Below are 57,671 nucleotides of genomic sequence, written 5' to 3' on the forward strand. Positions count from 1 at the left end.
TCATGTACTTTCACATTTAATCCATTTGCTTTCAACGTATCTCCAGAAAAAGATATGAAATAATATGTTAAAAAAAGTAAAATTAGTGAAGTTAATCCTACGAATGTGATTTTGAAGATTCTCTTTATCAATTCAATTACCTTCTTTCGGTACTAGTTTGATGATACTTAATCCGGCTAATCATCGTTTATCTAAATGAGCCCCTATCCCCATAAATTATTAGAACAATAGAGCTAAGACTGAAAATCAACTTCCAATGTTATGATTTATGGTAATTGAGTTCCTTTATAGAAATGGAAGCCTTCGGTTCTCCATTTGACCTTAATAACTTACAAAGTTTCTTGTCTGTTCCCAGGATATTTTATAAGCCCTATATATCACAGGTACGTATCATCAAAGGAGACTTCTTTTTTTGAGTTATCTTTAATATTGTGGGATTTTTTAATTAAATAGGGTAGTGCATCAGAAATACTTGTGATTCATGCATTAAATTAGTCGCAAGCATAAAAGGTATGGACTTCATTAACCTCATGAGCTTCTTTATTCCAAATCCAGTCGAAACTCCGCTACTTCATACCATCTCCTCCCTAACGCAATTTCATCAGTTCACACTCGGTCATTTCTATTACCTCCTTTTCTAAGGCTTCAATACTCTACCTCTCATAATATCTACTCTTAATCTTTTAATCTCACTATATATAATTTCCCACCTTCATCTATATACTCTTTATATGACTCTCGTACACTCGCATTATTACGATCGGATGTATGCCCAGAGTATAATAGTTCACCATCAACTCCTGTAATAATCGTAGCATGATTGATCCTTTCATCTCCATCAAAGTCCCAATATAGCAAGTCTCCTTCTTCAATGTCGCCACTTTTAAATGCTTCATCAAAACCTTCTTTTGATGAAATTTCGATAACCTCTTCCTCTATGTATCCATTCTCTTTATTTGAAAAATACTTAAATTGGTCATGAGCTATGCCCCAAGCATTAGAAACATCTGATTCTTTCTGCAAACAAGGCCAGACTCCTAAAACGCAATGCTCTTCTCCTTTTTCATAATACCAATCATCATTCATCTGTCTTATTTTTCCTGATTCTAGCAATATTTGTGAAACAAAATTTGCACAATCGCCTCCTCCATTTTCAAATGGTGGAAACTCATATTTAAGGTTAAAATCATCGAACCGTTCGTACTTTGGATTAACTCTTTCTTCACCCTCCTTGCTGTAACTATCTATATATTCCTTTTGACTTTCTAATATTCCCTCTTTTTTTTCCTTATTCTTTTTTTCTATCTCTGCACTTAGTTCTAAATCTACTTCTCCTTCCATTCTACTAATCCAGTTAATAGTTTGTTGGTTATATTCTTCCTCATTTAGCTTCTCCACCGATTTTTGATCACTGCTATTTCCTTCTAATTGTTGTGACTGGTTTTCCAACGGCAAAGATTCTAACTGCTCTTGTTCAGGGGACCGTAGTTGTTCTTCCCCTCCACGTGATGTTTTGTCTTCATCCTCAGGAAGCGCATTGTCCATCTGTATATTCGGGGAATTACTACTTTCTTTTCCCATTATAAGATTCATTACCGTAGTGTAAACCCGTTCCTCACCCTCTCCACTAAATAAGGTGAAAACAACGGCTGCAAGACTTACTACTGCGATTAGAATAAAAACGTACTCAACTGTAGATGCACCATGCTGACTTTTTAGCAGGCGCTTGTATTCATTCCGCTTTCTATCCAATCTTATTTCCCCCCTTTATCTATTTCTTTTCAACGGAGAGCCAGTAACCCTAGTAAGCCCCTCATGAAAATAGCATGTCCTGTTATGTTCATAAAAAGAAAAATTATTACTCACAGTAATAAGCTCAACGTATCTCCAAAGTTAAACCTATCGAATTCAACAAAGAAAATCTCTTAGTATATCAATAAACCTACAACTTATTTGATTACATCACTATATTAATGTAGTCAGCAGGATCGACAGATTGACCATCTTTTCGGATCTCAAAATGCAGATGGTATCCAGTTGATTTCCCAGCTGTACCAACGCCTGCTATGTTCTCACCTCTTACAACCTTATCACCTTTCTTAACGAGGAGTTGATGGGAGAACATATGCCCATAACGGGTAGTTACCCCGTTACCATGATCAATAATAATAACATTTCCATAACCATTCATCGGGCCAGCATGAGTAACTTCCCCCGCTTCAGCTGCATGAATCGGTGTATTATACGGTGCAGCTATATCCAATCCGTGATGCATACTTCCTGGTTGACCCGTAACTGGATCATTTCTTAATCCATAAGGGCCTATTGAAGTATAACTTCCAGGCGGAACAGGGATTCCAAAGTCTCCTTCAGTGATTAAAACTCCAGCATAAGACATCCCCCCTTTAGAGGCCTGGAGGATTGGTGCTTTAACTTCATTGCTGTAAGTAAAAGGGGTAGATTTCATAAATAGAACAGGGATACTCGTTTCTGCTTTAGCAATCGCTATACCATCTTTTTCTTTAATCTTTACCTCCATTTTCTTTAGCTCATATGCTTCTGGCGAGCCAAACGATTCTTCTCCCTGTTTTCTGGCTTGCTCGTCATCCCCCGTTGATGAAGCAATTTTTACTGCATCTCTCAATGCTGCCTGAGTATCCATAATGGCCATTCCAGTAACTGCAATCTGCCAAACGAATAGCGATAAAAATACAAAGGAAGGTAGAATAATAAGAAACTCGAGTGTTGCTGCCCCTTTACGGTTTCTACGACTAAATTGACTAATCCATCTAAAGAAAGTCATCAGCTTACCAACCTCTCAGTCCATTCTCGTCTGAATATCTCTACTTTCCAACTCGATTTTGTTTAGTATAAAATACAAGGTCGAACTATATTAGATATAATCAAAGTCTACAATCTCCCTCATAAATACAAACAGGGCATTGAAAATTCTCAATCCAATCTCACTTCTTAAGGAATAATTGGGGTAACTGCATGTTCTTCATATGTAAATGTCTTACCCACAATACTAGTAATAAAGAAGATGTCTACTTCTGTCTCTGCTTTTGCTGTTATCATCCCCTCTTCCTGATCAAAAGTCACATTTAATGTCGACAATTCATATGCTCCCAATACACCAAATGCTTTTTTCGCTTTTTTTTCTGCTTCCTCTTTATCCCCTGTATTAGCAGCTATTTCAAGAGAATCGTGGAGCGCTGCCTGCGTATCCATCACTGCCATTCCAGCTACAATAAATTGCCAGATAAGTAGAATAAACATGACAAAAAACGAAAAGATAATAGCAAATTCTATTGTCACAGCACCTCTACGATCTCTTTTTGACCTTTCTTTCATCCTACTAATAAAAGAGAGCATCATGCTCACCTCCATTCAACATTGAATTAACTTCACTTATACTTGATCACAATCTCTCCATCACTAATTTTGTCAAGATAAGACCGTGAAGGGCCGGAATCTTTTCCCCATACGTACTTTCCTTTAAAATACTCTTCTGCCATCATCGGTTCATATTCAGTCCGTGCTCTCACTTCTACTCGTCCATTTTTATGAATAATGATTTCCCCCTCGTGATCCGCACCATTATCCATTGCATATTTCTTTGCCACATTTGCTAACCGTGTTTGATTCCTTAGTATCCCTTGCTTAATCATAAAACTCTCTTCTGCTACTGTTTGTGGAGACTCATCCTGCGAGTTGTATGTTTCAATAATTACTTGGTCAAGCTCCTTGGTTACTGCAATACTTGCAGCACTAGCAGCAACACGTGAGACAGAATGAGTCGCCCATGCAATGCCAACACTACTAAGTAGAAGAAAAAGAATAGTCATGCCAAGAAGGATCATTATCCACGGGATGGTTATATTACCTTTTTTATTTTTTATTAGTTTCAGCATGATTTTCTCCTCCAAACCGACTCGTTCACGTCATCAATGCAATATGTTATCCACCTCATTAAACACCTAAATTTTCTTGATCTCACTCAACCTTATCGTTAATCTTTCTGTAAATATCCGCTTTATTATCTGCCACTTCTTGCTTCATATTAATTTCGAATTTGTCAATAAAGAAATATATATCTGTATATCGCTCACTAATCTTCATCCCCGACCCAGAAAGATTTAGCTCCTCTATCTTTCCTTTTGATAAGAGGTATTCCTTCGCCTTCATCATATGATCCTTTTCTTTAGATGCTTTATCCTTCGTCTCTTTTTCTATTTCACGAATCTCACTCAATTTCTTTTTGACAACTTCCAGTAATAGCGACTGATTATGACCTCTCCACTTTATCCACTCAGTAATCAATTTGCTCTTCTGGTCATCGAAGTACTGTTCTAAGTCTTCCTTAGATTGAACTGTCTGATAAGAACCTCCCCCAGCTTGTGCCACCTCTTTCAGCGAATGCGCCCCTTGATCATTCACATCAAATCCTATAATGTTAATAACCGCTTCAATATCGGATTGATGCAAACTTTGTGCCGCCTTCACTGGATCTCCGTCACATGTTTCCTCACCATCACTCACTATGTATACAATATTCTTGATATCCGATGATTTACTGGCTAGATCTCGCTGTGTTCCTTCAATCGCTTTCGCAATCGGTGTCCATCCCGTAGGTTTTACTTGGTCAAGGGATTCCTCGAATTTTTTTTCATCATACTCCTGCATCGAATAAATCTCTTCAGAGCTTTTACATGAAAGGGCTTTATCTGCATCACGATTACTTCCTTTATTTCCGTATATGCGTAAGGAAACATTACTACTCTCTGGCATAGTGGAGGCGAAACTCTTCACAGATTCTTTGGCCAAATCCATTTTCACTCCACCACTCACTTTCCCCGCCATACTTCCACTTGTATCGAGAAGAATAGTTACGTTCAGCTGTTGTGCTCTCCCATCCTTAGGTACTTCTACATTTCCAGGCGTATCTGTGGTGTCAAACGTAATGGTAGGATCAAAGGCACTCATTCTCTCATTAAGTAACCTATAATCTTCACCCATTAACTCAATGAACCGAGTATATAATTGATCTTCGGTTGCATCCACCGGAATATCATCAAGCTCTGCCTTCACTTTTTCCCAATTAAATTTCTCTCCACCGTATTCTCCGGGCGGTTGCTTTAAAATCTCTTCCACTTCTGTAGTAGCTTGTGGCTTGCTCGCATTCTGTTTTGTTTCCTCTATATTAACTTCAGATTCCATTACAGAATCTGAACATGCAGACGATAAAATAAGGGAGGGAAGTAGAGTTAACAATACAAAATACTTCTTGATTCCTACCATACTGAAACACCTCTTTCTAAGATATATAAATGTGGCCGTATTTGAACGGCCACATAAGGAGATTTACTTATTCTCCACCTTCTCCACCGCCAATATTCGAAAGAAGGTCTTTAATTTCATTTTTCACACTATCTGTCCCACCTTCTAAAGCGGCCATTGCAGCTAATGCTAAAGCACCAGCACCTGCAAGGACTAACACATACTCAAGCGTACTAGCACCTTTACGATTTTCAAGTACATTTTTGTAAGCTGTATAAGTACGTACACTCACACTTGCTACTTTGTTTTTCAGGTTTTTCATAACTTAATTCCTCCATTTTTTTGAATTGTCTACCATCAATACCTCTGCTTTCATCTCGATTCTCTCCACATCACCTCCTTAAAACAAACCTTTAAAGGGACTGTCTGGATCTAACACATATTTCAAAACTAGTGTTCCAAACATAAGGAGCATAATCGAAGGTGCAATGATTAACCCCGCCACCAAGGAGATCTTCGGTTCTGCTTTTCCCGCTTCTTCTTTCGCCTTCTCAGAACGCATCCGCCTCATTTCATCGGCTTGTTGTGCAAACGCTTGCGACACAGGAGTCCCTAAACGTTGTGACTGAATAAGCGATTGAATGAGTGCTTCAAGCTCCGGTGAGTCTGTCCGTTCAATAAGTGAACGATATGCATACTCGCGTTGCACTCCAAAAAGGATCTCTTGATTTAATCGAGCAAACTCCTCACTTAAGGGTCCCTTTGTTACGGATACATAATAGCCAAGAGCTGCATCCAGACCCATACCCGCCTGCAACGTAATACTCATCATATCGAGGAAGTCAGGAAGTTCAAACCGGATTTGTGCCTGTCTCCGTTTAGCAAGAACTCTAATACCAAATATAGGGAATAGATATCCTACAAAAGGCATCAGCGGTAACATTAATGAGTAGAAAGGAAGACCTAATATATACCAAAAAAGTCCAATGAAGAAGCTAATGATTAAAAATAGTATCTTTGCTCCATGCAAGCGACCTACTGTTAATCCGTATGGTTTTCCAGCTTTGATCAGATAACTTTCTAGCTCTTCATTCTCACTAAGAAGAGGAACTTTCTCACCAATTGGTGTGAATTGATCAAACCATTGTCCCATTCTTTCAGTCCAATTTTCTTTTTGTTCGCTTTGACTTGGGTTTACAACCTCTTCATCTAGATGTTGTTTGATCTCTTCCCCTCGGCTCCTGAATTGCACATAAAAGAAAGCCGCAAAGCATAAGCCCATCCATGTAGTAATGATCAGTAGAAGAATCCATGTTTGTTGCAATATTCATACGACCTTTCCCCTAAACTTTGATATCGGCAATCTTGCGAACGATAAGTACTCCGATTACCTGCATCCCAATAAAAAGGGAAATGATAATGATGCCGAAAAAAGAGGTAAACAGTTGAAAAAAACCCTCCATCATTTGACTCAGCATATAGGCTACAAGTAGAGATAGCCCAGGAAGAATATAAGCCGTATAACGCGCTTGAGCAGTTAAAGACTGCACAGTCTGCACAATAATTTTGCGCTCTTCCATCGTTCGTGCCATCTCTCCCATTACATGTGCGATATCGCCCCCTGCTCTGCGTTGAATAACTAACGCGTTGACGAATATATCGAGATCACGGCTTTTCAACTTCGAGGTGAGATCAGCTAGAGACCGCTCTATATCTCTGCCCAGTTTCACTTCTCTCACCACTGTCCCTAACTCTTTTCGAATTGGATTTGGCATTTCTTTCACTATTAATTCTAGCCCTTGAGGAATAGATAGTCCCGCACGCGAAGCACTACTTAATAACCGACACGCTTCCGATAATTGAGCTTCCAAACGACGTACATAGATGTGATTACGCGACTTTAGAAAGATCCAAGAACCCAATGGAGTCAATATCACAGAAGCTAATATACAAATAAGGAAAGACGGTACATTCAACATATAGAAGAGAAGGAAGGTGAAAAAGAAACCGATTAAGAATACAATAGATCCGTATTCTGATGGTCTCATCTCGACACTAGCCTTTTCCAATCGAGGAAGCATCTTTTCAGACCATCTGGTTTGATCAATTCGCTCCGCTAAAGACTCCGACCAACTACGCTTGGTTTCATAGACTTTCACCCAATTTCCGATTTGCTCCATCGCCTTCTTCTTCTCCCTCTGTGCGATCAAGAAATAATACACTCCCCATACCGCACTAAGTACAGCTAGAAAGATGAAAAGCAGACTCATATTTCTTCACCTCCACTCGTCGGTTGGAAGATTGCTGGGTCAGCGGGGACACCAAACGCCTTCAATCTTTGTAAGCAATTCGGTGTGTTCCCTGTTGCAGTGAAATAGCCACTCACTTTTCCGTCCTCATCTACACTGGTCTGTTGAAACTTAAAGATTTCTTGCATGTGGATGTTGCCATCCTTCCCTTCTTGTAATTCAGCAATGGATTGCATCTTCCGTTGCCCGTCCGGAAGCCGACCGATCTGAACAATGAAGTCAATCGCACCTACCAGATACGAGCGAATGATAGATGAAGGAAGGTCCATACTCGACATCATCACCATTCCTTCTAGTCGGTTTAGAGCATCGGAGGGAGTATTTGCGTGAACAGTAGTAAGGGATCCTTCGTGCCCAGTATTCATCGCTTGTAACATATCGAATGCCTCGGCTCCCCGTACTTCACCTACGATAATACGGTCCGGTCGCATCCGTAAGGAGTTTCGCACGAGCTGACGAATAGTTACTTCGCCTTTTCCTTCAACGTTAGATGGTCTGGCTTCCATACCTGCTACGTGATTATGAGGAATACGTAATTCCGCCATATCCTCAATGGTTACAATTCGCTCGTTTTCTGGAATAAAGCAGGCAAGGGCATTAAGCAATGTGGTCTTACCGCTCCCTGTCCCACCTGAAATAATAATATTAAGCTTCGAATGAACCAAACTGCTCAAGAAGCTTGCCATGTCGTTTGTTAAACTCCCAAAACCAACAAGATCCGGTAAACGAATAGGATCTTTTCTAAACTTACGTATGGAAACAAGCGAGCCTTTCAAACTAATTGGAGGAATCACGGCATTCACACGGCTACCATCCGGTAATCTTGCATCCACCATCGGCGAACTCACATCGATCCGGCGACCTAAAGGTGCGACAATCCGATCAATTACATGCCTTAACGCTTCATCGTTTCGAAATTCGATGTCTGCCCGCTGAATTTTCCCAGCCTGCTCATAGAAAATGTCTTTGGGGCCGTTCACCATCACCTCTGTAATACTTTCATCTTCCAAAAGAGGTTCCAACGGACCGTAACCAACAGATTCGTCAATAATACGAGTAATCAAGCGATCCCTATCGATACGCGTAATAACAACTTGTTCATCTGCTAAATAGCTTCCGATAAGGCGATCTAATGTTGTGCGTAACTCTGCAGATTTCATCTGCGTTAACTTTTCCAAATCCGTCTCACGCAGCAAACGTGCTTTAAAATGTTGTGCTAATTGATCAATTCTCTCTTCATCCGCACTATTCAGCGACTTATCTACCGCTTTTTTAGAATGATTTTGGAGTTGGGGGCTTAATCCTTGCCGTGCTTCTCGTGTAAATAAGGCCACCATTCACCCCTCCTTTTATGAAGCAGATTCTTTCACTTTTTCCTTCAAAACTTCTTCTGCAAACTTCTTGATGTCTTTAGCCAATAAGCTTAGGCCTCGCTCTTTTCTAGTTGTGCGTAAGGGTGTCCCTCGATTAATGAGAGGCTGGACTCTTTTCGCGTCTTCGCGTAACTCTCCAGCGATGGGATAAGGGAAGTGTTGTTTGATGTCCGTCCCACTAATTTCTGTTTCTTTTCCTTTTCTATTGATAAGTAATTCCAGCCGTTCATTTGGATCAATTCCCAGTTTATCGAACAGATCAAGAACCCTACCTAGAGTACGTACTGCGGGTGAGTCGGGAGTCATCACATAGTACATTCGATCAGCTTCTTCTAATGCTGCACAAGAAATCGAGGAGAGCTCAGTAGGGAGGTCAATTAAGATATAGTCATAATAAAGACGTGATGTACGTAGAAGACGCGCTACATGCTCCTCCGTAAGTTGCTCTGCAGTTTCCGCATCTGCAGGGCTCACTAACACTTCCACCTGTGAGTATGGTTCAACCGTAGTAACACTACGGATATGATTGTCATTTAGCTCATTTAATACAGGAGTAAGATCAAATAAAGTTCTCTCATTACTAACATTTAGATAGGTTTCAAGACCACCGTATTGCAGGTTCAGATCTACAAGCAATACACTGGATTGAGAATCCAAGCCCAGCGTTTGCGCTAGTGTTGAGGTTACAAGGCTCCGCCCACTCCCTCCTTTCCCACCATAAAACGCCGATACTTGCCCTCTCCCCCAAGTAAAACTAGCTTCTTCCTGCTTCGCTGCCCCTTTTGCTTGTAAGGCCTTTACAGCACGTGAAAATACATCTTCTAGAGCCATAATCTCATCTGGGAGAAAGAGAACATCGAATGCACCAGCACGATTAACATCCCTAGTACGGATAGGGTCTCTCCTCTCACTTAAATAAATGATAATAGCTCCAGGTACTTCCTTCGTCAGGTATGGCAGAAATTGAATCCCCTCGCCTTGCTCATGAAGTAAGATAATATCTGGTTGAAGCCGAACAATTTCCCTTCGTACTTCAGTAGGAAGAACATGCACAAAACGTGGAGAAAGATTATTAATACGAGTACGAATTGATTCTACCTGGGTGGTATCAGCTGATATCATAACAACATTTAAATGATTCATGGATAAACACCTCCAATATGCTAAAAGTAGTTTTTAGTTGGATTCAGAATCTTGCTTTTTAGATTCTTCTCCTTCTTTCACTTGCTGTTTTTCATCATCTTTATCTTCTGGACTTTCTTGAGATTTATCTGTCTCTCCAGTTACTTGCGGCGCTTTCAAAACACGAATCGATGTTGCAAAGTTTTCTTCATGAATTAATTTTCTTGCATTCTCCAATGAGAGTTCCAGTCCAATCGCTATTGTATTACCGTCTTCATCTACATTAGTAGTAAGAACCTGGACATTCTTCATGAATACGAGCGTTTCCATTGTTTTCTTATCCTGTTTCTCATGTGAAACAACAATATCAACTCGATCATTGGCTTCTATTTGCTCATCGAAGCCAATTGTTTCGCTTTGTACCATTTTTACCATTCGGCTTTCAGTTGATTGGAGTTGTTTTTCTGGTTTTAACACATTAGTTGTAAGAGAGTCTCCTTCTTTCAGAGGAATAACTGATACCATTTGATTAATCTGATCAATGTTGGTTACATGAGACCCTTGGAGATACTTTTTCGGTACTTCTACTTCTTCAAACTGTTCAGGTGATAATGGCTGACGAGATGGAATAGAATCTGTGGCCACATAGATTTTTGTCATCCCTCCTAATCGAGAGTCGACAGCTTGTACTTTCTGAAAAAACAAGAATGCAGCGGCTGTTGCTAACACTATTGAAAGGATAGTAAAGATAATTGCTCTACGCTTTGCTTCTTGCATAAGTTGCCACCTGCTTACCCTATTAGTTTAGAAAAGTAAATGTCAATTATAATTAAATATTAGGTATATATCATTGATAACTTAGGCATGAAATCAATCTTGGTCGAAATTTTCATATTTCTGTGATCAGAATGATGAAAATCAATATCATCCCTACTAGAATAAATGGCGCAAAAGGAATTTCTGTTTTTTTATCTACTCTACTTCTCTTTATTGCTTTAGCGCACAAAATATAGAGAGCTGCGACACAGTGTGAAAGTACCAATATGTAAAAAAACACTTTAAACCCGAGAGCAAACCCAATTAACCCAAAAAGTTTTATATCCCCGCCACCAATTGCACTGCCACCTGTAAAAACAGCAATTGTCGCCAAAATTAAGACCGCTCCAGCACCGGTTAGTATATAGTCCCACCAAGGGACGGCACGAAAGAACAAACGAAAACACCCAATAAATAACAACCCTGTTATTATTAACCTATCATAGATCAATCTCTCTTTCAAATCGGTTATCGTAGCTATTACTAAGACTAGTATGAGAAATAAGTACAAAATCATCTCTGTCATCATGACATTCGTTCCTCTTATATCCTATTTGGTCATCTACTCTCATGGTCATTATATCCAATACTTTCATTGTTGACAAGGGAATCTTGGAATAGAAATAGAAATTATTTATAGCATCAATGGTGACACCACCAATAGTGCTAGTTAAAGTAAGAACACCCTTACAGTGTGTATACTAACCTCTAATACACTTAAAGGACCCTTTCAAGGGTAAGTTATGTGATTACAAGCTTGATACATGAGCTCAACCTTGCAGAAAAGCTATTTGAAGATTATCCTCTAGACGAATCTTGCTGATATAATCCACATTAGTCGACCACTGAAGTAACTAGAGAAGCAATCATCGTCCATAGCGATGAACTAGGCACCCCAGTAACAAATGGAGCTAAAGAAAGGAAACATACTAAAATGCAGAAAAAGCCTATTCCTGTTAGACTTATTTCTCTCTACTTTATCCTACTAGGCGGGTTTATGACCTCGATACAACTACTTTCATTCCCGAGGGAATTAGGTACAATAAATCAGGTATGTACTTCTCTTACCGGATGTCATAGCGCGATCAAGATGACTGTTCTCTATCTAATCTTCGTTATGATACTCCATGGATTCTTGCCCTTCATTGCCGCGATCGGCATGTTTAGAGGAAATTTATGGTGATAGACAGGCATACTTAGCTTATCTTGTTCTCGATGGAGCGATTAATCTCTCTGTTTTTATTCTTCAAGGTAGTTTCCTCGAACATATGGAATCCCTGATATATACTTTACTTCTCACACTCGCTCTCATCTATCTTACAACCAAGCATTTTTACCAATACTTCGAAATCGAAGACATGAAGAACGTAAGCCTCTATTTAAGACGAATGGGAGTAGCGTTCTTGATGATGTTGGCTTTTGAAGTCGTACTATACTTCAGCTATACAAGCATTCCATAATGGAAGCAACTTGCCTTCTGTAGGCACAGCAAAGTGGAGTTTAGCAGTTGGGTAAGAAAGTCTGCTAAACTCCACTCTATCAAAGACTGAAGCTTCTACAAGATCCTATGCAGATGACACTCTCCCTGATCATCCCCCAGATGCACTCATAAACATCCATGCAATTAATCCAAAGCAAGCAGAGGTCAATAGAAATATAATTACGGACGCAATAATAATACCTTGTACGATCCCAGGTCTGCCTTTCTTTTTCGCCACAATCGCAGCCATGATCCACCCAATGATGGTCCCATAAACAGGAGAAAACATGATGACCGTGGCAAAGACTTCTCCGATGTAATCAACAATAAAGGTGGACATAAGCACAGACGTGAGCATTCCCAACAAGAATTGAACAACCATCATAACCCCTATACTGATGGCAACGCCAATCCATATATCCCACTTTTGACGTTTTTCGGACCACTCTTTTCCTTCCTTGTTCTCTTCTTGACTCAGTTTAGTCCCCTCCTCTCTCTGCTCGTATCTCTTCTAGTACATGCTCCTGTCCCTCTCGATAGAAGAGATTGTACGTATCAAAAGGAATGATGCGTCCATCCGGGTGAGCGATATGTACACATGATTTCTTCACCGAGCGCACATCAAAGTTATGCACATCTAGGAACTGCATGATGATCACACGAAACACTTGATCATACGATAAATCGTCAGGTGCAGATACATCCGGTAAGCAACAAAGCAATTCCTTTAACGACGAAGCAGAGGAAGCTGGCGAGTGATGCGTGGAAAACAGATCAAAAACCTTTCCTCTTAACTCTTCCTCCCGTTCGAAAGAGATCGTATTCCGCTTCCCTTCCAATAATACTGCGGGATCAATCATACCCGTAAGTGGCACCGCACCATCTGCTGTCTTTATGGCATAACCCATCGCCAAACAGTCCGGATGACACGGTACAGGAATCACGTCTTCTTCATGGAATATTTTAGATTGCGAGATAATCATCTTTCGTACTTCACTCAACGTCAAACGGTTCAGAGCTGGATCAAAATTTTCTAAGCGTCCTGCCGATTGAATCGGTTGAAACGTTACACCACGCACAGCACGTTGCTGAACACCATATTGAATGATCTTGCCTACTTCATGATCATTGACACCTTTCTTTAAGGTGACGACTAACGTAGTGGACAAATTGTATTCATTCAAACGAGCCAGCGCGCGCTCACGCACTTTGCGTAAATCGACTCCGCGTAACTGGCGCAATGGATCTTCTTCAAAGCTATCAAATTGAAGGTAGATCTCCAGTCCAGGCATATACGTAGCTAAGCGTTCGACAAAAGCAGGATCGGAAGCAATTTTTAGCCCATTGGTATTAATCATGATGTGGCGAATGGGACGCGCTTTGACACGGTCTAATATTTCAAAAAACTGCGGATGAATCGTCGGTTCTCCTCCACTAATTTGCACAATATCGGGTTCGACTTCATTTTGTACGATCGCATCCAGCATAAACTCAATCTGCTCCAAAGAACGAAATTGCTGGCGTTCCGGCGATGAATTGGCATAGCAGATGGGGCAAGACAGGTTACAAGAATCGGTGATTTCAAGAAGTGTCAAGCAACTATGTTGCTCATGATCTGGACACAAGCCACAATCATATGGACAACCGTAACGGATCGGTGTATTCCAACGAGCGGGCATTTCTGCAGGCTTTAAGTACTCGCGACACTGTTTATAGTAGTCGATGTCATCAGCGATCAATACCTTCTCTGGACCATGCTGTAGGCATCGTTTCAAGAGATAGACGTTGCCCTCTTGAAAAATCACCTTTGCTTCTACTTTACGTAGACAGATTGAACAGATACTACCCGTCAGTTCATAAAAAAGGTAGGGACGGTTACTTGTGCGATGTGTCATAACCTATCTCCTTTCCATAGAGATCAACTTTGCTTTACTAAGTGGAATCCACTTTCGCATAAGCGAATAATAGTAGATTATTCCTGCAATACAGGCGAGTTGAATACTACTAAGTGACCACAAAACCGGCGGTGTTGGTTTTATAAAATCGATTCCCAGTCGGAAGAGTAGATAGCTACTCAGAAACAATTGAAATAGCCCGCCATTAGGAAGAGAATCCTCTCGATACTGACGAAGAGTCCAGAGCAACACCCCTAATAAAAGTAGAAAAATCATTTCATATAGTTGTGTTGGGTGACGCATCACCCCATCGCCAAAGTCTACACCTGTCCAAAGTTGTGTCGGGTTGCCATAAGTGTGATCGGATAATCCCGTCAGAAAACATCCCGTGCGCCCGATCATCATGCCTACAAGCAGCGGAAACACCATATCATCACCGGTAGATTGGGTTACGCCAATCCGCTTCTTCATCCACTCCACACCCACTAACCCACCGAGTAATCCCCCCACTATTGTTTTTCCTTGCATCAAGTAGATCGGGTCATTCCATGATTGTAGCGTGAGCATAGGGCTTTCTAACCAATAAAGCACTTTTGCTCCTAGCGCCGCCCCCACTGCTGCCCCCACAACCACCCACATCATTTTGCTAAAAGGCAATGCTTGTTTTTTTCGTCTCCACATGTAAAGACGAAATCCGACAAAATACGCTAAGAATTCAAACAATAAATGAGGATGTAAGTCAAAGTTGCCTAGCGGAATCATACAAGGAAAATCCACAAGATCCCTTCTTTTCTCCAAAAAAATAACGCTCATTACCATCATACGATTCACTTGGAAAGGGTTCATATTCTATATGATGGAGAAATACTGCTACCAATATAGTTTATTCTATATCCGATCTTTCATCCCTTCTCATATTGGATGTTCTTTCCCTCGTTATTCAGATTATGATTTCACCTTAACAACACATCGCTCCATCAAATGCAGACTTTCATAGAAATAGCCTACTAGATTTCCCCCGTGTATAAGCATCTATAAAATGGAAATAGTATACCCGACCCCTAAAAGGAGGTCAAAAAGGAGTGTACCTTGATGAAACTTTGGAAAACCATTTTTCTTACGACCGTCATGCTGGCGGTGCTCTCACTTTATCCTAAAGCCATATATGCTTCCACCCATCCAGACATCGCGAACCCACAAGTGTTCAATATTGCGCATCGAGGTGCATCCGGTTATGCACCCGAACATACCATGACCGCCTATACATTAGGCCAGGAACTGGGTGGCGACTATATCGAAATTGATTTGCAGATGACCAAAGATGGGGAACTGATCGCCTTTCATGACGAAAAGCTCGATCGTACCACCAATGGATCGGGTTTAGTCAAAGACCACACATTGGCGGAAATCAAAAAGCTGGATGCCGGTTCATGGTTCAACAAGGAAAACCCTGAGAAAGCAAAGGCTGAATACAAAGGACTCACCGTACCCACACTCAATGAAGTCTTAGACAAGTTTGGAGATCAAGCTAACTACTATATTGAAACCAAATCTCCCGAGGTTTACCCCGGAATGGAGGAAAAGCTTCTACAGATCTTAGAAGAACACAATTTGACTGGACTCCACTCCCGTAAGGATCAAGTCTTGATTCAATCCTTTAGTAAAGAGAGTTTGCAGAAAGTACACCAACTCGACCCGGATGTATCCCTTATTCAACTTCTATGGTACACAGAACCTGCTCAGATCACAGACCAAGAGCTGATTAATATTAAGCAGTATGCCATTGGCATTGGGATGAACTACGATCAAGTGGATCAATCTTATATCCAAAAGGCACGAAACCATCAATTATGGGTGCATGCTTACACCGTGAATAAGAAAGAAGAGGTCTACAAAATGTTGCGATGGGGAGCAACAGGAATCTTTACGAACTTTCCTGATTTACTCCGCAAATAGCCTGACTGATGATCGAGAAAAAACAAATTCGTCGACTAGCAAACCCGCTTTGAATGCAAAGAAATACAGATCACTCATCGCCTTTACCTCTGGAGAAGAGCCACCGGTAATCCCTTAGGCTCTTCTTTATGTTTCATAATCATATTTCTATAATCTAAAAAATAATCCATCCTTCCAAATAGGATTGCCTTTCCCCTATCTCTATTCTCTCAACCTATTCTTATCAATATCTCAACAACAACAAGTTGATCCTCTCTCTCTGTCTGTTACACTAGTGATTGAATCAATAAAGGAGTGATTAAATTTATGAAGAAAATTGGTAGAGTGATCACCGCACTTATCCTAGGGACATCCTTGTTGATGCCGATGACGGCTGTGGAAGCTAAGTCGAATCACCTTTCCCACCCCTCCAAAGAACAAACTCCGGAGATTTTAAACATCGCACACCGCGGAGCATCTGGCTATGCCCCTGAACATACTCTCCTCTCCTATTCCTTGGGTCAACTGATGCAAGGAGATTACATCGAAATCGACCTACAGATGACCAAAGACGGCGAACTGATCGCTTTCCACGATGAAACCTTAGATCGTACCACCAATGGAACAGGACTCGTCAAAGATTATACGCTCGCTGAAATAAAAGAACTGGATGCGGGATCATGGTTTAATGAGGCCTATCCAGAGAAATCTTTCCCGATCTTTAGTAGACTCTCGGTTCCTACCTTAGAAGAAGTATTGGATCGCTTCGGTCACCGTGCCAATTATTATATTGAAACGAAATCTCCTGAGGTTTACCCAGGAATGGAAGAAAAGCTACTAGAAACCCTGGAAGAATATGATCTCATCGGTCCAAAAGCGCGTGAAAACCAGGTCCTTATTCAATCGTTTAGCCAAGAGAGTCTCCAGAAGACCCATGATCTCAATCCTGATGTCTCGCTTGTTCAACTCCTGTGGTACACCGAGCCTGCAACGATTACAGCAGCAGAGCTCAATGAAATTGAGGAGTACGCCATCGGAATTGGGATGAACCATGACCTCGTGGACCAAGAGTATATCCAGGCTGCACGAGACCGCGACTTGCTCGTTCACCCCTATACCGTCAACAAAAAAGAAGACATGAGAAAAATGTTGGAGTGGGGAGCGACAGGTATGTTCACCAACTACCCCAACCGCTTGAACGAAGTGATCTGTGAGTTTGGCTCAAATCGGTAATCCAATTGTAAAATCCCCTTTCACAGTACGAAAAAGCACCTGCTGATCCCAGCAGGTGCTTTTCTCTATCTTCTCTTTCTCAGGCATCTTGCTACCTTGTCTATCTCATTTCCTACTCTCCTTGTTCCTGCCTCATGGTTGGGAAGAGTAGAACGTCACGGATGGAGGCACTGTTGGTCAGTAGCATCACCAGTCGATCCACACCGATTCCGAGGCCACCGGTCGGAGGCATGCCATATTCCATCGCTTCCAGGAAGTCTTCATCCATCGGATGAGCTTCATCATTGCCTTGTGCTTTCTCCGCTACTTGTGCTTCAAAGCGCTGACGTTGATCGATTGGATCGTTCAATTCCGTAAAGGCATTGGCGTGTTCACGGCCGACGATGAAAAGTTCGAACCGATCGGTAAAGCGAGGATCATCCTCATGTTTCCGTGCCAATGGAGAAATTTCAAGCGGGTGCCCATAGACGAAGGTAGGCTCAATTAATTTCTCCTCAATTTTTTGCTCGAAGAACTCATTCACAATATGACCAAAGGTCATGCTTTCGGTAACACGAATACCGTGTTCTTCAGCAAGGCGATGTGCTTCTTCGTCACTCATCTCTTGTTTAAAGTCGACTCCCGTCTCTTCGCGAATCAATTCCACCATCGAACGGCGTGCCCAGGGCTTCCCTAAGTCGATGGTATATTCGCCATAGGTGATTTCCGTCGTTCCCAACACGTCTTCGGCAATATGACGAACCATCTCTTCCGTAAGATCCATCATATCGTGGAAGTTGGCGTAGGATGCGTACAACTCCATCATTGTAAACTCTGGGTTGTGACGGGTGGAGATCCCTTCATTACGGTAAACGCGACCGATCTCGTACACTTTCTCCATCCCGCCCACGATGAGGCGTTTCAAGTGAAGTTCGATAGCAATTCGCATATAGAGTTCAATATCAAGTGCGTTGTGATGGGTGACAAAGGGACGAGCGGATGCCCCTCCAGCAATATTATGCAGGGTCGGCGTCTCGACTTCTAAGTATCCTTGGTCATCTAAGTAACGGCGCATCGCACGGATGATGTGACTACGCGCAACAAATGTGTCCTTCACTTCAGGATTCATCATCAGATCCAAGTAACGTTGCCGATAGCGCAGTTCCACATCTTTTAAACCGTGATATTTCTCTGGCAAGGGACGTAACGACTTGCTGAGAAAAGTGACTTCATCCGCTTTTACGCTTGTCTCTCCCACTTTGGTCTTGAAAACCGTACCGGAGACCCCAATCCAGTCCCCAATATCGGCTGTTTTAAACACCTCGTATTGCGCTTCTCCTACACGATCACGGCGCACATAAATTTGCATGCGGCCACTCGCATCTTGCAGATGGGCAAACGAAGCCTTCCCTTGTCCTCGCTTGGCCATCAACCGACCGGCGATGGTAACCAATTCTTCTTTCTCTTCTAGTTCTTCTTTGCTATAACCGCTATAAGAGTGCATAATGTCGCTAGCCATAGCGCTCCGATCAAATTTTTGCCCAAATGGATTGACACCCATTTCTGCTAACGTATCCAGCTTCTCGCGCCGAATACGAAAAAGTTCATTTTGCTCCATCTCTTGTGACAAACTAGCTCACTCCTTTTAAAAAAGACGGGTCCCTACAACCCGTCTGCTTTCCTGCCTCTTATTGTATAGTAGAAAGTAGGGTAGGGGCAAATATACACCCTATTTTTACACCATTTCTGCTTCTTTTTCCTCATTGGCAGCCATTCGCTCTTGTTTTTCTTTCTCCACCTTTTCCACAAAGGCGACGAGAACACTTTCCATGCCTGCCCGCGTTTCCTGCAAATTCACTTCATCCTTGATACGAGCGGACCCGCGAATCCCCTTCAAGTACCAACTGGCATGCTTCCGCATCTCGCGTACCGCTACATCTTCTCCACGTAGAGCGATCAAACGATCCATGTGGACCAAAGCCACATCGATTTTTTCCCGTGGCGTTGGTTCAGGGAGAAGCTCCCCCGTGGTTAAATAGTGCACCGTCCGGTAGAGCATAAAGGGGTTCCCCAAGGCTCCTCGGCCAATCATCACTCCATCGCAATCAGTCTCATCCAACATGCGACGAGCATCCTCCGGTGTGGCTACATCCCCATTTCCGATCACTGGGATGGATACATTCTCTTTCACCTCGCGGATGATGCTCCAGTCCGCTTTTCCGGTATACATCTGCTTTCGTGTACGCCCATGAACCGCTACCGCCAATCCACCTGCGCGTTCCACCGCTTGCGCATTTTCCACAGCGAGGATGTTGTCTTCGTCCCAGCCGGTACGCATTTTGACGGTAACGGGTTTGCTTACATTCTCCACCACCGCCGACACCATTTCTTCAATTTTATCCGGGTCTAAAAGCCAGTGCGCGCCCGCATCACACTTGATAATTTTCGGAACAGGACATCCCATATTAATATCGATAATATCGGCATTGGTGTGTTGATCCACCACTTTGGCTGCTTCCACTAAATTTTCCTTGTCTCCTCCAAAGATCTGTAAACTAAGGGGTTTTTCCCGTTCATCCACATACAACATCTGCTTGGTTCGTTCATTCCCCGAAAGGATGGCCTTATCACTCACCATCTCCGCACAGACGAGGCCAGTACCAAATTCCTTGGCGATCAAACGAAAGGCAGGATTACATACCCCCGCCATCGGAGCCAACACCACATTGTTTTTCAGGGTAATCGGACCTATTTTCATTCCTGTCTCCTCCTCTCTTTCCTTTTAATTTTGTAAACCTGTCGTCATCGGGTACGAAAGGGAAATCTCGGTCTTAACCACCTCATCCTCCCCCTCGTTCGTCCAGCCATTAACAAGCTCAATCACTGTCTTCCCCGTATCAGGGATCATCTGTGTGGGGGCAATCTCTGCCAATGGGTAGAGCACAAAGGGACGCTCCTGCATGCGTGGATGGGGAATCACCAATGCTTCTTCCCTTACCTTATGCGAGCCAAATAAGAGAATATCCAAATCGATCGTTCGCGGTCCCCAGCGTACTTCTCGCACGCGCTCCAATTGGCTTTCAATCTCCAAGCACCAATGCAGCAGGGATCGTGGTGTTAACGTTGTCTGAATGGCTACCACCATATTTAGAAAGTGAGGTTGCTCCATATAACCGACAGGTGCCGTTTCATACACCGACGATCCCTCTTCCAACCAGATTTGAGGATGACTCACCAATCGTTCGATGGCCGCTTGCAGATACCCTTCTCGCTTCCCCATATTGGAACCAAGCCCGATAAAAGCTTTGGTTTTCTCGCTGTCCATGCCCCTCACCTCATCTCTTTAACCCTTGGATGGGGAATCTCCCACCCCGTGCTACCTTCCCTACTCTTCTCCAATACCTTCCTTACGCCGCATGATCTCCACCCCTACGGCTTGGTAATGGCCTTGGATAGGAGGATCGGGTTTGGTCAAACGAACACGTACTGCTTCGATAGCAAAACGGGAAAGGAGCACTTGAGAAATCCGTTCAGCAACGGTTTCTACTAGCTTCACCGCTTCCCCTTCCACCTGTTCACGCACAAGCTCGTACACCTGAGCATAGTCAATGGTCTCGTTCAAATCGTCTGTCTGTGCCGCGACCGACAAATCCGTCTTTAACTCTAAATCAACCAGGAAGCGCTGTCCCAGCTTATTCTCTTCTGCAAATACTCCATGATACCCGTAAAAGGCCATTTTTTCAAAGAAGATCGTATCCATTCGCACTCACTCCTCTGGTTCATTTTGCTCTTTGCATCGCGTCGATCATACGTGCCACACGAACCATCTCTTGCACATCATGCACCCGAATCAGGGAACAGCCTTTACTAATGCCCCAGGCAACCGTGGCGGCAGTACCCTCCACCCGTTCGGATACTGGTAGATTTAAGGTTTCTCCAATCATCGACTTGCGTGAAGTTCCTAGTAATACTGGATAGCCGAGCGCCGTAATTTGTTGCAGTTGATTCATCACCCGTAGATTTTCTTCCACACTCTTAGCAAAACCAATACCCGGGTCCAGCACAATATTTTCTGCTTTCACTCCTGCTTGCCGGGCTATCGCCACGCTCTCATGCAAGTCCGCACAGACATCTACCATCAGATTTTCATACGTGGGCGTGCTACGGTTGTGCATAAGAATAACCGGAACCTCTTTTGCTGCAATCACCGTAGCCATCTCAGGCTCTTTTTTTAGCCCCCATACATCATTGATCAGGTGGGCTCCCGCCTCCAATGCTGCCCGCGCCACTTCTGCTTTATAGGTATCGACAGATAGCGGAACATCCACTTCCTGCACCAGTCGTTCGACGATCGGGATCACCCGTTCCAACTCTTCTTCAAGGGAGACAGGTGCCGCCCCAGGGCGCGTCGATTCCCCGCCGATATCGATTAAGTCCGCTCCTTCAGTAGCGAGTTGCTGAGCATGTTGCAGGGCTTGGTCGATTCGCTTAAATCGCCCTCCATCGGAGAAAGAGTCAGGTGTAACATTCAAGATACCCATGACCACTGTGCGCTCGTGAATAGGCAAAGAGTAAGCACCCACTTCTAGAGGCAGGTGGGGACGAGAAGTTAGGGTAAGAGATTGTGTCATATTTTCTCACCTCTTTTCGTTTCGTACGAGGGGCAAGTCGTTTGATTGTGTTGCATCACGCCCGCTTTCTACTCGGACAGACTTTCCCATTCCGCTACACTGCGTAATTTCCCTGTCCAATGCGCATATTCTTCTTGTAAATGCTTGGTTAAGGGACCGGGGCTTCGGTATAGAAAATCATTCATACGGAAGACCGGCATGATTTCCTGTACGGCGTTCGTAAGGAAGACTTCGTCCGCTTCCGCTAAGAAAGATAGAGGATAAGCACCTTCCTCTGTCTCGTAGCCCAGCTGCCTAGCCAGCTGTAGGACAAAATGCCGCGTGACTCCGGGTAGAATGCCCAGCTCGAGGGAAGGCGTATAAAGGATGCGATCACGCACGCAGAAAAGATTGCTCACAATCCCTTCCGCCAGCCACCCCTCCGCGGTTAACATCAGCCCTTCCACATCGGGAAAGGACGCTACCTGCTGCCGTGCCACGACATGATTTAAGAAGTTATGCGATTTTAATTGCTCCGCTCCACCCGCAGATTGACGTGGCAGGGAGACCCGTTGCAATTCTTTTCCCCGCTCCACCCTCTCGGCAGAACGAACAGGAAGCGGTCTAGCAAACACAACCGTTGTCGGCTTCAGATAAGAAGCCGTCGTTAGACCGATTCCTTCCTCTCCGCCCGTCACACTGATGCGAATAACCGCATCGGTCAAACCATTTTTCGTCGCCAGCTGTAAGATCGCTTCTTCCCACTCCTCAGACTGGTAGGGGGAGGCAATTTGCAATTGCTTCAGCCCTCGTTCCAGCCGGTGCCAATGATCCGTCCATAAAAAAGGAAAGCCCTCGTACAAACGCAAGGTTTCAAACACGCCTACACCGTAGAGAAAACCATGATCCAGCACGGATACTTTGGCTTCCTCTTGCGGGACCAGCTCTCCGTTGAGCAAGATCCAACTCATCTTAGCTTACTTCTCCAGAAGCAGCATAAGCTGCTTCCCGTACAGGTACGCCATAGGTAGTGAGGAAGTTGTACAATAACTGTTTTCCCGAGTCGCTCAAAATCGATTCAGGATGAAATTGCACCCCTTCTAATGCCCACTTACGGTGACGCAGTCCCATAATCTCGCCTTCATCCGTGAACGCACTCACTTCCAACGAGCTGGGCAGACTCTCTTTCTCGACGATCAGTGAGTGATAGCGTGTCGCTGTAAACGGTTGAGCCAACCCTCGAAAGAGGGTCTTTCCATCATGATGGACAGGCGAGGTCTTGCCATGCATCAGACGCTCCGCGCGTACAACCTTCCCGCCACATGCTTGTGCGATCGACTGATGACCGAGGCACACACCCAAGATGGGAACTTGACCCGCTAGTTTCTTAATCACTTCAAGGCAAATGCCCGCTTCATCAGGATTCCCTGGACCAGGAGAGAGTACGATCGCTTCCGGCGGATGGGCCATGATCTCCTCAACGGTAATCTCATCGTTTCGTACTACCTTTAAGGATTGTCCCATTTCTCCAAGATATTGAACCAAATTATAGGTAAAGGAATCGTAGTTATCAATCATGAGGATCATTTGTGTTCACCCTGCTTTTTTCTGCTTATTTATCTCATCAGTTTACACCATATCAGAGAGGGTGAAAAGGTTGAGTTCCTGGTAACTCCCCATCAGGGAGTGAAAAACAACAGGACTATATCTTTGTAGCAATGGAGATAGAAAAACGCTCACCCTATTTTGCTAAGGTGAACGCTCTCCTGTTACTTCTATGAATTTCTTCTATCTATAGATGACAAGATCCCATACCCCGCTTTTGCAAATACCGTTGATGATACTCTTCCGCACGGTAAAACGGTTTGGCAGGCGTAATCTCAGTCACGATCGGTTTGGAAAATTTAGCGGATTGATCCAACTCCTTTTTAGACGCCTCTGCTTCTTGCTGTTGCTTCTCGGAGTGGTAGAAGATCGCGGAACGATACTGGCTACCTACATCTGGACCCTGCCGATTTAATGTTGTGGGGTTATGATTTTCCCAAAAGACCTGCAGAAGTTGTTCATAACTGATTTTGGAGGGATCGTAAGTGACCTGAACCACTTCTGCATGCCCTGTTTGATCACGACAAACTTCTTCATAAGTAGGGTTTTCGCTCGTCCCACCCGTATAACCGACTGCTGTCTCTGTTACTCCATCCAATTGGCGAAACGTCTCTTCTACTCCCCAAAAACAACCGGCACCAAACGTTGCTTTTTCCATATCACTCACTCCCTCATTTTCACTATAGAGTTTATATGCTTTTCCATTCACCCCTTCGTCGGGGTGAGAAATGTATAGACGAAACCCTCTCTTCTTGGCTAAGGAGAGAGGGTAGTAGCTATTCGTACTAACTGGGGAAAAGGCTGATCGTCACGATCACCCGTGTCCCTTATTCATCTTCAAACTGATAGAGAGGAGTAGAGAGATAGCGTTCTCCCGTACTGGGCGCTATCGCCAACACTTTCTTTCCTGCACCTAATCGTCGTGCGATGCGTAAAGCCACTGCGACTGCCGCACCAGTGGAAATACCGCACAAAATCCCCTCTTCACGTGCTAATCGGCGTCCATACTCGATCGCTTCTTCATTGGAGACCGTCATCACTTCATCATACAGTTCTGTGCGTAAAATCCCCGGTACAAAACCGGCTCCGATTCCTTGTATCTTGTGCGGACCCGGATCGCCTCCCGAAAGAATGGGAGAGTCTTTTGGTTCAACAGCGATTAATTGAGTTTCTGGAAGCTTCTCTTTCAATACTTCACCCACACCGGTAATGGTTCCACCGGTACCAATTCCAGCAACAAAAGCGTCCAAAGAGCCGTCCATTTGTTTCAGTAACTCCTGTGCCGTCGTCTCCCGATGGATTTTCACATTGGCAGGATTTTCAAACTGTTGCGGAACAAAGTACTCCGGATGCTCCGACGCAATTTCCTCTGCTTTGGCAATGGCTCCCTTCATGCCTTCTGCTCCCGGTGTAAGCACCAGTTCAGCACCATAAGCACGCAACAGGTTGCGGCGCTCGATGCTCATGGTATCAGGCATAACCAACAGTGCCCGATAGCCTTTAGCAGCCGCTACCATCGCCAGTCCAATACCCGTATTGCCACTGGTTGGCTCCAGAATGGTATCCCCTGGCTTCAGCTCCCCTCCGTTTTCCGCTACCTCGATCATCGACAGGGCAATCCGATCTTTCACACTGCCTCCAGGGTTGAAGGCCTCCAATTTCAAATATATATCAGCATCCGCTTTGCCCACGATGCGATTTAAACGAACAATCGGTGTCTCACCAATGAGTTCCAGAATATTTCGGCCCACGCGCATGATTTAATAGCCCCCTAAACCTAGCTGACAACTAGGATTTCAATTTGCCTCATCATATCAATTGACTGAGGTACTGTCAATGCTCATTTCCCTTTCTAATCCAGCAGGGATTGGAGCTCTTCTTTGCTCACTTGATACGGTTCGTTACAGAAGTGACAAATCACTTCCGCACCTTCTTGCTCTGTTATTAAAGCCTGTAGTTCTTCCTCCCCTAAGCGTTTTAACATCGTCAAAATACGCTCTCGCGAACACCGACAAGTAAAGCGAAGCGGCTTTTCTTCATGAACCTGCATCGACTCGCCCATCAGAGTAGCCAAAAGTTGCTCAGGAGTAACCCCTTCATCCATCGCTTGTGTAACAGCGGGCATCGTGTTTATCTGCTGTTCAACTTGCGCAATCACTTCATCGTCTGCTCCAGGCATCACCTGTAGCAAAAAGCCACCTGCTGTACGGATAGATAGATCCCGGTCCACCAGTACCCCGACGCCGACCGCTGACGGAATCTGCTCCGACATCGTAAAATAGTAGGAGAAGTCATCGCCAATCTCTCCTGTTTGAATGGGACTACTACCGCGATAAGGCTCCTTCAGACCTAAGTCCTTGGTAACATGAATCATTCCACTCCCCACACCTGCGCCCACATTTAGCTTCCCTGCTGCATTGGAGGGAAGTTCGACTGCAGGTTGCCCTACATACCCACGCACTTCGCCCTTCGCGTTGGCGTCTACCACCAGTTGACCGAGAGGACCATCCCCTTGCACCTGAATGGTAACTTGTTGTTCACTCTTAAGCATCATCCCCATCATCGCTCCGACCGATAACGTCCTTCCTAAAGCCGCACTCGCAATAGGTAAGGTACGATGGCGTTGGTGAAGTTCGTTTAGGATACCCGGTATTTGCACAGCAAACCCACGAATTTGTCCATTAGAAGCAGTCGCTCGGATTCCGTAATCTTTCATGTTCCGTACCCTCATTTCCTTTTTATTTTATATTATTGCTTTCTATACCTCATTCACAAAGAAAAACCCCCTTGTGTGGGGGCGCTTTCATAATAGGATTATTGCCGGACGATAAAAGGTTTAATCGAACGTAGATACGTTTCCACACGCACACGGTCATCAAGCTCAATATCATGCTGACGCAATGTTCGATTAAGATGCTTCAAAATCCGTTCAAACTGTTCATCCGTCGCATTGAGAGAGGCATAGTCTTCCTTTACCCGACCTTCTGGGGCTGGTCCACCTAATACCGAACCAATAAAGAGACCTTGTCGCTCAGCCAATGCCGACATATCTGCGCCACGAAAGATAAACTTAACTTCAGGGTCATTAAGTAAGCGTTCATGAAAGTCTGCTACTAAATCACGAATAAACGCTTTTCCCCCGCGTTGTTCGTATACACTTAACTGACTGGACAACCTACTCACTCACTTTCTTACTAACATCATCCTAACGCAGTAAAGAGTAGGAGTGTCTGTTGGACGCTCTTTCTCTTCAAATTATAGGCTATAACCATATTATACTTGAATTATTTCATCAACCCAACTTTATTTAAATAAAATCTCTAGCAAAATAGATTTAGCTTTTCCTCTAACGAGCATTTCGCTCATAGATCAATTTCAATCCTTCTAAGGTTAATCCATGATGAATAACGTCGATCGTCTTCGTCTCGTTACAAATAAGGTCAGCCAATCCCCCTGTGGCCACAACGGTTGGCGTTTTGGATAGTTCCTGCTTCATACGGGAAACCACCTCATCAACCACTCCGACATAGCCATAAAAAATCCCTGCTTGGACCGCATGAATCGTATTGCGTCCTACCACACTCTCTGGTTTCACTACTTGTACGCGCGTCAGCTGGGCAGCCGACTGGTACAAGGCTTCTGTCGAGATGTTAACACCCGGTGTAATGGCCCCCCCGACATAATGGCCTTTTTCGTCAATGAAACAAAAGGTCGTTGCCGTACCAAAGTCAACCACAATGACGGGAGCTCCGTACAAATCAATGGCTGCCACGGCATTGGCAATACGATCGGCTCCCACCTCTCGGGGATTCTCATATTGGATATTGAGCCCTGTTTTCACACCGGGTCCAACCACGAGTGGGGTTTTTCCCACATATTTACCCACCATCAGTTTGAGAACGTAGGTGAGTGGGGGAACCACTGAAGAGATCACCACCCCCTCCATCTCATCCAGATGAAGACCATGGTGTTGCAATAAATTTTGCAATAACATCGCATATTCATCTTCTGTTTTTTCGCGGTCTGTTTGAATCCGCCATTGTTGCGAAATATCCTTCCCTTCATAAATACCGACAACAATGTGTGTATTGCCTACATCCATTAACAACAGCAAGCGCAATCCCTCCTTTTTGTTTACTCTTTTAAGTGAATGCATAAGGAAGGGGTTGTTCCGCCCGCCTCTTGTCTCGGCTTCGGATACAACCCCCGTGTCCTCATCTCTATCTTCTTCGTGGACTTAGCCTTTATTCGTCGGCATTCTTGTCCTTGTCCTCTGATTCTTTAACCGGAATCTCTTCATTGCTAGCATCTTGCTGGTTTCCTTGAATGTTGACGCGAATCTTTTCATCCAGTTCAGGGTCACCTAGTTTCCCCTTCTCCATCAACTGTTCAATTTCTTCCGCATCCAATGTTTCTTTCACCAACAAGGTTTGCCCCAATAGTTCCAACAGATCCCGTTTTTCTTCAAGCAAATTCTTGGCGCGATCGTAGCATTGACGCATCATATCTTGCATTTCCTGATCAATCTCATACGCGATCGCATCGCTGTAATTGGGCTCATTCCCAATATCGCGTCCCAAGAAGACTTGCCCTCCTTGTGAACGACCAAACTGCATCGGTCCAAGACGATCACTCATACCATATTCCGTAATCATGCTACGGATAATCTGGGTTGCTTTCTCGAAATCATTGTGGGCACCGGTACTGATTTCACCAAAGATGATCTCTTCTGCTACACGACCTCCGAGTAGCCCTGTCACCCGATCCAAGAGTTCATTCTTGGTCATCAAGAAGCGATCTTCTTTCGGCAACATCACCACATATCCACCCGCATTCCCACGAGGGACGACGGTCACCTTGTGTACGGCATCCGCATGTTCGAGGAAGTAACCAACCACCGCATGCCCGCCTTCGTGGTAAGCAATGGTCTTCTTCTCTTTTTGACTGATTACGCGACTCTTCTTCTGAGGACCTGCGATCACGCGATCAATCGCTTCATCCACTTCCGACATCGAGATTAATTTCTTATTTCGTCTCGCCGCCAGCAAAGCCGCTTCATTCAAGAGATTTTCCAAGTCGGCTCCCGTAAAACCGGTTGTCCGCTGTGCAATTACATCCAGCTTCACATCTTCGTCCATCGGCTTGTTCCGAGAATGAACGCGCAGAACAGCTTCCCGACCTTTTACATCAGGGCGGTTAACAATAATCTGCCGGTCAAAACGACCCGGACGCAAGAGAGCAGGGTCCAAGATATCCGGACGGTTGGTCGCCGCCATCATGATGATCCCTTCGTTTGCTCCAAACCCGTCCATTTCCACCAACAGCTGATTCAATGTTTGTTCGCGCTCATCGTGACCGCCACCGAGACCCGCGCCCCGCTGACGACCGACCGCATCGATTTCATCGATAAAGATAATACAAGGCGCATTCTTCTTCGCTGTCTCAAAGAGATCGCGTACGCGCGACGCACCCACACCTACAAACATCTCCACAAAGTCAGACCCGGAAATGCTGAAGAAAGGGACTCCTGCTTCGCCAGCTACTGCGCGCGCTAATAAGGTTTTCCCCGTTCCAGGAGGTCCAGAGAGCAATACACCTTTCGGAATCCGTGCACCCACAGTCGCAAATTTGCGTGGATCTTTGAGGAAATCAACGACTTCTACGAGTTCAGCCTTCTCCTCATCGGCTCCAGCCACATCTCCGAAATTCACCTTTTTCTTCTCGTCATTATACAGTTTGGCTTTGCTCTTACCGAAATTCATGACACGGTTGCCGCCACCCTGTGCCTGATTCATCATAAAGATGAAGAACAGAACGATGAGAAGAATGGGCACCATCGTGGTTAAAAAGGAGAGCCATAAAGAGTCTCCGGGCTCCTCTTCCATCTTCAGCTCGATTCCCTTTTTACTTATATTGGTGATCACCTCATCGAGGGGAGGAGCTTTCGTAATAAAGGTCTTCTCGCTATTTTTGTATGTACCTTCAACGTAGTAAATACCACTTTCTGGTCTTACAGTTGCTGTATCAATCTCACCAGACTCTAACTTCTCCAGATATTTCGTATACGTTAAGTTGTCCGTATCCGTCCCGTTTCCCGCGACCATTTGCACGACCGCGATAGCGACAAGGATGAGGATAATAATGAAAACAACGTTTCGAAAGATGCCTTTCATCCTTGACCTCCTCTCAACTTACCCTTTGTCCATTGTATCATAGCCACTATTTGACTCACAACTAATGTCATCCCTGATAAACTTCCTCTTTTAGCACGCCGATATAAGGCAGGTTGCGGTATTTTTCTGCATAATCCAGCCCGTAGCCAACAACAAACTCATCTGGACAGTCAAAACCATAGTAATCCGGTTTTAAATCAGCCACACGATGGGCCGGCTTGTCTAACAAAGTGACCACCTTGATGGACTCTGCATTGCGATGGTGCAAGAGATCGATTAAGTGACTCAATGTTAGTCCTGTATCGATGATATCTTCAATAATTAAGACATGACGCCCCTCTACACTTGCATCCAGATCTTTAATAATCTTCACAACTCCCGACGACTTGGTCGAAGCACCATAGCTGGATACATCCATAAAGTCCATCTCTAAGGGGATCTCCATCGCACGTACCAGGTCTGCCATGAAGGGAGCTGCTCCTTTCAGTACGCAAATACAGAGTGGATTTAGCCCTTGGTAAGCTGTTGTCAACTCCTTACCCAGTTTATCCACTGCGCGGGCGATGGCCTCTTCGGAAAATAACACCTTCTTCATATCGTCGTGCATAAGAACCTCCTAGAAATATATGTACTCTTTTCCCGTATACTTAGGTATCTCAAACCTCTACCCTTTCCCATTCAAGCATGAGCACCTCCGTCGTGGTTGGGCAAACAAGTCCCCACTCTGCACGCCTCATGCCAGGGATCCAAATAATTGTATCCCCGTGACAGACAAGTGGGATCCTATCGCGCTGATTGACGGGAATCTTCTCATCAATAAATAAGTCTTTTACTTTTTTCGTCCCTGCAAGCCCCAGTGGCTGAATCCGATCCCCCGGGCGACGAGTCCGCACTACCAGCGGTTTGCTTATCTGCCTGCGATCAAATACCGCAGAAGAATGGCAAGAACTTGCTGGTTTATCAGAAGGAAGTGCCCAGCGGGCCCGCAATTCTCCCGAAGCGATAGGCAATACCGTCTTACCCGGTATATCGACCTCCACTTCCCTCACTTCTGCTCCTTCGCCTTTACACTCACTAGATAGCGCTGGACATTGGATAATGAGCTCCTCGTACTGACGTTTAACTTGCCATCCACCAACGACATTCATCTTCACAGATGGATGGGGATGTTCGGCAAGGTAGAGGATTTGGGCGATGGTTTGTCTTGTTGCTTCTTTGGTTTGTGCAGAGGACAGATAATTTAATATTAGTTTAATCAGTCTCCGTTGTAAAGCAAGTGGAAATTTCCGCAGACGGTCACGAGCAAGACGGAGAGATTGAGCAGTCTTTTCAATAACCACCTCGTCCCATGCTTCATGGACGAAACGTTTCCAAGCCTCTTCTTCTTCCGCCACCTGATCCACCAAGTCCAGTATATGGTCTTTCACGCGTGGCTCCACTTCTACTAAAGGGGGAAGGAGTTGATGTCGCACGCGATTCCGCAAATATTTAAGGGACTGATTGCTTGAGTCTTGACGCGGAAAAATCCCCACTTGTCGGCAATAGACATCGATCTCGGTACGAGAAATAGCCAAGAAGGGACGGAAAATGGTCAAGGGGGGCATCCAACGGCTTTTCGGTATTCCCCTTAACCCGCTCACTCCCGTCCCTCGCAAGAGACGGAGGAAGAAGGTTTCTACTTGATCATCGGCATGGTGACCCAATGCCAGCTTGCCGGCACCCGTTTGCTCCGCTACCCTTACAAACGCCTGGTACCGCAGGCGCCGAGCCATATCTTGTACATTTCCTTTTCCCTTATGTAACGATGCCTGAACCGAAGCCACCTCTTCATAAAAGGGAATCTTCCACTCCTGACAACAAGTTTCAACGTAGCGAGCATCCGCTTCACTCTCTTCCCCGCGTAACTGATGATTCACGTGTACGGCGATCACTACAATGCCCAACTGGGGGGCAAGTTGCTGGAGGGAATAAAGTAGGGCCATGGAGTCAGCTCCACCAGAAACACCAACGAGTACGCGATCACCCGCCGAGACCCATTGATGCTGCGCCAGCTGGTCAGCGAGCACTTCTGTTAACATCTTCCCCCAACCCCCTCTCCGCTAGTACTCCGTTTTGCCAAATGGGGTAACCCTCCACTCCTTCCTCACTACACCTCCGTCCAAAACTGAGAAAGTTAAAGATTACACCACTATAATTTTTCACATTGTATCCGCTTTCCCACTGAAAATCAACTGGTGCCTATTGGGACTTCAATCCATAAGATCTCTTTGATTTCCCGATCACGCTTTCGATACGATGTCCACTCCTATAGTAGCGAGGTCACTTCTACTCTATATCATGAAGATAACGCCGTGGGAGTTTCCCATTTTCTCGCCCACCTTCCAACCATTCTTAGGGTGAACTCTCACCCTTATCTTTAACGGCCGTTTTTCTATTTCGTGAAATCAAGTTTCATTAGATGGAGACTTCATAGAAATTGCAGGAAACAGGACCACTCCCTCTTCTCCCCTGCTCCCTGCAAAAAATCGCTCTTGTCCATTCCCCTTCTACTATGCTCGCTTCCTCACTCCTCTCACAGAATCATTGTTCTCTGCCTTCCACTCCCTTCCTTGCCACCTTGATCTTCCTCTTGTTCGCTGTCTCGATCACTTCATGCTTTCCTCTATCCTCCTCTCTCTTTTTCCCACCTTTCGATTCTCATTCACTCCCTCTTATCCAGCTTGTGGCCTTTCCACTGGGCTCACTCCCGGGATACGGATGGTGGTCCACTCGGGCGTGTGTCGTTGCACCCGTGCGACCACGACGGTCATATCATCTTCGATTTGTCCATCATGATAACGGATCACCTTCTCTAAGAGGCAATCAGCAAATCCTTGCGGATCTTTTGTTTCAATTTCAGATATGAGTCGTTTCATAAAGGCTTCCTTGTTCGTTGCATGTGCAGGGGCATCATAGATACCATCAGTCATCATAATGACGAGGTCCCCAGGTTGTAAGGAGGCTTGTACCGGTTCGACATCAATTTCTTGTAAGATGCCCACAGGTAAATTCTCTCCTTCCACTTTCCATACTTCTTGCCCTCTCTTAACGAAGCCAGGCGTTCCTCCGCTTTTGAGGAAACGCGCATCTGCTGAGTTTAAATCCACCACGGCTAAATCCACTGTGGCGAACACCTCATCCATTGAGCGCAAATTGAGAATAGAATTGACGGTTTTCACTGCTTTCTGTTCGTTCATGCCAGCTGTCAATAATCGCCGCAGAAGCTGCAGGGCCGCGTTACTCTCTTGTTGCGCTCGATGACCATTCCCCATTCCATCACTGACGGCGACAACATATTTTCCCGTCCCTAAGTTAAGGTAACAATAACTATCTCCCGATAAAAATTGGCCTCCTTTGGCCGCTCCCGCTACTCCTGTCTTCACTTCAAAGCGTTGTGCTGAACCCAAGGTAATAACCGCTCCCGCCGACCGTCCCTGAATCACTTTGCGGTGAACAGCAATCGGTTCGCCCACAATTTCCGTCAAGAGAGGAGCCACCAATTTACGGCACTCATCCAAGGCATCACCATGCGGAAGTGTCACCTCGATCTCTACTTTTCCTTCCTCTAAATTTAATACCTCCACCTGTTGAATAGACAGTCCTAACTCTTCTAGAGCCTGATGAATGTGACTCTCTTGCGCTGTCAAGACTTGTGATTCCTGTTGAATTTCATCTGAAAAATCCTTCATCACTTCGGCTACACCGGTCAGTTGATCCGATACTAATCGGTTAGCCTCTTTCAACCTTTCCCACCACTTCATATCTCGTTCATACACTTCATAGCGTGCTTGAATCGAGTCCACCACTTTCTGCGCTTTTACACAATGCTCTGCCCAGAACCACGGCACCTTGATCCGTTGACTCCCTCCAACTTCCACCATCGTCATCAACTCTGACATGCCTTGATAACTTCTCATAAATTGTTTCTCCCAGCATTGTTCAAATTTATGACAAGTGCGGCAAGTCTGATCTACCGTAGCAGAGATAAAGCGATTCATGTACGCCTCATCTTGCTGACGAATCTCCCCTCCATCTTCGCGGAATCGATCAGATAATTCTTGGAATAATTCCGTTAACTGATCCAGCTTGGCTGCTGTCACATCACGTAAACGCCTTGCATACTCCTGTTGCGTTTTCCCATACTCTTCGGTCCCTGGGACCATCTTCTTCAATGATTGATAGACCGATTCAGGGGTGAGCAAGAAAAGTCCGATCGCCACCCCCGTCTCCATTATAGAGATCCAGACTGCCGTGATCCCTTGCCCGTACAATGCTAACATTGTACTTCCTAACACAAACCCCAATGCCACCCCCCATCGTTTCCCTTCCCGAAAGAGTCCTGCCAATAGACCCGCAAATGCGAGCATACTGATCTGCACCAACGCCTCTGGTTTTGACAAACATAAAATGGTGCCCGCTACCACCCCTACCGCCGCCCCCACCATGGAACCTCCAACGAGTGCTAGTACAAGAATCAAGTACTGGGATAATATATGAGCGATCGACACCCCCTCCCACTCCCATCCCATGGCCCCCGTTAAAACAGAACTGATAAGAATGACCAGGCTGATCATCTCTTCATTGCGTAACTTCATCTGTCGCCTTCGTGCGGTAAATAAGGGAAGTGCTTGCAAAAAGATAAGGGAGAGAATAACGCTCAGCAATATGTCCACTCCAGCGAGTAATGCCACGTAAGTAGACCAGCCCTCCCATGCCAGCAAACCGAGATGGGCCAAACTGGATGCAGTAAAGACGACGAACGGCAGATCATTGATTTGTCCCCGTCCGATCCACATCCATCCTTTCTGTACAACAAGAAGTGTAAGCAAGAGAATGGTTAACCAGCCCGCATGCTCCACAGAGTGAGTCAACGCCCCACCAATACAAGCCACCATGGCCAAAGGCCAAAAGCGAGTCCCAATATGAAAGATCACAGCGATGAATGCAACAGTAAAGGGAGAGACAACTTCCATGATCATGGCCCTTCCTAGTAAAAAGCCCATGAGAAGAAGCGGAAGGTTCCATGTCGTCATGAGTTGCCGCCACATCCTCTTCCCACTCTGCTTCCCTTTATCCATCCAGTCCAGTCCTCTTATCGAGTTATCCAGCTTGTCCAATAATGCAGAACCGATCATCATCGTATAAGCACCTCCGCTAAAATTTTCCGTGTGCCACCCATTATAGCGAGGGCTATTTAATAAGTTTGTCAAAATCGCTGTCATAAATAAATAATTTTCCGACAATGACGGCTAAGCTGAACTTCTCTCGTTTCTTCTCTTCTTTTTCGCTTGAGGGATTGCTAAAAACAAACACACGATCCCTTCTTTTCCTTCCTTCCCTCCCGGTCTCCTTGTATGTCCTTGTCGAGGCGACACCAAAAGAAGGGGGAATCGACAAACGTTCTGCTAACTTCCCCTTATCTCCTACAAAGCTTTTTCACAGGTAGAAATAAAAAAACACCCGATTCCGTACGGAACAGGGGGGTAAAAGGGTGGATAAATAGTAGGTTTTAGCTTCCTATCTGATCTCAGATAAGGCTAGAGAAAAGAACACCAGTCGACAAAAGAGGCTCGGAGTCCCGCTATCTATTCAGGTATTCCGCTTCATCCTCATCAAAGTTTTATTCATGGTAGGATGAATCTAGTGGGTGCATTTCAATTTTATGTAAGTCGGTTGGGATCAACGACCGTTTCATATGGAGTTGAATCATCTTATGTAAAGTCTTCAAGGCATGGACTTGTTGTCGCTTCTTCAGTTGTCCTTTTTCTATAGAAACAGCAAACTCATCAATATCAATCACATGATATTGCCCATCGGGGTAAATGATGAGGTCTAAGAGCAAATCCACCATGACATACCGCAAACGGCTTGTTTGCCTCATATCCATCACATCACAATAGAAGTAAAGGAATTTGCCACTACGATCAAACACTTTGGATATGGTATATCCTTTTTTCACAAAATAATAGGTGAGGAAAATGCGCTTTCCATCTGGATTTGGATATTGGGTTGCGAAGCAGTGACGTCCGCGCCAATCACGTACTTCTTCTGTGTAGGTTTTATTAATCGTAGTAAATTTGATCTTCTTAATGGTAACATCCACAATACCTCCTACCCCCCATCGCATGTATGAAAAAAGAAGGCGTTAGGAAGAACCCTCGCGGTACGAAGGTTGCCCCACGCCTTCCCCTTGTATCCTATGGTAGCGGCGGAGGGTCTCGAACCCCCAACCTCACGGGTATGAACCGTACGCTCTATCCAGTTGAGCTACGCCGCCATAAGAATCGTAAGAAGCAAGAAGCTCTTACTTCGGTTTGGTTGGTTGCGGGGGCAGGACTTGAACCTGCGACCTTTGGGTTATGAGCCCAACGAGCTACCAACTGCTCCACCCCGCGGCAATCAAATATGCTGTCTGTCCGTGACACAAGGACTATTCTATAACTGTACGCTCTATCCAGTCGAGCTACGCCACCATAAGAATCATCGGAAGAAATTCTTCCTCCGATTTGGATTGGTTGCGGAGGCAGGACTTGAACCTGCGACCTTTGGGTTATGAGCCCAACGAGCTACCAACTGCTCCACCCCGCGACAATCAAATATGATGACCTGTCTGTGTCACAAGGACTATTATACACAGGATAAATGATTAATGTCAAGAGAAATCCGCAAGGTTTTTTTCATTCGTTGTTCCCCCTGTTACACAAAACAAACCGACTGCTTGTCCTACTCTCAAACAGTCGGTTGCTCTCTCATTGATCTGGATCTGCATATGCTTCTTCTCCAGGCATTTGATAGCCAAACTGACGAGCTAAGTACTCCATATACTCTGTCGTTTGCAAACGCTTCATATCTTCTTCCAGCTCTTTTTTTTCACTCTTTTCAGTGGCCAGTTCTTCTTTTTTCTCTTGATAGGCCGCTTCTTTCGCACTCACCTGTAGTGATTGATAGATAAGTTCAAATCCGCTCCAGAGGATAAAAGCAATCATCACCATCAACCATAAACGTCGTCGTCTCTTCACTCCTGGTGCGAGCGGTTTCTTCTTGCGCTTGCTCGGCTCTTCACCCCCTGCAGGACGGGCAGCATCAAACGAAAGAACCGAGGATGTTTCTCGTTGCGATTGTTTCAAGAGTCATCATCCTTTGTTTTGTTATTCATTAACCACTTTCGTAGCCACCCTATCCGTTGTTTCCATGGCCTCCCCACCTTCTTCATCCATTGCACAAGCGGAAGCAATGGCGTTACTATCCACTTGATCATAGGCGAGCATACATACCACAGAAAGCGTGCACAGGAGCGTAGTACACGCCAAAGCGCTAGCAGAATCCACTGCAAAAGACTCCAAGACCAAGCCAGCGGACCCCCGATAAGGAGATAAAGAATACGGAGGAAGTGATAAAGTATTCTCTCAATCAATGAAAGGACCCATTGAAACAAACGGAATACATACTGGCTAAACCATCGGGCGTAGACAGCATACCCACCAATCACAGCTACAAACACATAGATCCGCAATTGTCCCCAATTACTATAAAACAAGAGGCCAAACACGAGAGAGACGCAAACCATCCAGTACATGAAATCCACCAGGGTAACCGTCCAACCACGGAGAGAAAAGCGATGAAGGAGCACACGGTGCCCATCCCAGATCGCACCCATTAACCAGCCGGAGCCCATCATAAAAAAGAACGTTATCCACTGGGTTGACAGGGTCACCGGAACAACCTGCCAAACATGCCCTTCACTTTTTCAGACCTTCCTGTCCCATCATCCAGATAGCTCATCTCGTAGAAATTGCCTTCGATGGACACACTTCCTTGTGAAAGATCCAAATTTTTTATGTGGAGTCCCTCGCCACGAATCCCCAAGTAACCATAATCGGTGTTTAACAAAAACTCCTCACTATCAAAGCTTTCTACGCTCGTAACCCCGCTAACCTCTAGCGTATTGCGATTCACCATCGCAATTTCATGCCGACTGCCTTGCAAGTAGATTTCCTCTTCCATCCCCTGTCCCTCCTTTTGCTTCTATCATATGGACAGATAGGACGAGTTAGAACCAGCTTCAGGCGACACGTCATCTTTTAAAAAGCTTATTCTTGAAGGCTTTTTTCCTCCAGTAGGGTGTAAAGCGTCTGTGACTCTTCCTTGCGTACCTTTTCTTGTAGGGACTCCACACGGACTTTGATGCGCTTGTGGCCAAAGCGAATGGAAATTTCATCTCCTACGCCTACCACCGTCCCTGCCTTTGCTTGATTGTTATTCACTTCAACACGCCCCTGATCACACACTTCTTTCGCTAACGTTCTTCGTTTGATTAAACGAGAGATTTTCAAATATTTATCTAGACGCATAACAAATTCTCCTTTATTCTTCGGTGAATAGTGATTTCTCTATGGTGATTGAAAACCCCAGTGAGTATAGATTCGGGATCCGAAGAGAAACTCCTTTTTTCCTTCATCTTTCGGTGGATTCCTCTTTCTTCGCCTCTTCCCACCACACATCCATCTGTGCAAGGGTGAGTTCCGTCAATGATATCTTCTTCTCCTGCGCACGTTGTTCGATGTATTGAAAACGGCTCATCGCCTTGCGACAAGTTTGCAACAGTGACTGTTCGGCATCCAAACCAAAATGGTGGGCGAATGCGATCACGACAAAGAGAAGATCCCCTAATTCCGCAGCTCGTTCCTCTGAGGTATTCGCTTGATAAAGCTCCTCCAGCTCTTCTAACACCTTAGGCCGAATCTCGTCTACATTTTCCCAGTCAAAACCTACACTGGATAACCGTTTATGTAGCTTCTGTGCACGCAAGATAGCAGGGAATGTCGTCGGAATCCCTTCTAGAAGTGATGCTTCCTGCTCCCCACGCTCTTCCTGCTTTAACTTCTCCCAGTTGGCTTTCACTTCGTCTGCACCCGTTGCCGTCTGATCCCCAAACACATGAGGATGTCGTCGAATCATTTTATCGGATAAGCGCTCGATAACATCAGAAATATCAAATGTTCCTTCATCCCGACCAATTTGTGCATGCAACAGCACTTGCAATAGAACATCGCCTAACTCATCCGCCATGGAATCTGGATCGCCTTCTGCTTCTGCCTCTAAGAATTCGTAAGCTTCCTCTAATAGATAAGGGCGCAAGCTCTCATGGGTCTGCTTCTGATCCCAAGGACATCCACCTGGTCCACGCAACTTCGCAATAACTCCAGTTACAAAGTCAAAACGGCGATAAAGAACCGCTTCGTCTAATTGTGGTGGTACATACACAATGCTGCGGTTGTCCCAAGTCTCCAGTCGATCCAATTCATATAACGGGATCGAGAGAATCCGTTCTTCACCCTCCACACCTAAGCTAGAAGCCACCTGTATAAGAGTTTCATCTGGTAGGTGTTCCATTAAAGATAATTTCACTTCCGAAGCAGTCAACGGATCATACACTTGGCAAAAAATTTGATGCAAGTGTGGGTTGATCTGTTCGCTTTCCAATTGCGAAGCATCCAACATCTGAAATCCTTCGATCGGATCAAACTGCAATCGAGCAAAGGCAGCATCCAGAAAGCTATGTCCGCCCACTATCTCCACATCTACTCCCTGTTCTTGCCCTCTTGCGAGCAATAGTTGGACGGTTTGCTCTGCCACCATTGGATGGCCAGGAACAGCATAGATCAGCGTACCTTCTCCTCCTGATACCTGCGCCTGTTTCAATAAATGTTCTGCAATCTCCTCGTAGACTGAGAAAAAATCATCATGTTTTTCATAGATCGTATCGAGCGAAGTAAGATGAATCCCTTCTCTCTCCAACCACTTGGCTACTGGATGATCGATCGTACGCACAAACACTTGGTCTGCTCTTTGCAAACGACGATACATTCCCAAACTTAAATCATTTTCATCTCCGGCACCTAGTCCCATAATCCCTATCTTAGCCAAACGCACACACCTCCAGGTGATTCTCTTATGGTTATTCTGTTCGTAAAAGCTTCCACTTCTCCAACCAAGGAATGAGTCGTTTTTGTTTCCCAGAAGATAGCTTTTCAAGATCCTTCCTCGTGATGACAGAAGATCGGAAAAGGACCACCGGATAAAGGAACGCCCCGATTGTCACAGCGATCAAGGACACCCCTGTCATCATCAACCGTGAGTGAGCTAGACTTTCCCCAAAGTACATACTGACCCAAATCGGGATTCCGGCTCCCCCTATCAGTGCTAGCAAGGCAAACAGGATTCCTTTCCACTTCTCTCCCAATCGGAAGATGCCCTTTGTTAGATAGCGATGCAAAAGCCAACTATTAAGAAACATCGCACTGGCATAGCCGATGACAGTCGCCACAGCGGCTCCAGCAATGCCCCACACCGGGACGAGAAGCAGATTCCCTAGTAACTTACATATAGCTCCCAATAGTAAGTGAAAAGCAGGCCGTTTCACTTCTCCATACCCTTGTAAGATAGCGGTTGAAACCATCAATAAGGTAGCAAACAAGATAGAAAACGCTAATAAGGCCAGTGTCCACGAGCCCGCTTGATCCTCATATAACATGATATTGACGGGCCTTGCTACGATGAACAATCCAATGGTAGCGGGCAACCCCAACAGCAAAGTGAAGCGCATCGCCGCCGCCCCTCCACTAGCCGCCCGCTCCGTATCGCCTGCTGTTTGTGCCTCTGAGATAGCAGGCACAATGGACAACGCCAATGCTCCTGCAAAGAACGAACCAAATTGAATAAGCGGTTGTCCTCGATCGAATACTCCTTTCGCTTCGATGGCTAGCCTCTCTTCCCAACCACTAAACATCAAGAAGTTGGATACAGTAAAGGAATCGATCAATCCAAATAGAGGAAAGATTAATGAACCAATACATATAGGAACAGAGAGCTGAATTAACTGCTTGGTAAATCGAGACGTGGCAGGGGAAGACGAGTGGGGCAGGCTCTCCATCTCCTCTTTCCTTTTCTTAGTTATACGGAATCCGACCTGTTTCCATAAGACCACCAATGCAGCTACTGCTCCAACAAACGCTGCAAACAAAGCGGCAGCACCTGCATAAACCACACCATAACCCGCATTCATAATCCACCAAGACAGGAAGAGAATCACCGTGACACGCACCAATTGTTCGACCACTTGTGAAACCGCAGTTGGTAACATCTGTTGCTGTCCTTGTGAATACCCTCGCAACACCGCCACGATCGGAATAATAAGAAGTGCCCAAGAAGCCGCACGTATGGGCAAAGTTAAGAGCTCAGCACTTCCCATCCAACCAGCGATCACGGGGGCGCCTCCATATAGCAATAAGAAAGTGAAGACACCAAAAAGCCCCAATACCTTAAGGGAGTGTCGCAAGAGGAGATAAGCGGAAGCATCGTCCCCTCTTGCGAACTTTTCAGAAACCATCTTGGAGATGGCTACCGGAAATCCAGCTGTCGCAAAGATGAACAAGATACTATACAGCGGATACACTTGCTGATAAACAAACATCCCCGCATCCCCAGTCAGATTTTGATACGGAATACGATACAGAGCCCCCAGCAACTTGCTGATAAAAGCAGCTACCGCTAAGATGAGTGCTCCTTTGACAAAGGAGGATTCGTTTTTTCCCACCTTCATCCTCCTTTCCATTGCAACGAATCCCATTATACACAGTCCCGGCAGAAAGTAAAACATAAAAAAAGCAGGCCGGGGATAGCCTGCCACCATACGTTATCAAATGTTAGATTATTGCTCCATCTGCTTACCCAAGAAAGCAGCTGCAGTCATGGCGATTTTCTCTTCTAATTCTCCCATTTGCGCCTCCCCTTCTTTCGCAAGGATCACCACCACACCGATTGGGTCACCCCCAGCAACGATGGGAGAAAGGACGTAAGCTTGATACGACTCGTCCAAATCACGAATAATCTTCCCATTCTCCGGAGAATTCTCTATTACCTTACGCCTTTGCTCCATACTCTCTTCCAGGAGTTCACCTACCGGTTTATCTAAGTACTCTTTTTTAGAAGTACCAGCAACAGCAATGACATGATCACGGTCACATATGAGGACAAGGTGTTGCAAGCTATCATGGATGGATTCCGCATACTCTTGCGCGAAATCGCCCAACTCTCCAATAGGGGAGTACTTCTTGAGAATCACTTCCCCATCGCGGTCAACAAAGATTTCCAGCGGATCTCCTTCTCGAATACGAAGTGTCCGCCGGATTTCCTTCGGGATCACGACCCGTCCTAAGTCGTCAATCCGCCGAACGATACCAGTCGCTTTCATCAATCATGATGCCTCGCTTTCTGTATCAATTATCGTTTGTTTGCCAAACTTGCCATCTGTGTAAGTACGCCCATAGTATTCATCCATTAACAGCAATATTATGCACCTTTTCCTTCCTGTCATATTATAGAAAATCGTCATAAATAAAAAAAGCGAGGCATCTGCCTCGCTCCGATCGATATTACTCTTCTTCTTTTTTCTCTTCTGCTGACTTATCTTCTGCTTGCTTGTCCTCTGCTTGGCTATCTTTACTGGCATCGTCTTTCTTTTCGGTTTCACTGCTTTCTTCGTTAGCAGGAGCTTCTTTATTTTCCTCCTGTGCTTTTTCAAAATCAGGCAGTTTCACCTTGCTTAGTTCCATCTCTTCAAAACGCTTCTTAAAGACTTCGGAGATAATTCCGTTTTTCTGTGCTTCTTCTAAATCAGCAAACTTTTTCTCTCCCCGCTCCAATACCTTGATGACATGGTAGCCAAATTGACTTTTTATCGGTTTACCCACTTCATTTAGGGCCTGTGATTGCGCCGCTTCAGAAAATGCAGGGTCCCACTGATCGGCCGTACCTGTAATTTCTCCACCTTGTTGAGCTGAACCAGGATCTTCCGACTTCTCTTTCGCTAGCTTTGCGAAGTCTGCTCCCTCATCCAACTGCTTCTTAATATCCTCTGCTAACTTTTTCGCTTCTTCTTCTGTACGTGGTTGTGGTTCTTTATTCTCATCTTCTTTATTAGGAATGGGCTGCATGGTAGAGATGAGGATGTGTTGAAGCTTAATAACTTCTGTCTTTTCACCTTCAGCCTCTTTCTCTAACTGGGTAATCACTCTTTCTTGTTGGGTGATGAAGTTTTCTAATTGTTCTTTTGTAGCCCCTGATTCTTCTAATTTGCTCTCTAAAGTAACTTCATCTTTAGATCCTTCAGACCCATTTTGTTGCGCTTTCCCCATCATTTTCATTTGTTCTTCCAATTGTTTAATCTGTTCTTTTACTGCGTCTTCAATTTCTTTGGTCACTTCAACTTCACTCGCTACTGTCTTTCGTGTAGCATATTGTTTCAATAAATCTTCCTGAATTTGTGGTTGCGCTTTTAAGTACGCTTCCATTTGACCTTGTTGAAAGAAGTTATTCAAGTTTAAAAAGAGGTTAAATTCACCCTGCGTAATCTTTCCACCGTCATATTCAGCGATCACTTTATCTCCTGTCGTCATGAGAGGCCAATTTGTCTCACTCGTTACTCCCTCGTTGGCTCCTTCTTCTACCTTTTCATTGTTACACCCTGTCAGTAACATCGAGAGTGCGAGCGCCATAACCATCGCGATTGTTAAGAACTTCTTAATTGGCTGCATTCTGAAATGCTCCTTTCATTAGCACGGACTCATATTTTAGGAGAAATTGCTCAACTATTTCCAATGCCTTTTCAAAGCTTAGACCACGAACGCGGAAGATGATCCCGATTCGCTCGCCCGATGACAACCGAATCCGTCCTGGAAACTCTTGTGCCAATTGAAAGAGCTTCTGTCCATCGATTGCTTGGTTCTGACTCGGATGTAGCTTCATCACAATCTCATGTTCTTTTTGTATCATACTTTCTACTTGGTATCCAATGCAATAGGCACGCAAGCGAGAGATTCGTAGTAATGTTTGCACAGGTAATGGCAAATCTCCAAAGCGGTCTTCAATTTCTTCTTCTAAATCACTAGCTTCTTCCAGGGTTTGTACCGCCCGAATCTTTTTGTAGATTTCAATTTTTTGTTTCCCGTCTTCAATATAAGTAGAGGGAATATAAGCATCTGCCTTCAATTCGACCTCTGGCTCTTGGCTTGGCAACTTATCTTCTTGGCCCTCTTTTTCTTGAATGGCTTCTTTCAACATCTGACTATACAGCTCAAAACCTACACTAGCGATATGTCCATGTTGTTCCGCTCCTAATAAGTTACCAGCCCCCCGAATCGATAAATCTCTCATGGCTATTTTAAACCCTGAGCCGAGTTCTGTAAATTCACGAATTGCTTGTAGCCGCTTCTCAGCCACTTCAGAAAGCACTTTATCCCGTTGATAAGTAAAGTAAGCGTAAGCAATACGATTGGAACGACCCACGCGACCACGCAATTGATAGAGCTGTGATAAGCCCATTTTATCCGCATCATAAATAATAAGGGTATTCACATTAGGAATATCGACGCCGGTCTCAATAATGGTGGTACTTACTAGAACATCTGTTTCCCCGTCCAGAAAGTCCAACATCACACGCTCTAATTCCGTCTCTTTCATTTGTCCATGGGCGATTGCCACACGTGCTTCTGGTACCAACATTTGAATCTGCTCGGCCATCTGGTCGATGCTTTGTACCTGATTATACAAAAAGTAAACTTGCCCGCCTCGACCAATCTCCCGCTCCACTACTTCCCGTACAAGCGCTCCCGAGTATTCCAACACATAGGTTTGTACCGGAAAGCGGTTCTCAGGTGGGGTCTCAATCACAGACAAGTCCCGCACACCCACCATACTCATGTGTAACGTCCTTGGGATCGGAGTTGCCGTCAAGGTGAGGACATCCAAATTATGTTTTAACTCTTTGATCTTTTCCTTATGTTTCACACCAAAGCGTTGCTCTTCATCAATAATTAATAGGCCTAAGTCCTTGTACTCCACATCTTTGGAGAGCAGGCGGTGCGTTCCGATCACAATATCGACCGTTCCTTGTCCCACCCCTTGAATCGTTTCCTTCTGTTCCTTGCGGCTTCGAAAACGGCTCAGCACACGAATTTGTACAGGATAGTCGGAAAAACGTTCGCTAAAGGTTTCGAAATGCTGTTGTGCCAAGATGGTAGTCGGGACCAGTACAGCCACCTGTTTCCCATCCATCGTTGCTTTAAACGCTGCCCGAATGGCCACTTCTGTTTTTCCGTAGCCCACATCACCACATAAAAGGCAGTCCATCGGCTGTTCGCTCTCCATGTTTTTCTTAATCTCCTGGATGGAGCGCAACTGATCGGGTGTTTCCTCATAGGGAAATAACGATTCGAATTCACGTTGATAAGGGGTATCTGGACTGAAAGAGAAGCCTTTGGCCTGCTTCCGTTTGGCATAGAGTTGAATTAAGTCAGAAGCAATATCTTCTACAGAGGAGCGAACCTTGTTCTTTACCTTGCTCCATTCACTTCCACCTAGGCTATAAACACGTGGTTTTCTCTCTTCTCCCCCAATGTATTTTTGCACCTGATCAATTTGATCGATCGGCACGTACAATTTATCGTTGCCCGCATACTGAACAAGAAGATAATCTTTATGAAGTCCGCCTACTTCTAGTGTTTCAATTCCAATATACCGACCAATTCCGTGGTTGACATGAACCACATAATCGCCCGGCTTCAAGTCTTGATAATCTTTGATTTTCTCCGCATGATCCACTTTGCTAGGAGGGCGCTTTCGCCTTTGTTTCTGTGTAAAAACTTCTCCTTCCGTTACCACAACCAAGCGAGTTCCTGTTAACTCAAAGCCGTTTTGCAATGCCCCTACATAAATGACTGGTTTTCCTACCTGGGGAATCCGCTCTTTCTTATCAAAAACCACTTCCATATCATAATCGGCTAAAATACGTTCCAATCGCTCCGCTCGCTCTTCGCTACTTGCCGTAAAAACCACACGATAATTGGATTTGTACCATCGATCCCACTCGCCTTTTAATACATGCATCTGCCCATGGAATTGTTGCATACTGCGGCTGATAAACTGCACGATATTTTGCGGTTGGGTTCCGGGAACCTGGCGCATAAAGAGAGAGAGATAAACACGTGGATGTTCCACTTCAAAGCATTCCTCATAGGTAAGAGAAATCTTAATATTAGGTAAGAACTCCCCTTGCTGCAATAAGGCGGTTTGCCATTCCCCTTCTTCGCGATCCATTTGTTTAGCCGTTTCCATGATACGTGCTGGTTCATCCATCATAAGGAGGGTGTCTTTAGGCATATAATCTAGCAAGTTCTCATATTGCGGATAGAGAACAGAAATATATTTATACAGCCCTGTAAAAGGAGTGGCCGCTTGCAACTGCTCTATCTCCCACCCAATTTTTTCTGCTAACTTCTCTTTTAGTTCCGTGTTTTTTATCTGCTTTGAGCGCGCTTTCAACATTTCCTTCACTTGTTCTCCAGCGCGTTGAAACACTTCAGCTCCAGCAAACAGCTCTTGTGCAGGTGGAACCACAATCGACTGCTGTTTTTCTAATGAGCGTTGGTCCGTTACGGAAAACGAGCGAATCGAATCTACTTCGTCATCAAACCACTCAATGCGGACCGGAGCATCAAACGTGACAGGATAAAGGTCCATGATTCCCCCACGGACACTAAACTCCCCTCGTCTCTCCACCATTTCCACCCGTTCGTAACCGATTTCAACGAGACGTTCCGACATCGGTCCGATGGGAGAAACATCACCAACCTGCAAGGGAATGTGACCCCGCTTCATCACTTTCTTAGGAAGTAAGAGCTTTCGCATCCCGGCAAAAGGAACAACCAAAACGCCAGAAAACCCCTGTGCTAACTTGGATAACACATCCATCCGTTCAACAAAAGTCTCCTGACTAGACAAAGCAATTTCAGTCGTAACCACTTCATTAGCGGGATACAATAACACTTCATCTGCCGGCAGCCACTCAGAAAGATCTTCTGCTGTTTTTTGCGCTTGGTTTAAATTGTGGGTTACCACAACCAATGATCGCTTTGTTTCCCGATAGAGGGAAGCGAGGTATAAACTACGGGCAGCACCGTTGAGACCCGCCACCAACTGTTCGGGTAACTTAGCCTTTATCCCTTCGAAGGTAGACTGAAAGTCAGGATCTTGGCGAAACATCTGAATAAACGATTCCAATTCTAAATTTCCTCCTTCCATTAAAAAAAATATGAAAAGTTCGTTCAATAGAAAGAAGCCTTAGCTGAACACGGCCATGGCTTATCCATTCTGCGAGCTTTAAGAACCCTTTTAACCGCTAAGGCGATAAGAACTCATGCAAATATCCACCTTCCATTATTGAAGGGGGTTCGGCAAGAGAGATAATTCCGGGTGAAGTTCCAATATTTCTTGGCATGATTCACACACCACACGAACCTCTGTGTGGCCCGAAAGATCATAGGTAATTATATCTCTGTGCTGATCTGGGGTCAACTGATGAACCCCAAAGCGGGCTTCATCCCACTCTTCGTCATGTATCTGCCCCAACGGACTCTTACAATAGCGGCACACGTAGTTAATAGTCATCTTTATGCCTCCAGCTACGGTATTATTCTCTCCTAGTATCGGCAGGTGAAGGGGATGACATACGTGCGTGTGATGATCCTTATGATTCCTGTGAGCCCTTATTGACGACTTGTTTATTATACTGATTCATCGCAATCAAAAAAGAATCCTTTATCCATGTTTCGACAGCATCCGCCGCAATCGAGGTGGTTTCATCCATAATCACTTGCTCTTCTTTGGAGAAGGGGGTCAAAACATATTGTGAAATCGGAACCGGCTTTTCGGGGCGACCAATCCCCACTTTCAATCGCTTAAATTGATCGGTCCCTAGATGTTGGATAATGGATTTCATGCCATTATGACCTCCTGCACTTCCCTTTAAACGCAACCGCAGGGAACCCGGAGGAAGATCGAGATCATCATAGATCACCAGAATATCTTCCACATCCAATTTAAGCCAGTCAATGGCCGCACGAACCGATTCTCCAGAGAGGTTCATATAGGTCATCGGCATCATCAGCACGGACTTCTCATTGGCAATGCGCCCTTCTCCCTTCATGGCTTTCCATTTGGACTGGGAAGCGGAGATCGACCAGCGACGGCTCAGCTCTTCTATCACCCAAAAGCCAATATTGTGACGCGTCAGATCGTAACGTGGTCCGGGATTGCCTAATCCGATTATTAGTTTCATTCTTCGTTCTCCTCACATTTAATTGGCGCAACCGGTACCGGTTGCGCCAACGGTTTATTTCCTTATTCATCTATAAAAAGCTTACGCCTCTTCTACTTCTTCCGCTTGCTCTTCGTTCGCCTCGTCTGTCCCATCATCATTAGAATCAACGGGTTGCGATGTAGTAATGATCGCAATCATTTCCTCTGCATCCGTTAAGATTTCGACAGCACGGGGGGCTTCTAAATCTTTGACCAATAGCGAATCTCCTACGTGTAACGTAGAGGAATCAATGGATAGCGAATCTGGAATGTCATCTGGAAGACACCGCACGGCAATCGTGCGCAGAGGTTGTTCCAAAATGCCACCTTCATCTTTTTCCCCTATGGACTCTCCGGTAACCTCCACCGGAATGTCCACTTCCAATGGTTCATTCATGGAGATCGCTTCAAAATCGACATGTAAGAGTTTCCCCTTCACTTGGTCGCGTTGCAACTCACGAATCATCACATTGTAAGGTTTTTGCCCCAACTTTAGATGGACAACAGACGACAGACCTTCCGAATGCAGATGGCGCGTCATCTCTCCTTCATCCACATGCAAAAGCTGATTCGCCGTACCTTCTCCATATAAGACAGCAGGGACTCTCCCACTATTGCGTAAGTGCGTGAGGATAGACTTAGGCTTCTGCTCACGCTTTTCAGCCATTATCTTCGTTGTCATAAATAATCTCTCCTTCGTTAGGGTTATTAGCCTACCAACAATATACCCTTTATGTCGAGAGATAAAACGAAGCGAGAGGAGAGATTTTTTGCACTTACTTGTGAGAAAGAAGTACAGGCAGGCCTCATCCATCCTCACCTACGACTTCTCTCTCACTCCATTCTAGTCAAACAACTTACTGACAGACATCTCTTCATGAACACGGATAATCGCTTCACCCATCAAGGAAGCCATCGATAAAATACGAAGCTTGTCTAGTTTCTTCTCTTCTGGAAGAGGAATCGTGTTGGTAACGACCATCTCTTCAATCGCCGCATTTTGAATGCGCTCCATGGCTGGACCGGAGAAAACAGGGTGCGTACAACAAGCATAGACAGCTTCTGCTCCCTGTTCCTTCAGGGCTGCCGCTGCCAATGCGATGGTACCAGCCGTATCGATAATATCATCGATAATGATGGCGGTCTTCCCTTTCACTTTCCCTACAATATTCATCACTTCTGCTACATTAGGCTCCGGTCGACGTTTATCGATAATCGCGATGGGAGACTCCAGTCGCTCGGCTAATTTGCGTGCTCGAATGACCCCTCCATGATCAGGTGAAACAACGACCACATCTTTTAAGTTTTTCTCATAGAAGTAGTCACCCAAAATCGGAACCCCCAGCAAATGATCCACTGGAATATCGAAGAAGCCTTGAATTTGTGTCGCGTGCAAATCCATCGTAATAATACGATCAGCGCCCGCTTTTTCTATCAAGTTCGCTACCAACTTGGAGGTGATCGGATCCCGCGCACGCGTCTTCCGATCCTGACGTGCATACCCATAGTACGGGATGACGACATTAATCGTACGCGCGGACGCTCGTTTCAAGGCATCCACCATCACCAACAATTCCATCAGATTGTCATTGACCGGATAGCAGGTAGGTTGCACGACATAAACATCTGAACCACGTACACTCTCGTCTAATCGAACGGTGATTTCCCCATCACTAAAACGCCCCACATGTGCTTTCCCTAGTGGAATTCCAATATGATCGGCAATTTCCTGTGCTAATTGAGGATTGGCATTCCCAGTAAATAGTTGCAATCTCGATTGGCGCAATTTTTTCATCGACCTTATGCCCTCCATCGGCTCATACTTTATAGTTTTTCTTTCATTCGCTTGGCATATTGAGGCTTGGTTGTTTGTCGTTGACGAGCAATGGCAAATCCATCTTCCGGTACAGTTTGGTTAATCGTTGAGCCGGCGGCAACATAAGCGCCTTCTCCCACATGAAGCGGTGCAATCAGGTTAGTATTACAACCGATAAAGGCTTCATCCTCAATCACTGTCCGTTGCTTTTTCCTGCCATCGTAATTCACCGTAATCGTCCCACAACCAATATTTACTTTCTTACCGACATCTGCATCCCCTATGTAAGCATGGTGAGGAACTTTGCTCCCGCTCCCAATGTTGGCATTCTTAATATCGACAAAACTTCCCACTTTCGTCTTTTGCTCAAGGTTGGACCCCGGACGAACATAAGCAAATGGGCCTACTTTCGCTTCTTGTCCCACTCGACTTTCCATGAGCACCGAGTAAGAGATCGACGCTCCATCTTCAATGGTCACCCCAGTGAGATCGGCTTGCGGACCAATGGTACAGCCTTTTCCGATCTTTGTCTCTCTGCGCACATGAGTCCCCGGGTAAATAACTGTGTCCATCCCAATCGTGACGCCAGCTTCAATATAAGTATTCTCTGGATCAATAATGGTCACACCAGCAGTCATATGTTGCTCTAGAATACGGCGGCGCATAATTTTTTCGGCTTCTGCTAGCTGGATGCGATGATTGACTCCATGAGCTTCATCTACATCTTCCATACGTGTTGCTTCCACCTTCTGACCACCACTTTTCAATATGGTAATCACATCAGGTAGGTAATATTCGCCTTGCACGTTTTCATTTCTCACTTGACTCAAGGAAGAGAGTAGCTTTTCAGTATCAAAGCAGTATGTTCCCGTATTTACTTCTTTCACTGCCCGTTCCTCTTCATTCGCATCTTTTTGCTCCACAACGTGCTCCACGGTTCCATCCGCTCCCCGAATCACTCGGCCATAACCCGTTGGGTCGGGAAGAAGCGCTGTCAAGATGGTCGCTGCCGCACCGGACTGACGATGGTGCTGAATCAGATTAGCCAGTGTCTCCGCGCGAAACAAGGGATGATCACCATGCATCACCAGTGTCATCCCCTGCTTTCCTTCTAATAGTTCTTTTGCTTGCAATACAGCATGTGCGGTACCAAGCTGTTCTTCTTGCTTCGCAAACAGGGCACGATCCTGCAAATGCTCCTCTAATGCTTCCGACTGATATCCGGTCACCAGAATCGGCTTCTTAATTCCCAATTCCACCAATGAATCGATAATATAATCGACAATCGGCTTTCCGCAAACTGGATGTAACACCTTATGTTTTTCTGACTTCATTCGCGTGCCTTGACCCGCTGCCAATACGACAGCTTGTAATTGATCCATCATCGGATAACACCCCCGCTACTCTCCATTAAAACTCCAATCAAACTATATCTTAAAAAGGGCCATAATTCAACTGAGACAGACACGGAAAAAAGCTTCCCTGTGGGAAGCTTCCAGTTCATATGTATTTAGGCATCCAATGGCAACTGACGTTCAAACACCTGTCTACCTGTATGGCTTTCATCCGTTTTTAGGTACGCTCCTAAAACAGCCTCTTCGATCTTCTCTCTCGTATTCGGAGAGATCGGGTGTGCGATGTCTCGAAATTCTCCCGTCGGTGTTTTTTTGCTGGGCATAGCAACAAACAAACCACTGTTTCCATAGATGACACGAATATCATGGATAACAAATTCGTGATCAATCGTAATCGATGCAATTGCACGCATTCTACCTGCTTGATTGACCCGCCGCAGTCGAACTTCCGTTATTTCCAACCTGGTCCACCACCCATTCCCAAATGTAGTTCACCATTCTTATTCCACATGGGTGTGGTAAAATCCTGCAAGTTTATTCCACGCTTTCTTCCTTTTTGGTTAAGCGTGCTTAATAACAGCGATTGCTTCCATTTCAATATGAACATCCTTCGGCAATTTTGCTACTTGTACACAAGAGCGAGCCGGTTGGTGTTTCGCAAAATATTGGGCATAGATTTCATTTACCGTAGCGAAGTCATCCATATCTGTTAGAAAGATGGTTACCTTTACCACATGCTCCAGATTAGACTGAGCGGCTTCCAATACGGCACGTAGATTTTTTAATACTTGATGGGTCTGTTCGGCGATATCTTCCCCTACCTTCTCCCCATCTGCGGTTAAGGGAATCTGACCCGATGTAAAAACAAAATTAGATAAGGTAATCCCTTGCGAATAAGGCCCAATCGCTTGCGGTGCATTCTCCGTTTGAACAGCCTTTATGTCATCCATCCCCCTTCTAAGGTTAAAATGCTTCCGGTAGAAACCGCAACATGACTCATTCTTTCATCAATCTCGGTCACGGACATTAAGGAGGCAACATCACCTACCAGTCGCTCCGTTGCAACCGATTCCACCATCACTCCCGCTCCAACCACTTCCGCGCGAAACTCTTTCATTAAGTCGAAGAGACCCCGAAAAGTGCCCCCTGCTTTCATAAAATCATCAATCAGGAGGACGCGTGCACCTTCTGCTAAACTGCGCCGTGAAAGGGAAAGTGTACGAATATCCTTACGTGATCCTGAAATGGTGTTGATCGTCACCACCGAGCCTTCCGTCACCCGGTGCCCCTTACGAACCACAACCACGGGGATTCCCAAATGAGAAGCTGCTGCATGGGCAAGTGGAATCCCTTTGGTCTCTACCGTAACCACAGCGTCTATCTGATGATCGGCAAATACGGTTGCCCAAATCCAGCCTAACTGAGAGAGCGTGGCTGGTTCACCCAATAAATCAGACAAATATAAATAGCCTCCAGGCAATATACGCGCTGGATCGGCTAACCTTACGCACATCTCTTGAATCCATGCTGTTGCTTGTTCTCGCTTAATCCTTGGGATGAAGCGTACGCCCCCTGTCGCTCCCGCTACTGTCTGCAACTCCCCTATCCCCTCCGAACGCAACGTCTCTTGAATAATCGCTACATCCTCACTAATAGAAGATTTTGCAGCCTCATAGTTGTTTGCAAATTCTCCTAAAGGAATAAGGGAATGCGGACGCTGCGTTAAACGCACGGTCATATCGACCAACCTTGCACTCCGCTTCCACTTCATAATTGCTTGACCTCCGAAACCGAATAAGATGAGAAAAATATATCATTTTGTTCGGTTTTGATCAAGCTGTCCCAGCATTCTCACCATATAAACATGACGACAGAATCCTCTAAGACCGTTCACAATCCGACGGGCTCTCGCTTCCTGACGAACGAGTCCAAATACAGTCGGACCACTACCCGACATCAAGACACCCTCTGCTCCAAATGCTTTCATCTTTTCTTTAATAAAACGAACTTTTGGGTACGCATTCAGAGTCACGTCTTCCAAGACGTTTCCCAAACTCGCACAGATTCCTTCAAAATCTTGGCTTTCCAGCGCACGAAGCATGTCTTCCGTTCGTGGGCGCTCAGTAGGCTGGACCTGCTCAAACTTTTGGAAAACTTCTGCGGTAGACACTCCGTGCTCGGGTTTGGCCAAAACAACCCAGCAGGAAGGTGGTGGCTGAATGGGTGTCAGTTGTTCTCCACGCCCATGTACCAACGCTGTAGAAGAATGTACACAGTATGGGACATCTGAGCCTATCTCTGCTCCTAAGGTAGTCAATTCATCTAAGGTAAGACCCAAGTCCCACAGCTGATTTAAGCCAATTAAAGTGGCCGCTGCATCACTACTTCCGCCAGCAAGTCCTGCGGCGACTGGGATATTTTTATGAATCGTAATAAATACGCCCTGCTTAATCTCATAATTTTCCTTTAAGAGAGCCGCTGCACGGTAGGCTAGGTTACGTTCATCCTGGGGAACAAACCCAGACGTACTACGTAATCGAACAGAGGGTTGAGATGTGGTTACTAAATCAATACGATCTGCTAAATCAATTGATGTCATGATCATTTCTAATTCATGATAACCATCATCCCGCTTATGTAACACATCTAACGTAAGGTTTATCTTAGCTGGTGCTTTAACCGAAATCTCCATGTCTTCAACCCCCCCATCCGTCTTCTTTCTCCAATCTTTTGGCTGTCGCTAACTCTTCCATTGTATCACGTTCCTTATATAATTAAAAACGTAAAGAAGGGCTCAAGAGAGAACGTGTATGCCCCTCTTGAGCCACAGCCCCGTAGTTCATTTATCCCTTATGATCGTGGATTTTGCAATCGTTCCTCAGCTAGTTGGATAGCGCGCTTAACCATATTACCAGCGTCGCGTGATTTGATTCCTCCCCAGCCTTCTTTTTGGACGACATCATAAAATCCCAATTCTTTGGCTATTTCTTCCTTCAAGGCCTCGGACATGATCCCTCTTCGTGCCAAAGAATCCGCCTCCTTTTGTTCTACGGGGCTTTTCTAGTATGTGTTAGATCAAAAAAAAGAACACAATCTGTGTTCTTTTATTGAGTCGTTTTTATATATTTGACCGGAAGCCTTTCTTCTGCTTGCAGAACGGTTAACTCAACGGATTCCGTTAAGATGTCTGCATAGCTGTAAGATACACGCTCAAAAGCGTGTTGAGCTTCATCTAGTTTAACGATAAACACAGATGGATAGGTCTCTTCTAAAATCCCTGTCCGTTCAATGGTCTTTCTACGACCACTATTTGCTTTCAGGTGGATCTTCTTGCCGATGTAATGATCCAAGGTATGTTTGATCTCGGATAGCGCATTCTTGCCCATTGATCGACCACCTCACTCATCTCGAAACTATTGTATCATGTAGGTAGTCATTTGTCAAACAAACAAAGATTATAACAAGGGGACAAAGATCTTGTCAACGGTTTTGGAGAATTTGTCGAGGAAACCACCTTTTGTTTTTCTTTACGATTTAGTGAAACGATCAGCAACCGCGCTGGCCGCATACGCTTCCGGTTTAATTTTCGCTGTATATCCTACGGCTGTCACCCAGCCCACAACATCTTGGATCAACTTTCTTGTCGGCCCACGTTGCCCCACATCCAAATGAATTTCTACCGGCCAATCCATCGACAGCTGAAGCAATCCTTTTTCTTTCAATTGCTCTAAGCAGTCCAAGCTTAGCTCTGTCTCACGATAGATTCGATAGCGTAGGTCTCGCACCGGTTGATTGCGAAAGCGCCTGTAATAGAAAGAAGCTCCCTTCCCCACTCGATGAATGATAATCGCTGTCACAAAGGTCGTCTCTTGCTGGTTGGTTTGTGAGTCCGTTCCAATAACGACCTTGTATTCCGATGCTTGATCTCCCTCAAGATACGCACGAATATCTTCGACCAACTCGCCCAATCCCATTTTCCCCTTACGGGGATGCGTAAACTCCATGTGCTTCCCTCCATTGGTCAGTCACGACGCTTAGCTTACTGTTGATTATCAGGGGGCCTCAACGGTCTATCGTTTAGTGTGGGGGCCAAAGCAACCTCCCACATCCATTCGCGATCAAGCACCAAAATTCCTTCGACAAAAAACGAAAATCTTCTTATTGAATAGACGGAAGAAGTGTCTCTGTCAAGCGTGCATACTCTGCTATCGAACAGGTTTCCCCTCGCCTGGTGGGGTCAATTCCTGCTTGTATGAGGGCCTCCTTCACCTCTTCTTTCTGCAAAGGTTGAGGCAAGGAAGTGGATAAGCTATTAAGTAACGTCTTCCTTCTTTTAGCAAAAGCAGCTCGTACGACTTGAAAAAAGAAAGATTCGTCTACCACTTCTACTGGCGGATTTTGTCGAACTGTTAACTTGATCACAGCGGAATCCACATCCGGACGCGGTACAAATACATGATTGGGTACTTTCGTCACCCAGCTTGGATCTGCATAATATTGTACTGCGATGGACAACATACCATAATCTTTCCCACCTGGAGTCGCCATTATGCGCTCAGCCACTTCTTTCTGAATCATAATGACAATACTCTCGAGCGGTAATCGCTCCTCCAACAACCGCATGATTAGCGGAGAAGTGATGTAGTAGGGAAGGTTGGCGACTGCACAGTAGCGTGACGCTTGTGGCATGTTCGCACTCAATGCCTCCTGGAGATCGATCTTTAAAGCATCTCCTTCCACAATGGAGATGGTGGGTCGTTCTTGAAAAAGTTCTTGCAATACTGGAATCAAGCGTCCATCCGTCTCGATCGCTGTCACCCAACCGGCTTCCTCAGCAATCCGCTCGGTTAACGCACCGATCCCAGGACCAATTTCTAGTACTCCGGTTTCACGATCCAGCATGGCGGCCTGCACGATCTTGTCCAGTACCCAACCTTCGGTAATAAAGTTTTGCCCTAAGCTTTTTTTCAAGCGAAGATCATGTTCTTTCAGAAGTTGGCGCGTTCGTCTTGCTACCGCTTTTTCTTCCATCATATTCAACCTTTCCTCACTTGATGTAAAGCCTGATCCAACTCAGCTTTCTGAATGCCAAACACATGCAGACGACGAAAGAATTGTTTGGCGTTCCCATAACCAATTCCTAATAACCGTCCCACTTCTTCGCGAATATACTGTGCTCTCTTTCCTCCGACCATGCCGTAATCGACATATTCATCCCACTGAACATCACAGGTGAGAGCCTCTTTATCTAATGGAGTACGAACATCTTCTAAGGCTTTCTGGATGGCCGCTTTTGATGCATGCTCCACGCCAATTTTTCCTTTTCCCTTTGCCTCTCCTCTTGCCAAAAAAGCATGTTTGGCATCAGGAACATGTTGTGACAAAATCCGACGAATTCGCTCTCCTGCTCCATCGGGATCAGTAAATAGGATGACCCCTCGCAGTTCTTGTGCTTTTTTCACCAAGTTGATTACTTCTTCCCCGATCGCTGAGCCACCTGTCTCCAATGTATCTGCATCCACCGCTTGTTCAATTGCAATTCGGTCGTGCAGTCCCTCAACCACGATCACTTCTTTAATCTTTTCATTCACTTCCATTTGCTGTCCTCACTTTGCTGTCTTAGATCTCTCACAGGCGAAAGAGACGAGAGGCATTCTCATAAGTCACTTGCGCTAGCTCTTCTAGACTTTGTCCACGAATATCTGCGATAGATTCCGCTACAAGCCTTACATAACTACTTTCGTTCCGCTTTCCACGATTGGGATGGGGTGCGAGATAAGGGCAGTCGGTTTCGATCAAGAGCCGGTCGAGCGGCACCATAGCGGCAATCTCTTTCGGCATCTTGGCATTTTTAAAGGTAACAGGTCCACCCAAGCCAATGTAAAAATTCATGTCTAGACACTCTTGGGCAATCGCCTGATCTCCACCAAAGCAGTGCATGACGCCTCCTACTTCTTCCGCTTTCTCCTCGCGCAAGATACGTACGACATCTTCATGAGCATCGCGATCATGAATGATGATCGGCAAGTTGACTTTCCTCGCCAAACGTATTTGCTTGCGGAACAATTCCATTTGTACTTCTCGTGGAGCGGTATCCCAGTAGTAGTCTAGCCCCATTTCGCCTAATGCTACCACTTTAGGGTGTTCGGTTAAGGAAGCGATCCAATCCAGGTCCTCCTCTGTGCAATCAGCAGCATCTACCGGATGCCAGCCAACTGCCGCATAAATAAAATCATATCGTTCGATGAGTTCCAAGGTAGCCTGTATGGTTTCACGGTTAAATCCAACGTTGATGATACGGGTGACGCCTTCCTGCTGTGCCCGCTTGATCACTTCTTCGCGGTCTTCGTCAAATTTGGCGTCGTTTAGGTGGGCGTGGCTATCAAATAACACGGCCGCTTCCTCCTCCTTCGCAAATTCTGCTATAGGTTTCTTCGATTGAAGCATTCAATTATC

The 57,671-nt window shown here is 45.2% G+C and carries 59 protein-coding genes and 3 tRNA genes (1 of these 62 running past the window's edge); 2 read left to right on the forward strand and 60 right to left on the reverse strand.

Annotation, left to right across the window (positions count from 1 at the left end; all coding sequences use genetic code 11):
* The 16 genes from AC6RGY_RS13495 to AC6RGY_RS13570 all read right to left on the reverse strand — a co-directional run.
* Positions 1-131 carry the beginning of a hypothetical protein gene (locus AC6RGY_RS13495; protein ID WP_499863742.1) on the reverse strand. Its footprint begins 433 nt before the window's first position, so only the first 131 of its 564 coding nucleotides appear in the window; its start codon is at positions 129-131; the stop codon falls past the left edge of the window.
* A 544-nt stretch (positions 132-675) separates the two neighbouring features.
* A complete protein-coding gene (locus AC6RGY_RS13500; RefSeq protein ID WP_499863744.1) occupies positions 676-1,752 on the reverse strand; it encodes an amidase domain-containing protein in 1,077 nt (358 codons plus the stop codon).
* A 205-nt stretch (positions 1,753-1,957) separates the two neighbouring features.
* Positions 1,958-2,803: a peptidoglycan DD-metalloendopeptidase family protein gene (locus tag AC6RGY_RS13505; protein ID WP_499863746.1), complete on the reverse strand. Its 846-nt coding sequence runs from the start codon at positions 2,801-2,803 to the stop codon at positions 1,958-1,960.
* 167 nt (positions 2,804-2,970) lie between these two features.
* Positions 2,971-3,375: a TadE/TadG family type IV pilus assembly protein gene (locus AC6RGY_RS13510; RefSeq protein ID WP_499863748.1), complete on the reverse strand. Its 405-nt coding sequence runs from the start codon at positions 3,373-3,375 to the stop codon at positions 2,971-2,973.
* A gap of 32 nt (positions 3,376-3,407) precedes the next feature.
* Positions 3,408-3,914 carry a hypothetical protein gene (locus AC6RGY_RS13515; protein ID WP_499863750.1) on the reverse strand — a complete coding sequence of 169 codons (507 nt, stop codon included), beginning with the start codon at positions 3,912-3,914 and terminating at the stop codon, positions 3,408-3,410.
* Positions 3,915-3,996: 82 nt separating this feature from the next.
* A complete protein-coding gene (locus tag AC6RGY_RS13520) occupies positions 3,997-5,301 on the reverse strand; it encodes a VWA domain-containing protein (protein ID WP_499863752.1) in 1,305 nt (434 codons plus the stop codon).
* Between the two features lie 67 nt (positions 5,302-5,368).
* Positions 5,369-5,602, reverse strand: a complete 234-nt coding sequence (locus AC6RGY_RS13525; protein ID WP_499863754.1) for a hypothetical protein — start codon at positions 5,600-5,602, stop codon at positions 5,369-5,371.
* Between the two features lie 78 nt (positions 5,603-5,680).
* A complete protein-coding gene (locus AC6RGY_RS13530) occupies positions 5,681-6,604 on the reverse strand; it encodes a type II secretion system F family protein (RefSeq protein ID WP_499863756.1) in 924 nt (307 codons plus the stop codon).
* Between the two features lie 19 nt (positions 6,605-6,623).
* A complete protein-coding gene (locus AC6RGY_RS13535; protein ID WP_499863759.1) occupies positions 6,624-7,550 on the reverse strand; it encodes a type II secretion system F family protein in 927 nt (308 codons plus the stop codon).
* The gene (locus AC6RGY_RS13540; RefSeq protein ID WP_499863761.1) at positions 7,547-8,923 is read right to left on the reverse strand and encodes a TadA family conjugal transfer-associated ATPase; all 1,377 of its coding nucleotides are present in this window, start codon (positions 8,921-8,923) and stop codon (positions 7,547-7,549) included. The genes AC6RGY_RS13535 and AC6RGY_RS13540 overlap by 4 nt, the downstream gene beginning before the upstream one ends.
* 15 nt (positions 8,924-8,938) lie before the next feature.
* Positions 8,939-10,105 carry a CpaE/TadZ family protein gene (locus tag AC6RGY_RS13545; protein WP_499863765.1) on the reverse strand — a complete coding sequence of 389 codons (1,167 nt, stop codon included), beginning with the start codon at positions 10,103-10,105 and terminating at the stop codon, positions 8,939-8,941.
* Positions 10,106-10,138: 33 nt separating this feature from the next.
* Positions 10,139-10,861 (reverse strand): Flp pilus assembly protein CpaB, encoded by a 723-nt coding sequence (cpaB, locus tag AC6RGY_RS13550; protein ID WP_499863767.1) that lies wholly within the window; start codon positions 10,859-10,861, stop codon positions 10,139-10,141.
* 112 nt (positions 10,862-10,973) lie between these two features.
* Positions 10,974-11,429 (reverse strand): prepilin peptidase, encoded by a 456-nt coding sequence (locus AC6RGY_RS13555; protein WP_499863769.1) that lies wholly within the window; start codon positions 11,427-11,429, stop codon positions 10,974-10,976.
* Between the two features lie 1,060 nt (positions 11,430-12,489).
* Entirely contained in the window at positions 12,490-12,765 is a 276-nt protein-coding gene (locus AC6RGY_RS13560) for a hypothetical protein (RefSeq protein WP_499863771.1), read from the reverse strand.
* 94 nt (positions 12,766-12,859) lie between these two features.
* Complete coding sequence (locus AC6RGY_RS13565) at positions 12,860-14,275, reverse strand: radical SAM protein (RefSeq protein ID WP_499863774.1); 1,416 nt, start codon at positions 14,273-14,275, stop codon at positions 12,860-12,862.
* A 3-nt stretch (positions 14,276-14,278) separates the two neighbouring features.
* The gene (locus tag AC6RGY_RS13570) at positions 14,279-15,052 is read right to left on the reverse strand and encodes a prolipoprotein diacylglyceryl transferase family protein (protein ID WP_499863776.1); all 774 of its coding nucleotides are present in this window, start codon (positions 15,050-15,052) and stop codon (positions 14,279-14,281) included.
* Between the two features lie 315 nt (positions 15,053-15,367).
* Here AC6RGY_RS13570 and AC6RGY_RS13575 point away from each other — a divergent pair, with 315 nt between their 5' ends.
* Positions 15,368-16,231, forward strand: coding sequence for a glycerophosphodiester phosphodiesterase (locus AC6RGY_RS13575; RefSeq protein ID WP_499863779.1), 864 nt, complete (start codon positions 15,368-15,370; stop codon positions 16,229-16,231).
* A 306-nt stretch (positions 16,232-16,537) separates the two neighbouring features.
* Positions 16,538-17,443 carry a glycerophosphodiester phosphodiesterase gene (locus AC6RGY_RS13580; protein ID WP_499863781.1) on the forward strand — a complete coding sequence of 302 codons (906 nt, stop codon included), beginning with the start codon at positions 16,538-16,540 and terminating at the stop codon, positions 17,441-17,443.
* Positions 17,444-17,555: 112 nt separating this feature from the next.
* Here the strand turns inward: AC6RGY_RS13580 and lysS are convergent, their stop codons facing one another.
* The 44 genes from lysS to AC6RGY_RS13800 all read right to left on the reverse strand — a co-directional run bounded on the left by lysS (position 17,556) and on the right by AC6RGY_RS13800 (position 57,608).
* Positions 17,556-19,052, reverse strand: a complete 1,497-nt coding sequence (gene lysS, locus AC6RGY_RS13585; protein WP_499863782.1) for a lysine--tRNA ligase — start codon at positions 19,050-19,052, stop codon at positions 17,556-17,558.
* Between the two features lie 105 nt (positions 19,053-19,157).
* Positions 19,158-20,180, reverse strand: coding sequence for a tRNA dihydrouridine synthase DusB (dusB, locus tag AC6RGY_RS13590; protein WP_499863783.1), 1,023 nt, complete (start codon positions 20,178-20,180; stop codon positions 19,158-19,160).
* Between the two features lie 24 nt (positions 20,181-20,204).
* Positions 20,205-20,747, reverse strand: coding sequence for a 2-amino-4-hydroxy-6-hydroxymethyldihydropteridine diphosphokinase (folK, locus tag AC6RGY_RS13595; RefSeq protein ID WP_499863786.1), 543 nt, complete (start codon positions 20,745-20,747; stop codon positions 20,205-20,207).
* A gap of 60 nt (positions 20,748-20,807) precedes the next feature.
* On the reverse strand, positions 20,808-21,182 hold the full coding sequence (gene folB, locus AC6RGY_RS13600) for a dihydroneopterin aldolase (protein ID WP_499863789.1): 375 nt from the start codon (positions 21,180-21,182) through the stop codon (positions 20,808-20,810).
* A 19-nt stretch (positions 21,183-21,201) separates the two neighbouring features.
* A complete protein-coding gene (gene folP / locus AC6RGY_RS13605) occupies positions 21,202-22,053 on the reverse strand; it encodes a dihydropteroate synthase (protein ID WP_499863790.1) in 852 nt (283 codons plus the stop codon).
* Between the two features lie 68 nt (positions 22,054-22,121).
* Positions 22,122-23,003 carry an aminotransferase class IV gene (locus AC6RGY_RS13610; protein ID WP_499863792.1) on the reverse strand — a complete coding sequence of 294 codons (882 nt, stop codon included), beginning with the start codon at positions 23,001-23,003 and terminating at the stop codon, positions 22,122-22,124.
* 1 nt (position 23,004) lies between these two features.
* The gene (locus AC6RGY_RS13615; RefSeq protein WP_499863794.1) at positions 23,005-23,619 is read right to left on the reverse strand and encodes an anthranilate synthase component II; all 615 of its coding nucleotides are present in this window, start codon (positions 23,617-23,619) and stop codon (positions 23,005-23,007) included.
* A gap of 205 nt (positions 23,620-23,824) precedes the next feature.
* Entirely contained in the window at positions 23,825-24,295 is a 471-nt protein-coding gene (msrA, locus tag AC6RGY_RS13620) for a peptide-methionine (S)-S-oxide reductase MsrA (protein ID WP_499863796.1), read from the reverse strand.
* A 169-nt stretch (positions 24,296-24,464) separates the two neighbouring features.
* On the reverse strand, positions 24,465-25,394 hold the full coding sequence (gene cysK / locus AC6RGY_RS13625; RefSeq protein WP_499863798.1) for a cysteine synthase A: 930 nt from the start codon (positions 25,392-25,394) through the stop codon (positions 24,465-24,467).
* A 95-nt stretch (positions 25,395-25,489) separates the two neighbouring features.
* Positions 25,490-26,353 (reverse strand): Hsp33 family molecular chaperone HslO, encoded by an 864-nt coding sequence (gene hslO / locus AC6RGY_RS13630; protein WP_499863801.1) that lies wholly within the window; start codon positions 26,351-26,353, stop codon positions 25,490-25,492.
* A 98-nt stretch (positions 26,354-26,451) separates the two neighbouring features.
* Positions 26,452-26,811 carry a truncated hemoglobin gene (locus AC6RGY_RS13635; protein ID WP_499863803.1) on the reverse strand — a complete coding sequence of 120 codons (360 nt, stop codon included), beginning with the start codon at positions 26,809-26,811 and terminating at the stop codon, positions 26,452-26,454.
* 172 nt (positions 26,812-26,983) lie between these two features.
* A complete protein-coding gene (locus tag AC6RGY_RS13640; RefSeq protein WP_499863805.1) occupies positions 26,984-27,751 on the reverse strand; it encodes a type III pantothenate kinase in 768 nt (255 codons plus the stop codon).
* A gap of 130 nt (positions 27,752-27,881) precedes the next feature.
* Positions 27,882-29,810: an ATP-dependent zinc metalloprotease FtsH gene (gene ftsH / locus AC6RGY_RS13645; RefSeq protein WP_499863807.1), complete on the reverse strand. Its 1,929-nt coding sequence runs from the start codon at positions 29,808-29,810 to the stop codon at positions 27,882-27,884.
* A 67-nt stretch (positions 29,811-29,877) separates the two neighbouring features.
* A complete protein-coding gene (gene hpt / locus AC6RGY_RS13650) occupies positions 29,878-30,417 on the reverse strand; it encodes a hypoxanthine phosphoribosyltransferase (RefSeq protein WP_499863809.1) in 540 nt (179 codons plus the stop codon).
* A 49-nt stretch (positions 30,418-30,466) separates the two neighbouring features.
* Positions 30,467-31,888 (reverse strand): tRNA lysidine(34) synthetase TilS, encoded by a 1,422-nt coding sequence (gene tilS / locus AC6RGY_RS13655; protein ID WP_499863811.1) that lies wholly within the window; start codon positions 31,886-31,888, stop codon positions 30,467-30,469.
* 633 nt (positions 31,889-32,521) lie between these two features.
* Positions 32,522-34,987, reverse strand: coding sequence for a stage II sporulation protein E (spoIIE, locus tag AC6RGY_RS13660; protein ID WP_499863813.1), 2,466 nt, complete (start codon positions 34,985-34,987; stop codon positions 32,522-32,524).
* Positions 34,988-35,469: 482 nt separating this feature from the next.
* Positions 35,470-35,976, reverse strand: coding sequence for a ribonuclease FAU-1 family protein (locus AC6RGY_RS13665; protein ID WP_499863815.1), 507 nt, complete (start codon positions 35,974-35,976; stop codon positions 35,470-35,472).
* Positions 35,977-36,049: 73 nt separating this feature from the next.
* Positions 36,050-36,126, reverse strand: a tRNA-Met gene (locus AC6RGY_RS13670).
* Between the two features lie 42 nt (positions 36,127-36,168).
* A tRNA-Met gene (locus AC6RGY_RS13675) sits at positions 36,169-36,244 on the reverse strand.
* A gap of 117 nt (positions 36,245-36,361) precedes the next feature.
* A tRNA-Met gene (locus tag AC6RGY_RS13680) sits at positions 36,362-36,437 on the reverse strand.
* 161 nt (positions 36,438-36,598) lie between these two features.
* The gene (locus tag AC6RGY_RS13685; protein WP_499863817.1) at positions 36,599-36,976 is read right to left on the reverse strand and encodes a septum formation initiator family protein; all 378 of its coding nucleotides are present in this window, start codon (positions 36,974-36,976) and stop codon (positions 36,599-36,601) included.
* Complete coding sequence (gene yabQ, locus AC6RGY_RS13690; RefSeq protein ID WP_499863819.1) at positions 36,973-37,563, reverse strand: spore cortex biosynthesis protein YabQ; 591 nt, start codon at positions 37,561-37,563, stop codon at positions 36,973-36,975. The genes AC6RGY_RS13685 and yabQ overlap by 4 nt, the downstream gene beginning before the upstream one ends.
* Positions 37,560-37,853, reverse strand: coding sequence for a sporulation protein YabP (gene yabP, locus AC6RGY_RS13695; protein ID WP_499863821.1), 294 nt, complete (start codon positions 37,851-37,853; stop codon positions 37,560-37,562). The genes yabQ and yabP overlap by 4 nt, the downstream gene beginning before the upstream one ends.
* A gap of 86 nt (positions 37,854-37,939) precedes the next feature.
* Positions 37,940-38,200 carry an RNA-binding S4 domain-containing protein gene (locus tag AC6RGY_RS13700; protein WP_499863824.1) on the reverse strand — a complete coding sequence of 87 codons (261 nt, stop codon included), beginning with the start codon at positions 38,198-38,200 and terminating at the stop codon, positions 37,940-37,942.
* Between the two features lie 103 nt (positions 38,201-38,303).
* Positions 38,304-39,776 (reverse strand): bifunctional methyltransferase/pyrophosphohydrolase YabN, encoded by a 1,473-nt coding sequence (yabN, locus tag AC6RGY_RS13705; protein WP_499863826.1) that lies wholly within the window; start codon positions 39,774-39,776, stop codon positions 38,304-38,306.
* Between the two features lie 31 nt (positions 39,777-39,807).
* The gene (locus AC6RGY_RS13710) at positions 39,808-41,445 is read right to left on the reverse strand and encodes a putative polysaccharide biosynthesis protein (RefSeq protein WP_499863828.1); all 1,638 of its coding nucleotides are present in this window, start codon (positions 41,443-41,445) and stop codon (positions 39,808-39,810) included.
* Positions 41,446-41,559: 114 nt separating this feature from the next.
* Positions 41,560-42,102: a stage V sporulation protein T gene (gene spoVT, locus AC6RGY_RS13715; protein WP_499863830.1), complete on the reverse strand. Its 543-nt coding sequence runs from the start codon at positions 42,100-42,102 to the stop codon at positions 41,560-41,562.
* 181 nt (positions 42,103-42,283) lie between these two features.
* Positions 42,284-43,444 (reverse strand): peptidylprolyl isomerase, encoded by a 1,161-nt coding sequence (locus AC6RGY_RS13720; RefSeq protein WP_499863832.1) that lies wholly within the window; start codon positions 43,442-43,444, stop codon positions 42,284-42,286.
* Positions 43,431-46,967, reverse strand: coding sequence for a transcription-repair coupling factor (gene mfd / locus AC6RGY_RS13725; RefSeq protein ID WP_499863834.1), 3,537 nt, complete (start codon positions 46,965-46,967; stop codon positions 43,431-43,433). Before mfd ends, AC6RGY_RS13720 begins: the two co-directional genes overlap by 14 nt.
* A gap of 156 nt (positions 46,968-47,123) precedes the next feature.
* Entirely contained in the window at positions 47,124-47,354 is a 231-nt protein-coding gene (locus tag AC6RGY_RS13730; protein WP_499863836.1) for an anti-sigma-F factor Fin, read from the reverse strand.
* Between the two features lie 79 nt (positions 47,355-47,433).
* The gene (gene pth, locus AC6RGY_RS13735) at positions 47,434-48,024 is read right to left on the reverse strand and encodes an aminoacyl-tRNA hydrolase (RefSeq protein WP_499863838.1); all 591 of its coding nucleotides are present in this window, start codon (positions 48,022-48,024) and stop codon (positions 47,434-47,436) included.
* 81 nt (positions 48,025-48,105) lie between these two features.
* On the reverse strand, positions 48,106-48,726 hold the full coding sequence (locus tag AC6RGY_RS13740; protein ID WP_499863840.1) for a 50S ribosomal protein L25: 621 nt from the start codon (positions 48,724-48,726) through the stop codon (positions 48,106-48,108).
* Positions 48,727-48,888: 162 nt separating this feature from the next.
* On the reverse strand, positions 48,889-49,839 hold the full coding sequence (locus tag AC6RGY_RS13745) for a ribose-phosphate diphosphokinase (RefSeq protein ID WP_499863842.1): 951 nt from the start codon (positions 49,837-49,839) through the stop codon (positions 48,889-48,891).
* Positions 49,840-49,868: 29 nt separating this feature from the next.
* Positions 49,869-51,242: a bifunctional UDP-N-acetylglucosamine diphosphorylase/glucosamine-1-phosphate N-acetyltransferase GlmU gene (gene glmU, locus AC6RGY_RS13750; protein WP_499863911.1), complete on the reverse strand. Its 1,374-nt coding sequence runs from the start codon at positions 51,240-51,242 to the stop codon at positions 49,869-49,871.
* Positions 51,243-51,370: 128 nt separating this feature from the next.
* Positions 51,371-51,676 (reverse strand): septation regulator SpoVG, encoded by a 306-nt coding sequence (gene spoVG / locus AC6RGY_RS13755; protein ID WP_499863844.1) that lies wholly within the window; start codon positions 51,674-51,676, stop codon positions 51,371-51,373.
* Between the two features lie 99 nt (positions 51,677-51,775).
* Positions 51,776-52,156 carry a RidA family protein gene (locus AC6RGY_RS13760; protein ID WP_499863913.1) on the reverse strand — a complete coding sequence of 127 codons (381 nt, stop codon included), beginning with the start codon at positions 52,154-52,156 and terminating at the stop codon, positions 51,776-51,778.
* The gene (purR, locus tag AC6RGY_RS13765; protein WP_499863915.1) at positions 52,153-52,989 is read right to left on the reverse strand and encodes a pur operon repressor; all 837 of its coding nucleotides are present in this window, start codon (positions 52,987-52,989) and stop codon (positions 52,153-52,155) included. Before purR ends, AC6RGY_RS13760 begins: the two co-directional genes overlap by 4 nt.
* Before the next feature lie 39 nt (positions 52,990-53,028).
* Positions 53,029-53,907 (reverse strand): 4-(cytidine 5'-diphospho)-2-C-methyl-D-erythritol kinase, encoded by an 879-nt coding sequence (gene ispE, locus AC6RGY_RS13770; protein ID WP_499863846.1) that lies wholly within the window; start codon positions 53,905-53,907, stop codon positions 53,029-53,031.
* Between the two features lie 158 nt (positions 53,908-54,065).
* The gene (locus tag AC6RGY_RS13775; RefSeq protein ID WP_499863917.1) at positions 54,066-54,224 is read right to left on the reverse strand and encodes a small, acid-soluble spore protein, alpha/beta type; all 159 of its coding nucleotides are present in this window, start codon (positions 54,222-54,224) and stop codon (positions 54,066-54,068) included.
* A gap of 95 nt (positions 54,225-54,319) precedes the next feature.
* On the reverse strand, positions 54,320-54,601 hold the full coding sequence (gene veg, locus AC6RGY_RS13780; RefSeq protein ID WP_258840683.1) for a biofilm formation stimulator Veg: 282 nt from the start codon (positions 54,599-54,601) through the stop codon (positions 54,320-54,322).
* A gap of 141 nt (positions 54,602-54,742) precedes the next feature.
* Complete coding sequence (locus AC6RGY_RS13785; protein WP_499863848.1) at positions 54,743-55,219, reverse strand: ribonuclease H-like YkuK family protein; 477 nt, start codon at positions 55,217-55,219, stop codon at positions 54,743-54,745.
* A 154-nt stretch (positions 55,220-55,373) separates the two neighbouring features.
* Positions 55,374-56,249, reverse strand: a complete 876-nt coding sequence (gene rsmA / locus AC6RGY_RS13790; RefSeq protein ID WP_499863850.1) for a 16S rRNA (adenine(1518)-N(6)/adenine(1519)-N(6))-dimethyltransferase RsmA — start codon at positions 56,247-56,249, stop codon at positions 55,374-55,376.
* 2 nt (positions 56,250-56,251) lie between these two features.
* A complete protein-coding gene (gene rnmV, locus AC6RGY_RS13795; protein WP_499863851.1) occupies positions 56,252-56,812 on the reverse strand; it encodes a ribonuclease M5 in 561 nt (186 codons plus the stop codon).
* A gap of 31 nt (positions 56,813-56,843) precedes the next feature.
* Positions 56,844-57,608, reverse strand: coding sequence for a TatD family hydrolase (locus tag AC6RGY_RS13800; RefSeq protein WP_499863852.1), 765 nt, complete (start codon positions 57,606-57,608; stop codon positions 56,844-56,846).
* Positions 57,609-57,671 lie beyond the last annotated feature (63 nt).

The sequence above is a fragment of the Mechercharimyces mesophilus genome (assembly GCF_059818345.1).

Coding starts and splice junctions, on each gene's coding strand:
- yabP (WP_499863821.1), bottom strand. CDS start 37,853: ATGGAAGAGGAAATCTACTTGCAAGGCAGTCGGCATGAAATTGCGATG.
- hslO (WP_499863801.1), bottom strand. CDS start 26,353: ATGAAAGATTACGGAATCCGAGCGACTGCTTCTAATGGACAAATTCGT.
- AC6RGY_RS13700 (WP_499863824.1), bottom strand. CDS start 38,200: ATGCGTCTAGATAAATATTTGAAAATCTCTCGTTTAATCAAACGAAGA.
- folK (WP_499863786.1), bottom strand. CDS start 20,747: ATGGACAGCGAGAAAACCAAAGCTTTTATCGGGCTTGGTTCCAATATG.
- AC6RGY_RS13740 (WP_499863840.1), bottom strand. CDS start 48,726: ATGACAACGAAGATAATGGCTGAAAAGCGTGAGCAGAAGCCTAAGTCT.
- cpaB (WP_499863767.1), bottom strand. CDS start 10,861: ATGCAAGAAGCAAAGCGTAGAGCAATTATCTTTACTATCCTTTCAATA.
- spoVT (WP_499863830.1), bottom strand. CDS start 42,102: ATGAAAGCGACTGGTATCGTTCGGCGGATTGACGACTTAGGACGGGTC.
- AC6RGY_RS13515 (WP_499863750.1), bottom strand. CDS start 3,914: ATGCTGAAACTAATAAAAAATAAAAAAGGTAATATAACCATCCCGTGG.
- AC6RGY_RS13730 (WP_499863836.1), bottom strand. CDS start 47,354: ATGACTATTAACTACGTGTGCCGCTATTGTAAGAGTCCGTTGGGGCAG.
- AC6RGY_RS13555 (WP_499863769.1), bottom strand. CDS start 11,429: ATGATGACAGAGATGATTTTGTACTTATTTCTCATACTAGTCTTAGTA.
- dusB (WP_499863783.1), bottom strand. CDS start 20,180: ATGAAAATAGGTCCGATTACCCTGAAAAACAATGTGGTGTTGGCTCCG.
- pth (WP_499863838.1), bottom strand. CDS start 48,024: ATGAAACTAATAATCGGATTAGGCAATCCCGGACCACGTTACGATCTG.
- rsmA (WP_499863850.1), bottom strand. CDS start 56,249: ATGATGGAAGAAAAAGCGGTAGCAAGACGAACGCGCCAACTTCTGAAA.
- AC6RGY_RS13745 (WP_499863842.1), bottom strand. CDS start 49,839: ATGAAAAAATTGCGCCAATCGAGATTGCAACTATTTACTGGGAATGCC.
- AC6RGY_RS13610 (WP_499863792.1), bottom strand. CDS start 23,003: ATGAGTTGGATCTTGCTCAACGGAGAGCTGGTCCCGCAAGAGGAAGCC.
- veg (WP_258840683.1), bottom strand. CDS start 54,601: ATGGGCAAGAATGCGCTATCCGAGATCAAACATACCTTGGATCATTAC.
- glmU (WP_499863911.1), bottom strand. CDS start 51,242: ATGGATCAATTACAAGCTGTCGTATTGGCAGCGGGTCAAGGCACGCGA.
- folP (WP_499863790.1), bottom strand. CDS start 22,053: ATGACACAATCTCTTACCCTAACTTCTCGTCCCCACCTGCCTCTAGAA.
- ftsH (WP_499863807.1), bottom strand. CDS start 29,810: ATGAAAGGCATCTTTCGAAACGTTGTTTTCATTATTATCCTCATCCTT.
- folB (WP_499863789.1), bottom strand. CDS start 21,182: ATGGATACGATCTTCTTTGAAAAAATGGCCTTTTACGGGTATCATGGA.
- AC6RGY_RS13720 (WP_499863832.1), bottom strand. CDS start 43,444: ATGCAGCCAATTAAGAAGTTCTTAACAATCGCGATGGTTATGGCGCTC.
- AC6RGY_RS13535 (WP_499863759.1), bottom strand. CDS start 7,550: ATGAGTCTGCTTTTCATCTTTCTAGCTGTACTTAGTGCGGTATGGGGA.
- AC6RGY_RS13615 (WP_499863794.1), bottom strand. CDS start 23,619: ATGATCCTCATGATTGATAACTACGATTCCTTTACCTATAATTTGGTT.
- AC6RGY_RS13575 (WP_499863779.1), top strand. CDS start 15,368: ATGAAACTTTGGAAAACCATTTTTCTTACGACCGTCATGCTGGCGGTG.
- AC6RGY_RS13775 (WP_499863917.1), bottom strand. CDS start 54,224: ATGTCCGAGGCCTTGAAGGAAGAAATAGCCAAAGAATTGGGATTTTAT.
- AC6RGY_RS13505 (WP_499863746.1), bottom strand. CDS start 2,803: ATGACTTTCTTTAGATGGATTAGTCAATTTAGTCGTAGAAACCGTAAA.
- hpt (WP_499863809.1), bottom strand. CDS start 30,417: ATGCACGACGATATGAAGAAGGTGTTATTTTCCGAAGAGGCCATCGCC.
- cysK (WP_499863798.1), bottom strand. CDS start 25,394: ATGCGCGTGGGCCGAAATATTCTGGAACTCATTGGTGAGACACCGATT.
- spoIIE (WP_499863813.1), bottom strand. CDS start 34,987: ATGATGATCGGTTCTGCATTATTGGACAAGCTGGATAACTCGATAAGA.
- AC6RGY_RS13510 (WP_499863748.1), bottom strand. CDS start 3,375: ATGCTCTCTTTTATTAGTAGGATGAAAGAAAGGTCAAAAAGAGATCGT.
- msrA (WP_499863796.1), bottom strand. CDS start 24,295: ATGGAAAAAGCAACGTTTGGTGCCGGTTGTTTTTGGGGAGTAGAAGAG.
- tilS (WP_499863811.1), bottom strand. CDS start 31,888: ATGTTAACAGAAGTGCTCGCTGACCAGCTGGCGCAGCATCAATGGGTC.
- AC6RGY_RS13525 (WP_499863754.1), bottom strand. CDS start 5,602: ATGAAAAACCTGAAAAACAAAGTAGCAAGTGTGAGTGTACGTACTTAT.
- AC6RGY_RS13580 (WP_499863781.1), top strand. CDS start 16,538: ATGAAGAAAATTGGTAGAGTGATCACCGCACTTATCCTAGGGACATCC.
- ispE (WP_499863846.1), bottom strand. CDS start 53,907: ATGGAGATTTCGGTTAAAGCACCAGCTAAGATAAACCTTACGTTAGAT.
- rnmV (WP_499863851.1), bottom strand. CDS start 56,812: ATGGAAGTGAATGAAAAGATTAAAGAAGTGATCGTGGTTGAGGGACTG.
- AC6RGY_RS13520 (WP_499863752.1), bottom strand. CDS start 5,301: ATGGTAGGAATCAAGAAGTATTTTGTATTGTTAACTCTACTTCCCTCC.
- AC6RGY_RS13785 (WP_499863848.1), bottom strand. CDS start 55,219: ATGGAGTTTACGCATCCCCGTAAGGGGAAAATGGGATTGGGCGAGTTG.
- AC6RGY_RS13545 (WP_499863765.1), bottom strand. CDS start 10,105: ATGAATCATTTAAATGTTGTTATGATATCAGCTGATACCACCCAGGTA.
- AC6RGY_RS13665 (WP_499863815.1), bottom strand. CDS start 35,976: ATGCGATGGGGGGTAGGAGGTATTGTGGATGTTACCATTAAGAAGATC.
- AC6RGY_RS13565 (WP_499863774.1), bottom strand. CDS start 14,275: ATGACACATCGCACAAGTAACCGTCCCTACCTTTTTTATGAACTGACG.
- AC6RGY_RS13560 (WP_499863771.1), bottom strand. CDS start 12,765: ATGATGGTTGTTCAATTCTTGTTGGGAATGCTCACGTCTGTGCTTATG.